At 65.7% G+C, this 57156-nt stretch carries 54 protein-coding genes and 1 riboswitch; of the genes, 17 read left to right on the forward strand and 37 right to left on the reverse strand.

All coding sequences use genetic code 11. The annotated features are described in order from the left end of the window. Positions 1 to 162: 162 nt before the first annotated feature. From typA to C5B96_RS08450, 5 genes are all read right to left on the reverse strand, one after another. Positions 163 to 2076 carry a translational GTPase TypA gene (gene typA / locus C5B96_RS08430; RefSeq protein WP_104244845.1) on the reverse strand — a complete coding sequence of 638 codons (1914 nt, stop codon included), beginning with the start codon at positions 2074 to 2076 and terminating at the stop codon, positions 163 to 165. Positions 2077 to 2219: 143 nt separating this feature from the next. After that, complete coding sequence (locus tag C5B96_RS08435) at positions 2220 to 3959, reverse strand: ABC transporter ATP-binding protein (RefSeq protein ID WP_104244847.1); 1740 nt, start codon at positions 3957 to 3959, stop codon at positions 2220 to 2222. Then, positions 3956 to 4942, reverse strand: coding sequence for an ABC transporter permease (locus tag C5B96_RS08440; protein WP_104244849.1), 987 nt, complete (start codon positions 4940 to 4942; stop codon positions 3956 to 3958). Before C5B96_RS08440 ends, C5B96_RS08435 begins: the two co-directional genes overlap by 4 nt. Further along, positions 4932 to 5861, reverse strand: coding sequence for an ABC transporter permease (locus C5B96_RS08445; protein ID WP_104244851.1), 930 nt, complete (start codon positions 5859 to 5861; stop codon positions 4932 to 4934). Before C5B96_RS08445 ends, C5B96_RS08440 begins: the two co-directional genes overlap by 11 nt. Positions 5862 to 5993: 132 nt before the next feature. Beyond that, complete coding sequence (locus tag C5B96_RS08450; RefSeq protein ID WP_104244853.1) at positions 5994 to 7610, reverse strand: ABC transporter substrate-binding protein; 1617 nt, start codon at positions 7608 to 7610, stop codon at positions 5994 to 5996. Positions 7611 to 7816: 206 nt separating this feature from the next. Between C5B96_RS08450 and C5B96_RS08455 the strand changes: the two genes are divergently transcribed. After that, positions 7817 to 8587 (forward strand): CPBP family intramembrane glutamic endopeptidase, encoded by a 771-nt coding sequence (locus C5B96_RS08455; protein WP_104244855.1) that lies wholly within the window; start codon positions 7817 to 7819, stop codon positions 8585 to 8587. Between the two features lie 36 nt (positions 8588 to 8623). On the opposite strand, the gene C5B96_RS08460 is transcribed toward C5B96_RS08455, so the two are convergent. The 12 genes from C5B96_RS08460 to C5B96_RS08515 all read right to left on the reverse strand — a co-directional run bounded on the left by C5B96_RS08460 (position 8624) and on the right by C5B96_RS08515 (position 20062). Beyond that, positions 8624 to 9463, reverse strand: coding sequence for a pentapeptide repeat-containing protein (locus C5B96_RS08460; protein WP_104244857.1), 840 nt, complete (start codon positions 9461 to 9463; stop codon positions 8624 to 8626). A gap of 35 nt (positions 9464 to 9498) precedes the next feature. Further along, positions 9499 to 12375, reverse strand: coding sequence for an aminomethyl-transferring glycine dehydrogenase (gene gcvP, locus C5B96_RS08465; RefSeq protein WP_104244859.1), 2877 nt, complete (start codon positions 12373 to 12375; stop codon positions 9499 to 9501). Beyond that, on the reverse strand, positions 12375 to 12779 hold the full coding sequence (gene gcvH / locus C5B96_RS08470) for a glycine cleavage system protein GcvH (protein ID WP_104244861.1): 405 nt from the start codon (positions 12777 to 12779) through the stop codon (positions 12375 to 12377). Before gcvH ends, gcvP begins: the two co-directional genes overlap by 1 nt. A 1-nt stretch (position 12780) precedes the next feature. Then, positions 12781 to 14106: a glycine cleavage system aminomethyltransferase GcvT gene (locus tag C5B96_RS08475; RefSeq protein ID WP_104244863.1), complete on the reverse strand. Its 1326-nt coding sequence runs from the start codon at positions 14104 to 14106 to the stop codon at positions 12781 to 12783. A gap of 206 nt (positions 14107 to 14312) precedes the next feature. Beyond that, a riboswitch (glycine riboswitch) is annotated at positions 14313 to 14404 on the reverse strand. A gap of 73 nt (positions 14405 to 14477) precedes the next feature. Next, a complete protein-coding gene (locus C5B96_RS08480) occupies positions 14478 to 15188 on the reverse strand; it encodes a copper resistance CopC family protein (protein WP_104244865.1) in 711 nt (236 codons plus the stop codon). 69 nt (positions 15189 to 15257) lie between these two features. Continuing rightward, positions 15258 to 15914, reverse strand: a complete 657-nt coding sequence (locus tag C5B96_RS08485; protein ID WP_233189093.1) for an LON peptidase substrate-binding domain-containing protein — start codon at positions 15912 to 15914, stop codon at positions 15258 to 15260. 89 nt (positions 15915 to 16003) lie between these two features. Continuing rightward, positions 16004 to 16531 carry a hypothetical protein gene (locus tag C5B96_RS08490; protein ID WP_146078124.1) on the reverse strand — a complete coding sequence of 176 codons (528 nt, stop codon included), beginning with the start codon at positions 16529 to 16531 and terminating at the stop codon, positions 16004 to 16006. 119 nt (positions 16532 to 16650) lie between these two features. After that, positions 16651 to 16854 carry a hypothetical protein gene (locus C5B96_RS08495; protein WP_104244869.1) on the reverse strand — a complete coding sequence of 68 codons (204 nt, stop codon included), beginning with the start codon at positions 16852 to 16854 and terminating at the stop codon, positions 16651 to 16653. Positions 16855 to 16863: 9 nt separating this feature from the next. Continuing rightward, positions 16864 to 18510, reverse strand: a complete 1647-nt coding sequence (locus tag C5B96_RS08500) for an ABC-F family ATP-binding cassette domain-containing protein (protein WP_104244871.1) — start codon at positions 18508 to 18510, stop codon at positions 16864 to 16866. Between the two features lie 52 nt (positions 18511 to 18562). Next, positions 18563 to 19024: a phage tail protein gene (locus C5B96_RS08505; RefSeq protein ID WP_104244873.1), complete on the reverse strand. Its 462-nt coding sequence runs from the start codon at positions 19022 to 19024 to the stop codon at positions 18563 to 18565. An 81-nt stretch (positions 19025 to 19105) separates the two neighbouring features. Then, positions 19106 to 19495, reverse strand: coding sequence for a DUF2510 domain-containing protein (locus C5B96_RS08510; protein WP_104244875.1), 390 nt, complete (start codon positions 19493 to 19495; stop codon positions 19106 to 19108). Between the two features lie 105 nt (positions 19496 to 19600). After that, positions 19601 to 20062, reverse strand: a complete 462-nt coding sequence (locus tag C5B96_RS08515; protein ID WP_104244877.1) for an aromatic ring-opening dioxygenase LigA — start codon at positions 20060 to 20062, stop codon at positions 19601 to 19603. Between the two features lie 150 nt (positions 20063 to 20212). Here C5B96_RS08515 and C5B96_RS08520 point away from each other — a divergent pair, with 150 nt between their 5' ends. Both C5B96_RS08520 and C5B96_RS08525 read left to right on the forward strand, forming a co-directional pair. Continuing rightward, positions 20213 to 21970: a tyrosine-type recombinase/integrase gene (locus C5B96_RS08520; RefSeq protein ID WP_146078125.1), complete on the forward strand. Its 1758-nt coding sequence runs from the start codon at positions 20213 to 20215 to the stop codon at positions 21968 to 21970. Positions 21971 to 22042: 72 nt separating this feature from the next. Then, on the forward strand, positions 22043 to 22840 hold the full coding sequence (locus C5B96_RS08525) for a DUF3800 domain-containing protein (protein WP_146078126.1): 798 nt from the start codon (positions 22043 to 22045) through the stop codon (positions 22838 to 22840). 163 nt (positions 22841 to 23003) lie between these two features. On the opposite strand, the gene C5B96_RS17350 is transcribed toward C5B96_RS08525, so the two are convergent. From C5B96_RS17350 to C5B96_RS08545, 5 genes are all read right to left on the reverse strand, one after another. After that, positions 23004 to 23153, reverse strand: coding sequence for a hypothetical protein (locus C5B96_RS17350; protein WP_158507144.1), 150 nt, complete (start codon positions 23151 to 23153; stop codon positions 23004 to 23006). Further along, entirely contained in the window at positions 23146 to 23826 is a 681-nt protein-coding gene (locus C5B96_RS08530; RefSeq protein ID WP_146078127.1) for a recombinase family protein, read from the reverse strand. The genes C5B96_RS17350 and C5B96_RS08530 overlap by 8 nt, the downstream gene beginning before the upstream one ends. Beyond that, entirely contained in the window at positions 23823 to 24098 is a 276-nt protein-coding gene (locus tag C5B96_RS08535; protein ID WP_104244882.1) for a hypothetical protein, read from the reverse strand. Before C5B96_RS08535 ends, C5B96_RS08530 begins: the two co-directional genes overlap by 4 nt. Then, entirely contained in the window at positions 24095 to 24415 is a 321-nt protein-coding gene (locus C5B96_RS08540; RefSeq protein ID WP_104244884.1) for a hypothetical protein, read from the reverse strand. Before C5B96_RS08540 ends, C5B96_RS08535 begins: the two co-directional genes overlap by 4 nt. 80 nt (positions 24416 to 24495) lie before the next feature. Beyond that, the gene (locus C5B96_RS08545; RefSeq protein ID WP_146078128.1) at positions 24496 to 24717 is read right to left on the reverse strand and encodes a hypothetical protein; all 222 of its coding nucleotides are present in this window, start codon (positions 24715 to 24717) and stop codon (positions 24496 to 24498) included. A gap of 617 nt (positions 24718 to 25334) precedes the next feature. Here C5B96_RS08545 and C5B96_RS08550 point away from each other — a divergent pair. Then, positions 25335 to 25922, forward strand: coding sequence for a ScaI family restriction endonuclease (locus C5B96_RS08550; protein WP_104244888.1), 588 nt, complete (start codon positions 25335 to 25337; stop codon positions 25920 to 25922). A 1-nt stretch (position 25923) separates the two neighbouring features. On the opposite strand, the gene C5B96_RS08555 is transcribed toward C5B96_RS08550, so the two are convergent. The 6 genes from C5B96_RS08555 to C5B96_RS17120 form a co-directional block, all read right to left on the reverse strand. Next, entirely contained in the window at positions 25924 to 26775 is an 852-nt protein-coding gene (locus tag C5B96_RS08555; protein ID WP_199176601.1) for a site-specific DNA-methyltransferase, read from the reverse strand. Between the two features lie 220 nt (positions 26776 to 26995). Further along, the gene (locus C5B96_RS17115) at positions 26996 to 27508 is read right to left on the reverse strand and encodes a hypothetical protein (protein ID WP_146078129.1); all 513 of its coding nucleotides are present in this window, start codon (positions 27506 to 27508) and stop codon (positions 26996 to 26998) included. Positions 27509 to 27589: 81 nt separating this feature from the next. After that, complete coding sequence (locus C5B96_RS08560) at positions 27590 to 27916, reverse strand: hypothetical protein (protein WP_104244892.1); 327 nt, start codon at positions 27914 to 27916, stop codon at positions 27590 to 27592. A 113-nt stretch (positions 27917 to 28029) separates the two neighbouring features. Continuing rightward, positions 28030 to 28170 (reverse strand): hypothetical protein, encoded by a 141-nt coding sequence (locus tag C5B96_RS17355; protein ID WP_158507145.1) that lies wholly within the window; start codon positions 28168 to 28170, stop codon positions 28030 to 28032. A 129-nt stretch (positions 28171 to 28299) separates the two neighbouring features. Continuing rightward, positions 28300 to 30111, reverse strand: a complete 1812-nt coding sequence (locus C5B96_RS08570) for a DNA primase family protein (protein WP_104244896.1) — start codon at positions 30109 to 30111, stop codon at positions 28300 to 28302. Between the two features lie 1024 nt (positions 30112 to 31135). Next, on the reverse strand, positions 31136 to 31891 hold the full coding sequence (locus C5B96_RS17120; RefSeq protein ID WP_146078130.1) for a hypothetical protein: 756 nt from the start codon (positions 31889 to 31891) through the stop codon (positions 31136 to 31138). A gap of 718 nt (positions 31892 to 32609) precedes the next feature. Here C5B96_RS17120 and C5B96_RS08580 point away from each other — a divergent pair. The 3 genes from C5B96_RS08580 (at position 32610) to C5B96_RS08590 (ending at position 36014) form a co-directional block, all read left to right on the forward strand. Next, entirely contained in the window at positions 32610 to 33695 is a 1086-nt protein-coding gene (locus tag C5B96_RS08580; protein ID WP_146078131.1) for a hypothetical protein, read from the forward strand. A 2-nt stretch (positions 33696 to 33697) separates the two neighbouring features. After that, on the forward strand, positions 33698 to 35404 hold the full coding sequence (locus tag C5B96_RS08585) for an FtsK/SpoIIIE domain-containing protein (protein WP_104244902.1): 1707 nt from the start codon (positions 33698 to 33700) through the stop codon (positions 35402 to 35404). Between the two features lie 367 nt (positions 35405 to 35771). Beyond that, positions 35772 to 36014 carry a hypothetical protein gene (locus C5B96_RS08590; RefSeq protein ID WP_104244904.1) on the forward strand — a complete coding sequence of 81 codons (243 nt, stop codon included), beginning with the start codon at positions 35772 to 35774 and terminating at the stop codon, positions 36012 to 36014. A 66-nt stretch (positions 36015 to 36080) separates the two neighbouring features. Here the strand turns inward: C5B96_RS08590 and C5B96_RS17125 are convergent, their stop codons facing one another. From C5B96_RS17125 to C5B96_RS08610, 5 genes are all read right to left on the reverse strand, one after another. Further along, positions 36081 to 36377, reverse strand: a complete 297-nt coding sequence (locus tag C5B96_RS17125) for a hypothetical protein (protein WP_146078132.1) — start codon at positions 36375 to 36377, stop codon at positions 36081 to 36083. Next, entirely contained in the window at positions 36374 to 36733 is a 360-nt protein-coding gene (locus C5B96_RS17360; RefSeq protein ID WP_158507146.1) for an Imm51 family immunity protein, read from the reverse strand. Before C5B96_RS17360 ends, C5B96_RS17125 begins: the two co-directional genes overlap by 4 nt. A 62-nt stretch (positions 36734 to 36795) precedes the next feature. Continuing rightward, the gene (locus C5B96_RS17365) at positions 36796 to 37539 is read right to left on the reverse strand and encodes a hypothetical protein (protein WP_158507147.1); all 744 of its coding nucleotides are present in this window, start codon (positions 37537 to 37539) and stop codon (positions 36796 to 36798) included. Positions 37540 to 38266: 727 nt separating this feature from the next. Beyond that, a complete protein-coding gene (ychF, locus tag C5B96_RS08605) occupies positions 38267 to 39343 on the reverse strand; it encodes a redox-regulated ATPase YchF (protein WP_104244910.1) in 1077 nt (358 codons plus the stop codon). Positions 39344 to 39530: 187 nt separating this feature from the next. Beyond that, a complete protein-coding gene (locus C5B96_RS08610; RefSeq protein ID WP_104244912.1) occupies positions 39531 to 41039 on the reverse strand; it encodes a CoA-acylating methylmalonate-semialdehyde dehydrogenase in 1509 nt (502 codons plus the stop codon). A 105-nt stretch (positions 41040 to 41144) separates the two neighbouring features. On the opposite strand from C5B96_RS08610, the gene C5B96_RS08615 reads away from it, so the two are divergent. Next, on the forward strand, positions 41145 to 42491 hold the full coding sequence (locus C5B96_RS08615; RefSeq protein WP_104244914.1) for a DNA recombination protein RmuC: 1347 nt from the start codon (positions 41145 to 41147) through the stop codon (positions 42489 to 42491). Between the two features lie 21 nt (positions 42492 to 42512). Here the strand turns inward: C5B96_RS08615 and glpX are convergent, their stop codons facing one another. Then, positions 42513 to 43499 carry a class II fructose-bisphosphatase gene (gene glpX / locus C5B96_RS08620; protein WP_104244916.1) on the reverse strand — a complete coding sequence of 329 codons (987 nt, stop codon included), beginning with the start codon at positions 43497 to 43499 and terminating at the stop codon, positions 42513 to 42515. 124 nt (positions 43500 to 43623) lie between these two features. On the opposite strand from glpX, the gene fbaA reads away from it, so the two are divergent. Further along, the gene (fbaA, locus tag C5B96_RS08625) at positions 43624 to 44676 is read left to right on the forward strand and encodes a class II fructose-bisphosphate aldolase (protein ID WP_104244918.1); all 1053 of its coding nucleotides are present in this window, start codon (positions 43624 to 43626) and stop codon (positions 44674 to 44676) included. Positions 44677 to 44684: 8 nt separating this feature from the next. Then, entirely contained in the window at positions 44685 to 45293 is a 609-nt protein-coding gene (locus C5B96_RS08630; protein WP_104244920.1) for a DUF6264 family protein, read from the forward strand. Here the strand turns inward: C5B96_RS08630 and C5B96_RS08635 are convergent. Genes C5B96_RS08635 through C5B96_RS08645 form a run of 3 tightly spaced genes read right to left on the reverse strand, consistent with a single transcriptional unit; the run spans position 45290 to position 48714 of the window. After that, positions 45290 to 46870: a transporter gene (locus tag C5B96_RS08635; protein WP_104244922.1), complete on the reverse strand. Its 1581-nt coding sequence runs from the start codon at positions 46868 to 46870 to the stop codon at positions 45290 to 45292. The genes C5B96_RS08630 and C5B96_RS08635 overlap by 4 nt on opposite strands. Next, positions 46852 to 47622 carry an ABC transporter ATP-binding protein gene (locus C5B96_RS08640; protein WP_104244924.1) on the reverse strand — a complete coding sequence of 257 codons (771 nt, stop codon included), beginning with the start codon at positions 47620 to 47622 and terminating at the stop codon, positions 46852 to 46854. Before C5B96_RS08640 ends, C5B96_RS08635 begins: the two co-directional genes overlap by 19 nt. Before the next feature lie 60 nt (positions 47623 to 47682). Next, positions 47683 to 48714, reverse strand: coding sequence for a 4-hydroxy-3-methylbut-2-enyl diphosphate reductase (locus tag C5B96_RS08645; protein WP_104244958.1), 1032 nt, complete (start codon positions 48712 to 48714; stop codon positions 47683 to 47685). Between the two features lie 57 nt (positions 48715 to 48771). Here C5B96_RS08645 and xseA point away from each other — a divergent pair, with 57 nt between their 5' ends. The 7 genes from xseA to C5B96_RS08680 all read left to right on the forward strand — a co-directional run bounded on the left by xseA (position 48772) and on the right by C5B96_RS08680 (position 57061). Next, positions 48772 to 50079, forward strand: a complete 1308-nt coding sequence (gene xseA, locus C5B96_RS08650) for an exodeoxyribonuclease VII large subunit (protein ID WP_233189094.1) — start codon at positions 48772 to 48774, stop codon at positions 50077 to 50079. A gap of 10 nt (positions 50080 to 50089) precedes the next feature. Continuing rightward, entirely contained in the window at positions 50090 to 50365 is a 276-nt protein-coding gene (locus tag C5B96_RS08655) for an exodeoxyribonuclease VII small subunit (RefSeq protein WP_104244928.1), read from the forward strand. 3 nt (positions 50366 to 50368) lie between these two features. Further along, the gene (locus tag C5B96_RS08660) at positions 50369 to 51028 is read left to right on the forward strand and encodes a DUF4245 domain-containing protein (RefSeq protein WP_104244930.1); all 660 of its coding nucleotides are present in this window, start codon (positions 50369 to 50371) and stop codon (positions 51026 to 51028) included. Further along, positions 51025 to 51687 (forward strand): carbonic anhydrase, encoded by a 663-nt coding sequence (locus tag C5B96_RS08665; RefSeq protein ID WP_199176602.1) that lies wholly within the window; start codon positions 51025 to 51027, stop codon positions 51685 to 51687. Before C5B96_RS08660 ends, C5B96_RS08665 begins: the two co-directional genes overlap by 4 nt. Before the next feature lie 131 nt (positions 51688 to 51818). Further along, a complete protein-coding gene (locus C5B96_RS08670; RefSeq protein WP_104244962.1) occupies positions 51819 to 53237 on the forward strand; it encodes an aspartate ammonia-lyase in 1419 nt (472 codons plus the stop codon). Positions 53238 to 53282: 45 nt separating this feature from the next. After that, complete coding sequence (locus tag C5B96_RS08675) at positions 53283 to 54620, forward strand: FAD-binding protein (RefSeq protein ID WP_104244932.1); 1338 nt, start codon at positions 53283 to 53285, stop codon at positions 54618 to 54620. A 584-nt stretch (positions 54621 to 55204) separates the two neighbouring features. Beyond that, positions 55205 to 57061 (forward strand): collagen binding domain-containing protein, encoded by a 1857-nt coding sequence (locus tag C5B96_RS08680; RefSeq protein WP_158507148.1) that lies wholly within the window; start codon positions 55205 to 55207, stop codon positions 57059 to 57061. Positions 57062 to 57156: the final 95 nt, after the last annotated feature.

The following is a 57156-nucleotide window of genomic DNA, read 5'->3' on the forward strand; positions in this document are numbered from 1 at the left end:
GTGCGCGCCTCCCGCCCCGAAGCCCCCGGGGCGAGTCGAGACTCGGCCACGGGGGCTTCGGGGCGGGAGGCGCGCACCGCGCCGCGGGCGCGGGGCGGGCGGCGCGCACGCCGCCCAGGGGCAGGGCCCGCTCAGGGCCCCGCCGGGCGACGGGAGCGGCGGCTAGGCGTTTGCGTTCTGGCTCTTGACGCGGGAGGCGCTGCGCTGGCGCGCCTGCGCCGAGAGCTCCACCTTGCGGATGCGCACCCACTCGGGCGTCACCTCGACGCACTCGTCTTCGCGGGCGAACTCAAGGGACTCCTCGAGCGTCAGCTTGCGCGAGGGCGTCATGCGCTCGAACGTGTCCGACGTGGACTGGCGCATGTTGGTGAGCTGCTTCTCCTTGGTGATGTTCACGTCCATGTCGTCGGCGCGCGAGTTCTCGCCGATGACCATGCCCTCGTACACCTCCTGCGTCGGCTCGACGAAGAACGACATGCGCTCCTGCAGGTTGACGATGGCGAACGGCGTGACGACGCCCGAACGGTCGGCGACGATCGAGCCGTTGTTGCGGGTGACGATGGGGCCGGCCCACGCGTCGTAGCCGTGCGAGATCGCGTTGGCGATACCGGTGCCGCGCGTGGTGGTGAGGAACTCCGTGCGGAAGCCGATGAGCCCACGCGAGGGAACGATGAACTCCATGCGCACCCAGCCGGTGCCGTGGTTCTGCATGGTCGTCATCTGGCCCTTGCGAGACGCGAGCAGCTGCGTGATCGCGCCGAGGAACTCCTCCGGCGCATCCACCGTCAGGTGCTCGAAGGGCTCGTGGGTCTTGCCGTTGACCTGCTTCGTGACCACCTGGGGCTTGCCGACGGTGAGCTCGAAGCCCTCACGACGCATCTGCTCGACCAGGATGGCGAGGGCCAGTTCTCCACGGCCCTGCACCTCCCACGCGTCGGGGCGGCCGATGTCGACGACCTTCAGCGAGACGTTACCGACGAGCTCGCGGTCGAGGCGGTCCTTCACCATGCGGGCGGTGACCTTCGAGCCCTTGGTGCGACCGATCATCGGCGAGGTGTTCGTGCCGATGGTCATCGAGATGGCGGGGTCGTCGACCGTGATGATCGGCAGCGGCCGAACATCGTCGGGGTCGGAGATCGTGTCACCGATGGTGATCTCCTCGATACCGGCGATGGCGACGATGTCACCGGGGCCGGCCGTCTCGGTCGGGAAGCGCGTGAGCGCCTTCGTGATCAGCAGTTCGGTGAGCTTCACGGTCTGCACCGAGCCGTCGTGACGCACCCAGGCGACCTGCTGGCCCTTCTTGATGTGGCCGTTGAAGATGCGCAGCAGTGCGAGGCGGCCGAGGAACGGCGAGGCGTCGAGGTTGGTGACGTGCGCCTGCAGCGGGTGCTCGTCGTCGTAGACGGGAGCCGGAACGTGCTTCAGGATGGCCTCGAACAGCGGTTCGAGGTCGTCGTTGTCGGGCAGTGTGCCGTTCTCGGGCTTGTTGTTCGACGCAGCACCGTTGCGACCGGAGGCGTAGACGATCGGCACGTCGAGCACGGCGTCGAGGTCGAGGTCGGGGTGGTCATCGCTCATGTCGCTGGCGAGGCCGAGCAGCAGGTCTTGCGACTCGGCGATGACCTCGTCGATGCGGGCATCCGGCCGGTCGGTCTTGTTGACCAGCAGGATGACCGGAAGGTTGGCCTCGAGGGCCTTGCGCAGCACGAATCGCGTCTGGGGAAGCGGGCCCTCCGACGCGTCGACGAGCAGCACGACACCGTCGACCATGGAGAGGCCGCGCTCGACCTCACCGCCGAAGTCGGCGTGGCCGGGGGTGTCGATCACGTTGATGACAATGTTCTTGCCGTCTGCGTGCTTGCCGCTGTAGAGCACCGAGGTGTTCTTGGCCAGGATGGTGATGCCCTTTTCGCGCTCGAGGTCATTGCTGTCCATCATGCGGTCTTCGCCCTCGAAGTGGGCGTCGAAGGAGTTGGTCTGCTTGAGCATCGCGTCGACGAGCGTGGTCTTGCCGTGGTCGACGTGGGCAACAATGGCTACGTTACGTAGGTCATCGCGGGTGGCTGACGCCATGGATGATCGTCCTCAAAGTAATGCGGACTCTTTACTGGTGGCGAGCCCGCGAATGTACGGGTTGGGGCTGCGACGCCTCAGGGGATGTTCTCCCCGCCGGGGCAGGCCCAGCAGGAGGATACACGCAGGATGTGAACGCGAAGTCAAACTCCGAGGGCAATTCCCGCCCCGGGAATCGCGTTCAGCAACTCTTTAGTGTATTCCATCTGCGGGTGATCGAAGACCTCGTCTGTCGTCGCCTTCTCCACGATCTTGCCGCGCTGCATCACGCAGACGTTGTCGGCGATGACCCGCACCACCGCCAAGTCGTGCGTGATGAAGAGGTACGTCAGCCCGAGTTCGGTCTGCAGGTCGGTCAGCAGCTGCAGGATCTGGGCCTGCACGAGCACGTCGAGCGCCGAGACCGCCTCGTCGAGAATGACGATGTCGGGCTTCAGAGCGAGAGCGCGCGCGATGGCGACGCGCTGCCGCTGCCCACCCGAGAGCTCGTTGGGGTAGCGCGTCGCGAGCGTCGCCGGCAGCGACACCTGGTCGAGCAGTTCGAGCACACGCGCCCGGCGCGACGCCGAGTCACCGATCTTGTGGGTGGTGAGCGGCTCGGCGATCGTGTTGCCGATGTTCCGCAGCGGGTCGAGCGAACCGTACGGGTCCTGGAAGACCGGCTGCATCTTCCGCCGGAGGTCGAGCAGGGCCCGCCCCTTCAGGGGCGCCGTGTCGGTGCCGTTGATGAGGATCTTGCCCGCCGTCACGTCTTCGAGACGCAGCAGCATCTTGGCGACGGTCGACTTGCCCGACCCCGACTCCCCCACCAGCGCGGTGGTGGTTCCGCGCTCGATCTGGAACGAGACGTCGTCGACGGCCTTGAAGTCGCCCTTGCTGCCGCGGATCTTGTAGACCTTGGTCAGGTTCTCGACGACGATCGAGGCCTCGCGCTTCGGCGCGACGGCCTGCTGCTCGGCGCGGTTTTCGGCCGCCTTGATGAGGTCGACGCCCCTCGCCGAGGTCGGCGCGCTGTAGTCGATGTCGCCGAGAGCGTGCGACGACGACTGGATGCGCCGCGAGGCGAGGCTCGGAGCCGCGGCCACGAGACGCTGCGTGTAGGGGTGCAGCGGGTTCTGCAGGATCTCCTTCGACGGGCCGGATTCTACGACCTGCCCCTTGTACATCACAACGAGGTGCTCGGCGCGCTCGGCGGCGAGGCCGAGGTCGTGCGTGATGAACAGCAGCGCGGTACCGATCTCGCGGGTGAGCTTCTCGAGGTTGTCGAGAATGGTGCGCTGCACCGTCACGTCGAGCGCGGAGGTCGGCTCGTCGGCGATCAGCAGCTTGGGCCGGGAGGAGAGCCCCATGCCGATCAGAACGCGCTGGCGCATACCGCCCGAGAACTGGTGGGGGAACTGCCGCAGGCGCTTGTCGGCGTCGGCGAGCCCGGCCTCCTTCAGCACCTCGATCGCGTGCTTCTTGATCTCCTTCTTGCCGGTCGCGATGCCGTTGGCCTTGATGGCCTCCTCGACCTGGAAGCCGATGCTCCACACCGGGTTGAGGTTCGACATCGGGTCCTGCGGCACGAAGCCGATGAGCTTGCCGCGAACGTCTTCCATTTCGTTCTGCGTGAACTTCGTCAGGTCGCGGCCCTCGAAGAGGATCTGGCCGCCGGTCACCTGGCCGGAGCCCGGCAGCAGGTTGATGACCGCGTGGGCGGTGGTCGACTTGCCCGATCCGGACTCCCCCACGATCGCGAGGGTCTCGCCGGCCCGCAGGGTCAGCGACGCGCCACGAACGGCCTGCACGAGCCCGTTCTGGGTCTGGAAGCCCACCTCGAGGTTCTTGATCTCGAGGAGGGGGGCACCGGCATCCGGCTTCTGGTCGTAGGCAGAACTCATCGGAGCGCCCTCGCTTTCGGGTCGAGCGCTTCGCGGATGACTTCGCCCATCAGAATGAAGGCGAACACGGTCACCGACAGGGCGATCGACGGGTAGATCAGGGTCTGGGGGTGGGTTCGGATGTCGCGCTGGGCCTGGTTGATCTCGTTGCCCCACGACATGATGTCGCTGCCGAGCCCGACACCGAGGAACGACAGGGTCGCTTCGGCGACGATGGCGGCGGCCAGCGAGATCGTGGTGATGGCGATGACCGGGGCGATCGAGTTCGGCAGAACGTGCCGGAACAGGATGCGGAGCTTCGACACCCCGAGCGCCTCTGAGGCCATCACGTAGTCCGACTGTTTCACGCTGAGGATCTCCGCCCGCAGCACGCGCGCCGTCGACGGCCAGGCGAAGATGCCGATGGCCAGCGAGATCGTCCAGACACTCCGGTACTCCGAGAGCACCGACATGATGACCACGGCGGCCAGGATGTAGGGGATCGAGAAGAAGATGTCACCGATACGCGAGAGGAACGAGTCGAGCCAGCCGCCGTAGAAGCCGGCGAAGGCGCCGAAGACGACACCGAGCACCGTGGTCAGCAGAATCACGATGATGCCGACCGTCAGCGAGGTCGACGTTCCGTTGATGATGCGCGAGTAGACGTCACAGCCCTGCTTCGTGAAGCCGAGTGGATGCCCGGCCGTGGCCGCACCGTTCGAGAGCGAGAGCTGGCAGTCGTTGTTCGGTGCCACGCTCGTGAAGAGACCGGGGAACACGGCGACGAGCAGCACCAGAAAGATCAGCGCGCCCGAGATCCAGAAGATCGGGCGGCGGCGCGCATCGCGCCAGGCGTCGATCCAGAGGTTGCTGCGCTTCTCGGCGACCTTGACGGCGTCGATGGCGACGAGCGGGGTCTCCTCCAGGGGCGCGACGAAGTGGCCCCTGGATCGGGCCGAAGCGGCAGAACCGGCGACGGGTGTCTCGGTGAAATCATTTGACATAGCGGATCCTTGGGTCGAGCAGACCGTAGAGCAGGTCGACGGCGAGGTTCACGAGGAGATAGATCAGAACCATGACGGTGACGAACGACACCACCGTGGGCCCCTCCCCGCGGATGATCGCCTGATAGAGGGTGTTGCCGACCCCGGGAACGTTGAAGATGCCCTCCGTGACCGTGGCACCGACCAGCAGAACACCGAAGTCGGTCGCCAGGTAGGTGACGACGGGGATGAGCGAGTTGCGCAGGATGTGCACCGGCACGATGCGTCGGCGGCCGAGGCCCTTGCTGTAGGCCGTGCGCACGAAGTCGAGGCCCGACGTCTCGATCACCGATGATCGAGTGAGCCTGACGATCTGCGCGAAACTGATGCTCGCCAGCACGAAGGCCGGCAGGATCAGGTCTTGCGTGGGTGCCCCTGTTCCGACGGTGGTGCGGGCCCAGCCGAGCTGCACGCCGAAGACGAACTGCGCGACGAACGCGATCACGAAGACCGGCAGCGAGATCAGGATGAGGCTGACCGCCAGCGTGGTGCCGTCGAAGATCTTGCCCTTGCGAAGACCGGCGATCATGCCGACGAGGATGCCGGCGATGGTCTCGATGAGCAGCGCGATCACGGCCAGGCGCAGGGTCACCGGGAAGGTGCGCGCCAGGATCTCGGTGACCGGCTGGCCGGAGAAGGAGATGCCGAAGTCACCGCGGAAGATGCCCCCCATGTAGATGAGGTACTGCACGATGAACGGCTGGTCGAGGTGGTACTGCGCCCGCAACTGGGCGACGATCGCCGGGTTCGGCGTCTTGTCGCCGAAGAGGGCGATGATCGGGTCGCCGGGGAGGGCGAAGACCATGAAGTAGATGAGGAACGTTGTTCCGATGAAGACAGGAATCGCCTGGAGCAGGCGCCTGAGGATGTATCCGGCCATAGAGTTCAGCCTCGGTTTTCGGGTGGTGTGGTGCTCATGCGGGCGGTCTCGACCTAACGTTCAGGAGTCTACGGGATCAAACCACAGGGGCGGCAGCGTGACGCTGCCGCCCCTGTGGCCGTGTGGGCTGGACTAGCCCTTGGTGATCTCGTAGTACAGCGGAACCGAGTTCCAGCCGAAGTGCACGTTGGAGACGGAGGTTCCGTATCCACCGGTCACGTTCGAGTACCACAGCGGGATGGCGGGGAGGTCCTTGAACAGGATCGACTGGGCGTCCTGGAAGTCCTTGTTCGCCGCCGAGGCGTCGGTCTCGCTCGAGCCCTTGGCGAGCAGGGCGTCGAAGTCGGGGTTCGAGTAGTCGCCGTCGTTCGAGCCTGCACCGGTCGCATAGATCGGTCCGAGGAAGTTGAACAGACCCGGGTAGTCGGCCTGCCATCCGGTACGGAACGCGGTCTGGATCGTGCGGTCGGTGATCGCCGTGCGAACCTGGGCGAACGTCGGCGACGGTGCGCCGGAGGCGTCGATGCCGAGGTTGTTCTTCAGGTTGTTCGCCACAGCGTCGACCCAGCCCTGGTGGCCACCGTCAGCGTTGTAGGCGATCTGGAAGGTACCGCTCCACGGGGAGATCGCGTCGGCCTGGGCCCACAGCTTCTTCGCGTCGTCAGCGTTGTACTTCAGCACGTCGGAACCCTCGATGGAGTCCGACCAGCCGTCGATCACCGGGGAGGTGAAGTCGCTGGCAGCGGTGCGGGTTCCCTCGAAGATCACCTTGGTGATCGTGTCGCGGTCGATGGCCTCCGAGATGGCCTGTCGACGCAGCTGGCCCTCCTCGCCGCTGAAGTGCGGCAGGCGGCCCGGGATGGTGAACGACTGGAACACCGCGGCGGGCTGGTTGACCGCACGGTCGCCCAGGTCGCTCTGGTAGGTCGAGTACGCGCTGTCGGGGATCTGGTCGATCACGTCGACGGCGTTCGACTGCAGGTCGGCGTACTGTGCGTCGGCGCTGGCGTAGAACTTGATGGTCAGGCCACCGTTCTGCGGCTTGCGGCCCCCGGTGTAGTCGGGGTTCACAACCAGGTCGATCTGCACGTTGTGCTGCCAGGCACCGGTCGAGGCCAGCTTGTACGGGCCGTTGCCGATCGGGTTCTCACCGAAGGCAGCGACGTCGGTCAGCGCGACGGAGGGCAGCGGCATGAACGCCGTGTAGCCCAGACGCAGCGGGAAGTCGGCCGCAGGAGCCTTCAGCTTCACCGTGAACGTCAGGTCGTCGACCTTCGTCAGACCGGTGAGGGGTGAGTCGGCGTCTTCGCTGTAACCCTCGATGTCGGCGAAGAAGTAGCTGTTCAGCTGCTTGTTGCTGAGCAGGGCACCGTACTGCCACGCGTTGATGAAGGAGTCGGCCGTGACAGCTTCACCGTTGGTGAACTTCTCGTTCGGCTTGATCTTGATCGTGAAGGTGGTCGAGTCGGTCGTCTCGATCGAGTCGGCCATGTCGTTGACCGGTGCGCCCTTCTCGTCGTAGTAGACGAGCCCGGCGAAGATGTTGTCCGTGATCTTGCCGCCACCGGTCTCGTTGGTGTTGGTGGGGATCAGCGGGTTCTGCGGCTCAGAGCCGTTGGTGGTGATGATTGCCGTGGTGTTGGCGTTCGTGGCCGGTGTGCTGGCACCGCCCCCTGAGCAGCCGGTGAGCACGAGCGCGCTGGCTACAGCCAGGGCCGCGAAGCTCACTCCGTAACGTCTGATTTTCAATTTTCCTCCTGTGCAACTTGGGCAAGTCGAGGCCGCGCTCGAGGCCTAACTCTCGCGCGATGACTACCGAGTACCCTAAAAGGGGCTGCGGCCAGAACCAAATGCGTGTGAAAAAAGTTACATACCAGAAACTAGATTCACCGCTTTTTTGTGCTTTGTGCACATTCATTGTGGATTCAGACGACACTACGCAAGAAAGCGGCGGGATGACCTCACCTCAGTTCGGGCCGGAAAGTCGCCGCGCGACTGGGCTCGAAATCCTCATCGTGCTGGGTCTCTCCCTCGGCGCCTCGGCCGTCTACTCCGTCGTCGACCTGCTGAACAACCTCACCCTCTCGACCCCGCTCGCGTCGCAGACGACGACGTTGAACGGCGCCCTGAGCGACCGGCCGACATTCGATCTGCTCTACCGCCTGCTCGCCATCTTCTTCGCGATCGTTCCCGTCGTGCTGGCGTTCTACCTGCTCTGGCGTTCGGGCGTGAACCCGTTCCGCCGCCTCGGTGTCGACCTGCGGCATCCGGTCTCCGACCTCGGGCGCGGGCTCTTCCTGGTTCTCGTGATCGGCGTACCGGGCATCGCGCTCTACTTCGTCGGCCGCGCCCTCGGCATCACCGTGAACGTCAATGCCGCCCCCGAGCTCACCTACTGGTGGACGGCGCCGGTGCTCGTGCTCTCGGCGCTCCGGGCGGCGCTCACCGAGGAACTCATCGTGGTGGGCTATCTCTACGAGCGCCTGGCCCGGCTCGGCTGGCGAAAGTGGACGATCATCCTCAGCGCCGCGGTGCTGCGCGGCAGCTACCACCTCTACCAGGGCTTCGGTCCGTTCATCGGCAACGTGGTGATGGGCGTCGTCTTCGGCTGGCTCTACCTGCGCTGGGGGCGCATCCTGCCGCTCGTGATCGCGCACTGGTGCATCGACATCGCCTCGTTCGTCGGGTATGCCTGGGCCCTCGCCACGTTCCCGCAGTTCTTCTAGTGGCGGCCCCGGTCCTCTAGTGGCGGCACCGGTCCGTTAGTGGCGGCCCCGGCCACGATCCGCTCGCGATGAGCGGGCCCCGCGCACCACGAGTGCGATGATGCCGAGCACCAGCACCCCGCCGCCGCCGATGAGCAGCACGGTGAGCGTCTCGGGCGGCAGGCCCGTGCGGCCTGCGCCCTGGGTGACGGGCGCCTGCGTGAACACCGGCACAGGGGGCGCGGTCGTCGCCGGCGTCGTCACCGAGATCTGCACCAGCGCGGTGGCCGTCTCGTTCGGCCGCGACGACGCGAACGAACAGACGACGCCCGACATGCCGAGCGGGAAGACCGCACCCGACTCGACGGGTTCGCCCGCGATGGTGCAGCCGGTCATGGTCAGACCGGTGGGCAGGGTCGGCGTGAACGTCACGGGGGCCCCGTCGGCCGAGTCGGCCGTCACGTCGAGGGTGGCCGGCAGGATGCCCGCGCCCGTGAGGTTCGCACTGACGATGCGGGTCGCGCTGAAGTCGGCCCCTGTGAGGTTCGCACCCTCGAAGTTCGAGTCCTGCACGTCGGCGCGGGCGAGCGTCGCCCCCGAGAGGTTCGCGCCCTGGAACGCCGACTGCGCCAGCTTCTCGCCGCTCAGGTCGGCCCCCGCGCACTGGCTGCCCCCCGCCACCGGCCCGTCGACCGCCCGGTTGATCTCGCAGTCACCGGAGGAATAAACGGGGTCGGTTCGCACCGACACCGCCCGAGCACCGTCGGGGTCGGTTCGCACCGACACCGCCCGAGCACCGTCGGGGTCGGCAAGGGCCGGCGCGGCCGACACCCCGAGGAGGGTGCCGGCCAGCACCAGTGCCGCCGACAGCTGCGTGAGGATTCTCATGGAAGACATCCCTGCAATGCTACCTGAGCGACGAATACTCAGCTCTACGCGAACGCCTCCGGCGGCGGGCAGGCGCAGAACAGGTTGCGGTCACCGTACGCCTGATCGATGCGGCGCACCGGCGGCCAGTACTTGTGCGAGATGAGCGACCTGACCGGGTAGACCGCGCGTTCCCTGTCGTACGGATGCTCCCACTCGCCCACAGCGATCGACTGGGCGGTGTGCGGGGCGTTCACCAGCGGGTTGTCTCCCGCGGGCCACTCCCCTGCCTGAACCGCGTCGGCCTCGGCCTTGATCGCGATCATGGCGTCGATGAACCGGTCGATCTCCGCCAGGTCTTCGCTCTCGGTCGGCTCGACCATCAGCGTTCCGGCGACCGGGAAGCTCATCGTCGGAGCGTGGAAGCCGTAGTCGATGAGCCGCTTGGCCACATCGTCGACGGTCACGCCCGTCGCGTCGCGCAGCGGTCGCAGGTCGAGGATGCACTCGTGCGCCACCAGCCCGTTGTCGCCTGCGTAGAGCACCGGGAAGTGGTCGCGCAGCCGGGCGGCCACGTAGTTCGCGGCCAGCACGGCAGCTCCGGTCGCCTGCTTCAGCCCCTCGGAGCCCATCATGCGCACGTAGGCCCAGCTGATGGGCAGGATGCTCGAGCTGCCGTAGGGCGCGCCCGACACGGCTCCCCCGGCGTGCACGACCGTGCCGCCCCCGATCGACGGGTGCTCCGCCTTCTGGGCGAACGCGTGCCCGGGCAGGAACGGGGCGAGGTGCGCCCGCGCGGCCACCGGGCCGACACCCGGGCCGCCCCCGCCGTGCGGGATGCAGAACGTCTTGTGCAGGTTGAGGTGCGACACGTCGCCGCCGAACTCGCCGAAGCGGGCGAAGCCCAGAACCGCGTTCAGGTTCGCGCCGTCGACGTAGACCTGCCCACCGGCTTCGTGCACCAGGCGGCAGATGTCGACCACGTCGTGCTCGTACACCCCGTGCGTCGAGGGGTAGGTGATCATCAGGGCCGCCAGAGTGGTGGCGTTCGCTTCGATCTTGGCTCGCAGATCATCCACATCCACATTGCCGAGCTCGTCGCAGGCGACGACGACGACCTTCATGCCGGCGAGCACGGCGGAGGCCGCGTTCGTGCCGTGGGCGCTCGACGGGATGAGGCAGACCGTGCGGTCGAGATCGCCGCGCGAGCGGTGGTAGCCGCGAATGGCGAGCAACCCGGCGAGCTCGCCCTGGCTGCCGGCGTTCGGCTGCAGCGACACGGAATCGTAGCCGGTCACCTCGGCCAGCCACGTCTCGAGCTGGTCGATCAGCGACAGGTAGCCGGTGACGTCGTCGCGCGGCGCGAAGGGGTGCAGCCCCGCGAACTCGGGCCAGCTCACCGCCTCCATCTCGGTCGCCGCGTTCAGCTTCATCGTGCAGGAGCCGAGTGGGATCATTCCGCGGTCGAGCGCGTAGTCGTAGTCCGACAGGCGCTTGAGGTAGCGCATCATGCTCGTCTCCGAGCGGTGCGTGTTGAAGACCGGGTGCGTGAGGTACTCGGTCGTGCGCGAGAGGGCGGGCGGGATGCTCGCCGGCACCTCGCTGTACGTCGCCGTTCTGTGCGGAACCGCCTCGAGCACCATCGACAGCTGCATCAGGTCGTCGTCGGTCGTGGTCTCGTCGACAGAGATCGTGAGGGTGTCGTCGTCGACGACGTTCAGCAGGTAGCCCGCGTCGGAGGCAGCGCCCGCGAGCGCCCGCGCCCGGCCGGGAGCCTGCACGGTGAGGGTGTCGAAGAAGCTCTCGTGGCTGAGCTGGTACCCGCCCGCGCGCAGCTGGCTCGCGAGCGCCACGGCCCGGCCGTTCACCTCTGTCGCGATCGCCTTCAGCCCGTCGGGCCCGTGGTAGACCGCGTACATGCCCGCCATGATCGCCAGCAGCACCTGCGCGGTGCAGATGTTCGAGGTGGCCTTCTCCCGGCGGATGTGCTGTTCGCGCGCCTGCAGGCTGAGCCGGTATGCGCGGTTGCCCGCGGCATCCACACTCACTCCGACGAGCCGGCCCGGCAGCTGGCGTTCGAGGCCCTTGCGCACGGCCATGTAGCCGGCGTGCGGCCCGCCGAAGCCCATCGGAACGCCGAAGCGCTGCGAGGTGCCGACGGCGACGTCTGCCCCGAGGGAGCCGGGCGACTCGATCAGGGTCAGCGCCAGCAGGTCGGCAGCGACCACGGCGAGCGCCCCACCGGCGTGCGCCTTCTCGATGAGCAGGCGGGGGTCGCTGAGACGACCCGATGCACCGGGGTACTGGATGAACAGGCCGAACGCTTCGGGCAGATCATCCGGTGCCGTGTCGGCCAGGGGCAGCTCGACGAGGTCGATGCCCACCGCCTCGGCGCGGGAGGCGAGCAGCGCCTTCGTCTGCGGAAGGGCGTCGGAGTCGACGATGAAGGTGTGCGAGGTCTGCTTGCTGCCGCGGCGCGCCAGCAGCATGCCCTCCACGACGGCGGTGGACTCGTCGAGCATCGAGGCGTTCGAGGTGGTGAGCCCGGTGAGCTCGGCGACCATCGTCTGGAAGTTGATGAGGGCTTCGAGCCGACCCTGCGAGATCTCGGGCTGGTAGGGCGTGTACGCCGTGTACCAGCTCGGGTTCTCGAAGACGTTCCGCTTGATCACGGCGGGGGTGATGGTGTCGTAGTAGCCGAGGCCGATCAGGGAGCGCTTCACGGTGTTCTGCGAGGCGAGGGCACGCAGTTCGGCCGAGACCTCGCGCTCGGTGGCGGGCTCGGGGATGACGGATGCCGCGCCGAGGTCGGCGGCGTGGATGGATGTCGGCACCGCAGCCTCGACCAGCGCGTTCACCGAGTCGTAGCCGAGCGTGTCGAGCATCACCTGCTGGGCCGCGGCATCCGTTCCGATGTGACGGTCGACGAAGGGGATCGCCATCAGTGGGAGGCCTCCTCGTCGCCGAGCAGGGCCTGGTAGGCCGCGTAGCTGAGCAGCTCGGGCAGCTCGGTGTACTCGACTCGGATCAGCCAGCCCTCCCCGTAGGGGTCGCTGTTCACCAGCTCGGGTGCGTCTTCGACGGCCGAGTTCTTCTCGAGCACCGTTCCGTCGACGGGGGCGAAGAGTTCGCCCACCGACTTGGTGGACTCGATCTCGCCGACGACCGCTCCGTCGGCGATCTCGACGCCCGCGTCGGGCAGGTCGACGTAGACGACGTCACCGAGCTTGTCGGCGGCGTAGGCCGTGATGCCGATGGTCGCGCTGGCCGCGGCGCCATCGGTGGCGGGCTCGAGGCGAACCCATTCGTGCTCGCTGGTGAAGTGCAGCTGGTCGAAGTCGGTCACGTCAGTCTCTCTTTCGGCGGTAGAACGGCAGGGTGATGACGCGGAAGGCGAGGCGCTTCCCGCGGATGTCGATGGCGAGCTCGGTGTCGACGTCCGCGAACTGCGGGTCGACGTAGGCCATGGCGATGGGGTGGCCGAGGGTCGGCGAGAGCACGCCGCTGGTGACGACGCCGATGGGGTTCTCGCCGCCTTCGGCGTAGATGTCGTAGTCGGCGCGGGCAGCGCGCTTGCCCTCGCCCACGAGACCGACGAGCACGGGCGCGGCAGGGGTGGCCTGCGAGGCGTCGGCAGTATCGGCAGCGGCGGCAGGGTCGGCAGCAGCGGCAGCAGCCGCCTCGAGCGCCGCCCGCCCCACGAAGTCGCCCTTGCCGAGGTTCGGCACGCGGCCGAGCCCCGCCTGCGCGGGCATCGTGTTCAGCCCGAGCTCGTGGCCGTAGAGGGGCATGCCCGCCTCGAGCCGCAGCGTGTCGCGCGACGCGAGCCCAGCGGGAACGAGACCGAACGGCTCGCCGGCCGCCACCAGCTCGTTCCAGAGGGCGGCGGCGTGCGCGACGGGAACGTAGAGCTCGAATCCGTCTTCCCCCGTGTAACCGGTGCGCGCCACGAACAGGTTCTCGCCCGCGAAGGTGGCATCGAGCGACCAGTAGTACTTCAGCGTGTCGAGCGGATGGGCCCCGGGCAGAGGGCCGGCACCGGCATCCGGAGCCGGCTCGCCGGCAGCACGGGCGGCATCGTCTGCGGCGAACCGGATGCCCGGCACACCCTGCACGATGCGGCGGGCGTTCGGCCCCTGCACTGCGATCAGCGCGGTCGTATCGCTCTCGTCGGTGACCGACACGTCGAACCCGGCCGCGCGCTCGACGAGCGCTTCGAGCGCCTCGAAGTGGTTGCCCGCGTTCGCGACGACGAGAAAGTCTGTCTCCCCGCGGCGATAGACGACCAAGTCGTCGACGATGCCGCCCTGCTCCGTCAGCAGCAGGCTGTACTTGGCCTGCCCGAGGGCGATGGCCGAGAGCCTGCCGGCGAGCGCGTAGTCGAGGAAGGCGCCGGCCTCCGGCCCCTGCACCCGCACTTCGGCCATGTGCGAGAGGTCGAAGATGCCTGCCGACGAACGCACCGCGTGGTGCTCGGCGAGGTCACTCGAATAGCGCACCGGCATCTGCCAGCCGGCGAAGTCGGTGAACGAGGCACCGGCGGCGACGTGCACGTCGTGCAGCGGCGAGAACACCAGCGGGGCGAGCGGCGTCGCCGTCGCGTCGACGAGCGTCGCGTCGGGTGAGGAGATGGTGGGCGGAAGGTCGTCGTTCAGGCCCGCGCTGTCGGTCATGAGTTCTCCGGTGTCAGGCCGGCCCGGGCGCGACCCGCTGCTCGCGAGACGACCACCGGACAGGCTGATGTGTCACGGGAGGCCGTCGGCCCCCCAGAACTCCCCCTCTGTCATCGTGCCTGAGAGTTTCACCACCGACGCTGTTCAGCGGGCGGTTTTCACCGTGGGCGAGCCCGGCCTCTCGGCGGGCTTCTTTTCAGAGTGGCCAGTTCGATGCGGTACACGTACCTGAGAGATTGGTGGAGAGAATTGCTCCTTCGGTGCCCCGGCGCGCGTGGGGCTCTCCCGCATCGACCTTTCGGCCGGCAGTGTTCAGTTGAGGGTGGAACGTCGAACACGCCCAGCTTAGCCGCCCTCGTGTTGCGGGCGCGTTACGAGTGGCGCATCCGTCGCATCACGACGACCACGACGGCGATGAGTGCGGCGACGACACCGACCAGCCCGGCCACCAGCAGCGGAACGGAGAAGGGCGACGCGTCGGTCTGGCCGACCGGCGCCGAGTTCAGGATGGTCATGGTCGGCTCTGGCAGTTCGTTCAGCGGGGTGGCGCCCGCCTGGGCCGGGGCGGTCGCTGTGCTGTCGTCGCTGCCGGCCGCCATCGCCTCGGCCGAGCCGGCCCAGTCGTCGCCGCAGGCCGGTGCGGTGGTCATCGCCGTGGTGGTCGCTGTCGGCATCGAGGGCTGCCAGGTGAAGGTGTAGGTGTCGCTGGTGGGATGCCCGTCTGACGACGTGACCTGCCAGGTCACGGTGTACTCGCCGGCCTCGCCGAGGGCGACGTCGGTGCTGACGGTCGTGCCGTCGACGGTGACGCAACCCGATTCATGATGACCGTCGTCGACGTCGGTCACGGTCACGAGGGCCACGGCAGCCCCGGCCGTCAGGATGTCGTCGCTGAACGTCATCGAGACCGCCTGGATCGGCTCCGTCACCACCTCACCGTTCTCGGGAGAAGACGAGACGATCGAATCGTGGGCCAGAGCCGGGGAGGCCGCGCCGGCGGCCGTGCCGACGGTGGCCAGAACGAGCCCGGCGAGCAGCCCGAGGGCGGCCCGGCGACGCGTTTCGAGGGAAAAGGTTGGCACGCCTCAACGATAACCGCACGTACCGTGGAGCTTCCTGCAGGGTGGCCGGATGCTCAGGGGACACTCGGATTACGGGGAGCCGTCGCCCGGCCCGCCATCTGCCAGCCCGCCGTCGGGCCACACCGTGCGGTACGTCTCCTCCACATCGCGGGTCAGTTCGATCACGCTGGTGAGCAGACCGCGCATGCTCGTCGAGCGGAGCAGGGCGAGCTGGTCGAGCGGCCCGACCGGGGCGATGCCGGCCAGCTGCCACGAGGCGGCCCGGTGATCCGCCGAGAGTTCGAGATCGGCGGGCCACTCCTGCTCGCCGAACTCCGCCGCCATCGCCAGCACGCGCCGTACGGTCGATTCGGCCTCGTCGCGGAGCGACAGCAGCCCGTCATCCCATTCGAGGGCGGGGAACAGCGACACCCGCGCCACCGGGAACGGGTTGTCGGGCATCCATTCGTCGACGACGAACCGGCGGGTGCCCACGGCGACGAGCTCGACATACCCTTCCGGAGCTTCGAGCTGGGCGATCTCGGCGATGGTTCCGTAGGCGAACCGCTGCTCGCCGCCGCCGACCTCCTGGCCGCGTTCGATGAGCACGACACCGAACTCGGCGGGCTCCTCTTCGAGCACCTGCGAGAGCATGATGAGGTACCGCTCCTCGAACAGCCGCAGTTGCAGCGGCATATAGGGGAACAGCACGGAGCCGAGCGGGAAGATCGGCAGGGAGTCGTCCATGCCCCTCAGGCAACCACACCGCCGCCGCTACGCCAAGGGGTAGCGGCGGAACACGCCGGTCGGGTCGAACTGCCCGCGCGCTTCCAGCGTCAACGCGCCCCGCCCGCCCGTTGCAGTTCGGGCCGCGCCTGGTTGCGAAGGGAGGGGCGTGGGCGGGCTGAGGCGCCCGGTGCGGCGGAGGTGGGCGCGGCCGCGCTGGCTCCGGCGGGCGCCGTTGCTCCGCCCCCGGCGGACGAAGGGGTGGGGCGGGCATCCGGAACCTGCGCACGCACCGCCGCGCGGTAGGCGAGCAGTAGCTCGTACGCCGGGGGCTTCGGCGGCGGCCCGCCCGGCCGCTCGTGCATGCGGGTCGCGGCCTGCGCGTGCTGCCACGACGAGTAGGCGCGAAAGTAGTCCCACGCCGCCTCCGCCGCCGACTCGGGGGTGAGGCACCAGCCGATCAGCTCACGGTCGGCCGACTTCTCCGACCACGTCACGATGCGGTACCAGGAGTCGACGGTGCCCTTCTGCGCCGGGAACCGGATCAGCCTGATCACGGCGAACGGCCGCGGCGAGACGGGGTGCTGCAGCATCCATTCGACCGGCTGTGCCAGCCGTGACGGATGCCAGTCGACCACCCACGCTCCTCCCGACGAGCGCCCCTGGCCGGCGCACGTCCCACGCTAGGGGAGGCCGCCGACACCGGGGTGCCCGCAGGAACGCCAGGCAGCCGCCCCGCGAGGCGCCGCCCGGGGCGTCACTCCGTGATCGTCACCGAGCTGCTCTTCGAGACCTGGATCTGCTTCGGCGACTCCGCCTCGTAGTCCTCGGTCGTGGCGATCGTCACGATGCCACCGTCTTTGGCGATCGCGTCGTCGACGTCTTTGCGCACACGGTCGATGTCGTCTTCGACCGTGTAGGTGGTTCCGTCGTACTCGAGAGTGAATTTCGTGTTGGCCATGCTTCGACGTTACGTCAGTGTGAGCTCCGGATGCCCGGCTTGCCCCGATACCGCAGCCGGTGTAGAGCGGCCGAACTCGAGCGTTCGCGTGCCGATCTTCTCCGTGAAGAACCGGTCGTGGCTGACCACGACGACGGCGCCGGGGAAGTGCAGCAGCGCGCGCTCCATCACCTGGGTACTCGACAGATCGAGGTGGTTGGTTGGTTCGTCGAGCAGCAGAACGGATGCGCCCGACAGCAGGCACTGCGCCATCGCGACGCGCGCCCGCTGGCCGCCCGACAGAACCCCGATGCGCTGCTTGAGTTCCGCCTCCGAGAACTGGAACATCGCGAGGAACCGGCCGACCGACTTGCGCGTGGCGGTGAGGGCGAGGCTGTCGGGCAGGGCGTTCACCGCGTGCGTGACGGTGTCGTCGTCATCGAGCTCGGCGAGCATCCTGTTGTAGGAGACGACCTTGACCCCCTTGGGCCAGTCGACGCTGCCGGCGTCGGGGCGCTCCTCCCCCATCAGCACGCGGAGGAGCGTGCTCTTGCCGCTGCCGTTCGCCCCCAGCACGACGATGCGGTTGCCCCGGCGGATCTCGAGAGTCAGTCCCTCGAACAGCACCCGGTCCCCGTACCCCTTGCCGAGCTGGTCGATGCGGCAGAGCACGTCTTTGATGTGCAGCCCGCCGTAGATCTCCGTGATGATCTGGTCGACGGGTCGCGGGGCGCGCTGCTTCTTGATGCCGGCGAGCTGTTTGCCGAGAGCCTTGCCGGTGCCGCTGTTCGCCTGCTTCGACGCCTTCAGCGCCTCGCGCCGGTCGGAGATGCCCTCGGCCTCGAAGGCCAGCAGCTCGGACTCGTGCACGAACTGCTGTTCGAGCGTCTTCAACCGGAACTGCTTCTGCACGACGTATTCGTCGAAGGTGCCCGGGTACTCGTGCAGATGGTAGTTCTCGACCTCGACGATGCGCGTGACAACGGAATCGAGGAATGTCCTGTCGTGCGAGACGATGATGGCGGCGCCGCGGAAGTCCCGGAACCACGCCTCGAGCCACTCCACCCCGGCGACGTCGAGAAAGTTGGTCGGCTCGTCGAGCAGCAGCACGTCGGGCGCTTCGAGCACGATCTTCGCGAGCGCCGCGCGGTTGCGCCAACCGCCCGACAGGTCGTCGATCGGGCTCGTGCGGTGCGCACCCACGAAACCGAGGGTCGTCAGGGCGCGGTCGATGTTGCGCTGGTAGTCCCAGCCGCCCTGGTGCTCCATCTGCTCGAACAGTTCGGCCTGGCGGGTGATGAGGTCGTCGAGCGTCTTCGCGTCGTCGGCGCTGGTTCCGGCGGCCGCGACGGCGACGGCCGCGTCGATCTCGGCGAGCTCGCGCTCGATTGCGTGGATGTGCTCGAACAGCCCCTCGAGCACCTCGGTGATGGATGCCGTGCCGTCGAGTTCGGAGAACTGCGAGAAGTACCCGAGTTTCACGCCCGGTTCGAGGGCGACGGTACCGGCATCCGGAGCCACCTGTTCGAGCGCCAGCTTCAACAGCGTGGACTTGCCCGACCCGTTCCGCCCGATCAGCCCCACCCGGTCGCGCGCCTCGAGGCGGAAGAACACCTCCCGCAGCACCTGCCGCCCGTCGAAGCTCACTGTCACGTCGTTCAGGCGGAGGAGGCTCATGGCTGCAAACTACCACGGGCGCCCGGGCGGCCCCGCCGTGGGGCGGGCCCGGTCAGTGCTCGCCCTTGATCACGAAGTACGAGCCGCGGATCACGCCGGCCAGCTTCGACTTCTGCCGTGCGAATTTGAAGGTCGCGAGCTCGTCGGGCACATCCATCCCCTCGGCGAGCTTGAAGCCGACCGCGCGTTTGCCGCCCTCGGCGAGCCCGTACATCACGTTGATCGAGAGCCCCGACTCATAGAACACGTACGCCATACGGATGCCCTCGACCTCGAATCGGGTGACCTCGAGCGGGCGCGAGGCGATCTCGATGCTGCGTTCGCTGCTCAGGATCCCGGTGATCCAGTCGAGCGTCTCCGGGTCGTCGGCGGCGGGGGTCGTCTGGAACTCGTGGTCGTATTTGTTGCGGAAGTACCGCGCCTCGTTGGCGCGGAGCCCGGCCAGCGTCTCGGCGAACGGGGAGGATTCGAGCCCCTCGGTCGAGACGTTCACGAAGTCGACGGTGTGAGGCACGGGATCCTCCTCGGTGAGTTCGGTGCCCCCACGTTAGCGCCCCGCCCGCCCGGCGTCACGCACCGTCTGCCCGGGGCTCGCTCAGGTCAGTTTCTCGAACACCATCGTCGCCTGGATGCGGTCGCCGCCGCCCAGCCCCTTGCTGCCAGACGCCGCCGTCGAGATGGTGTGCAGCCGGTAGCCGAGCCGAGCCTGGGCGTTGATCGCCTTCTCGAGTTCGGTGAGGTTGCCCGATCCCGTTCCCCAGAGTTTCTCCTTGAGGATGACCTGCAACACGACGTAGCTCATGCCTTCCGGGGCGGGCCGCGGTCGGCCGCCCGAGACCGCGTCGGCCTGGATGCGCCCGACCACCCCGTCGAGCCCTGCGGCCGGCGGCGGTGGCTGCGTGCGGTCGGTCCACGCTCTGCCGTCCCACCACCGCATCGTGCCGGATCCGTCGTCGTACCAGCCCGCTTGTGCGCTGTCTGCCATTGCCTCGCCCCTCGTCGGAATGCCCCCGCTCACATCTTGGCGTACGAGCGGCTCGACGAGAAGGGCGGGCCGGTTCGTCGCGGGCGCGGAGCAGCTGCGAACCGGCTAGTCGCGGGCGCGGCGCAGCTGCGAGCCGGCGACCAGGAAGAATGCGCCGAGGCCGGCCGCGAAGGCGCTCACACCGTAGGCGAGCACCGACGTCATGAGCGAGGTGCGGAGCGCCGCCCCCGTCGAGAGCGCCGCGCTCTGCTTGCGCAGCTCGGCCTCCTCGTCGCTGCCCGCCTCGACACCCCGGAGCGCCGTGCTGATGTCGGCGAACGTGCGCCCGCCCGCCCCGCGCTCGGCGTTGCCCTTGATGACGACCGCCTCGACGTAGGCCGTCGCCGGCCCCTGCACCGGCTTGCCGGCGAACCGCGGAGCATTGCCCGGCACCGTGATCTTTTCGGCGCGGAGCTGCTGCGTGACCGTGTACCAGGCGCCCGCGCCGACGGCGACGAAGACCGAGCCCGCTGCGACGGCGAGCCCCCCGACGCGGTGCAGGGCGGAGGCGGTGGGCAGTGTCGACATCAGCAGATCCTCTCGGGGTCAGACGTTGAAGCGGAACTCAGTGCGTGTCGAATATTCCATGACCGCATCCCCGGATTTGCGCCACCGTGTCGGGCAGATTGTATGATTTGACACATGCGTTTGACACAGCAACCACGAGGAGCGTAGCCCGTGGCCAGGGGTTTCCCCGTCTCAGGCACACCGGCCAAGATCTACGAGCCGACCGAGAGCTACAAGAGTTGGCGAATCGTCTACCCGGATCGGGTCACCGGCAAGCGGAGAACCACAAGCGGGGGTAGCACCAGAGATGGAGCTGAGACCAGGGCGCGAGTGCTGTGCGGTGAGTATGTGCCGGGGCATGGCTCGAAGGACGAGCAACCCACGGTCAGCGAGGCAGTGGCCAACTGGCTGGCGGCGAATCGTTCGGAGTGGTCGAGCCGAACCTACGACCAATACTTCTACTTCGGGAAGAAGCTCACCGATCGCTTCGGGGATCGGCTCGTGACGCATATCTCTCCCGCCGACATCGGAAAGATCGATCTGTCCGCCCAGTCCAGGGGCCAGCAGCAGAAAGCTCGATCGCTGGTCCGGGGTATCTTCGGCCACGCTCTGCCGATCACTGCCGAGCGAGCCGACGCCCTAGCAAAGGGCATCGTTCTCTCAGGTACGGCAGGAGGCAAGCGCAATCCGCGAGTGGACACCAACGACATACCGCGCTCGCCTCTCGTCGCGGCATTCATCATCACGGCCTATCACACGCTCCAGGTCGGTCCTCTCGATGATCCGGCGGCTACGAGCATCGACAGGCTCACCGGGGTCAAGACCCGGGAGAAGTCGGACCGGAACGAACAGGGGCAGCGGATCGGATCAGCGACTCTCGCAACTGAGCAGCAAGGAGAGCCCGCTCCAGATGACCTCTGCTTCCTCGACGGTCTTTCTCCCGAAGAGACCGGCAAGCACAGGCGAGGCATACCGAAGCACTACGGCAACCCGGAAGCTCGACGGTTGGCAGAAGCAGATGAGCTGGCAGGTCGATACCGACAGGTCGGGCTAGCAACCGCACTGGGCGCTGGCGGCGGATTGCGAATCGGCGAGGTTCTTGGTCTTCGAGTTCGCCACTTTCTCAGCAGCGAGCAGATCCTTCACATCGACCAGAATGACTGGGACCGAACCCGGTCGAACTACCGGGGCGTCGTCCAGGTCAGCGAGCAAGCAAGCCAGGCGAGCCGGGGAGCAATCTGGGTGACCGGCACCAAGGGCGCGTCTAAGAGCCGGACGGTTCATCTCCCCGCGTTCCTCCCGAACTGGAACAGCCAAGCGAACGGATCGACCCGGGAGCAGATAGCCGGGATCGTTCCTCGCTTTGCCGATGCCGACCTATCCCTCTGGCAAGCCACCGATGAGGAATCTATCGAGCTGTGGCACCACGGCTTTACACCCCTGGCTTATCTACTCTGGGACCGGCTCTGGGACGATCTGTGGCACCATCCGGCGATCAGCAGTCTCTCCCGACGCAAGCGGGTATCTGAGTTCCGGGAGCTTCTGATCTTTCCCACTCGCAACCGGGTCCGGCCCGGTCGAGAGATGCAGCCAGTACAGACAGATCCGGCCTGGAACGACAGCATACGAATCGTGCCGGGAACGGGCAGCTACCAGGCGCAGAGCAACTACGCCAGGATCACGAACCCCGTCTATGACCATGTGGAAGAGCAGTTCGGTTCCTCGCCCCGGCATCGAACCAACGCCAAGGGCCGGAGAGGCTGGACGCACCACGGGCTTCGCCACTGGGCGGTGAGCACGAGATTGAAGGCCGGCGTGCCCCAACCTCTCATCGCCAAGGAGATGGGCCACAAGAATGCATCATTCACCATGGAGCGCTACGGCCATGTGCTGGACGAGGGCATCGGCCCCAAGGGCTTCGAGTACTGACCCCTCATCCGGGCGCGCCGAAACCCCTCCAGTTAGCCTCAAATTCGCTTCTTGATGAGGGATACTCGCAGCATGCATCTGTTCCTCGTCGACGAGACCAACGCCGGTCACATGCCGAACAAGTTCTTCATCCTGGGCGGCCTCGTGTTCGCAGAGGAACAAGTTTCAAAGGTTGACGCCGCTGTCAAGGGTCGGCGCCGGGAGTTCGGCTACAAGGACGGCGACAGCTTCAAGTTCAACACGCACACTCGTCCTGAGCAGGTCAGCATCGAGCAGTTCCGGGACGCGAAGCAGGCCTTGATCTCTGATCTCAAGGAGATCGGTGTGCGCATGGTCGCCACCGTCTGCCTGCACGATGTGGCAGGCAAGGATCCCAACCGCATCATGGAGTTTGGCCTCAATAATGTCGCCGCCTCGTATCACCGTCTGCTCACCAAGGAGCAGGCCCAGGGCTTCATGCTCATGGACCGCGACAACGACCGCTACGACTACCTCGAACGCTTCCACGAGCACGGCTTCGACTACGGCGGAAGCCACAAATCCGTCCAAGACCGCGTGCTGCTCTTCGGGATGACCAACGACAACGCCTCTCACCTGGCATCGGCGACAGACATCGCTCTAGGTGCGTTCCGCTACTGCGTGAACGCCGCCGGAGGAGAGGGACGCGACACGGTCGCGAAGGCGATGTTCGGCGACCTGGCTCATCTGATGTGGGGGGTGGACAACCCGTCGGGCGTCAAGCAGGTGGCGGGCTACGGCTACATTCCTTCACCCGAACCTTCTAATATCCGAGTCGCCAAGTATCGGGAGCGTTACGAGAACCTCGCAGAGGCGCTGCGACAGTACGCGTTGACCGAACTGGATAAGTAGACGAATTGCCGGGTCGAAGGCCGCCAACACGCCGTGATGCTCGGTCCAACGAGTATGTGCGACGGCGATACGAAGGCGCCCGAGGCGGGCAGCCACGGGCGCAGCGGGCATGAGAAAGGGCCGGGGCGAGAGACCAATCAAACCCCGGCCTTGCTATTCAGTTCTAGACGAATAGGCTCACCATCCAATCGAAGAGGCGAAGCGCCGAGGCGATTCCGACGAGAGGCACCAGCAGTTTTCCGTACCAGGGCAGCCGCCTGTAGAGACCACCGGCCAGCCGCTTCGGATGCTTGGTGAGATTGGGCTTAGGCATTGTTCTTCTCCCTTCTCTTGGCGCCCTGCACCCTCTTGTCTTTCTTGATCTGTGCGGTGGCCTCGATCCACTTCTCAGCCGTCATGTAGTCGCCGCTCAGTGCTCGGTAGACCGTGTCCCGGGAAATGTCGAACTCTCGCGCGAGCTTTGCCTTGGGCACGCCCGTGTCAGCACGGTCCCGGAGCTTCTGCACATCAGCATTGGTGAGCACGGGCTTTCTACCTTTGAATCGACCCTCTTCCTTGGCGATGGCAATGCCCTCACGGGAGGCGGCTGACTTGATGCGTCGCTCGAACTGAGCGAAGATGCCGAGCAGGTAAAGCATCGCCTCTGAGAAGGGATCGATCTCCTCGCCGCCTGGAAAAGTCATCCCCTCGCTCAGCAGTTCAAGGGTGACGCCCCTGGTGCTGAGATCCTTGACGATCCGATCCAGGTCCGAGAGCGACCGCGTCAGGCGGTCGAGGCTCCAAACGACGAGCGTGTCGCCCGCACGCACATAGGCCAGGGCCTCTCGGAGCGCTGGCCGTCCCTCGACGCTCTTGCCGCTTCGCTGCTCCTCGAAGACTCGATCGGCTGTCTTCGTCATATCCTGCTGCCGGGCAGTGTCCTGATCCTCCGTGGATACCCGGATGTAGACAATCCGCTGCCCGGTCTTGGTTGCCGTGTCGGTCATGGTCGTGCTCCTTCGATGCGACGGACGCGGCCAGCATTGGCGGCAGCGTGCCAGGTTGCCCACTCGCGGAACTCCGCAGGGGTCATGGTGATGGTGGGGACCAGCGAATAGGCCACTGGGCTCTTGCGCCAGCGGGTTCGGAGGTAGTGGACCCGGTACTGATCGGGCTCAGTAGTCAGCTCGAAGCTGACGAGGCGGGGAGGGACGCGGATGCCGGCGTTCCAGATGATGAGCTTCTGAGCAGCGATCACCGAGGCAGGTGCGCGGCTCATCGGCTCTTTCTCCCCAGAAGGAATCCCTGGTAGTGCAGCCAGAGCATCCGTGAGGATCTAAGCGGCACCGTCGTCGTCTCCGGCCCCTGACCGAAGTCAAGGGTGTAGCTCACGGTGTACTGACTAAAGAACACGCCCTCGCGGATACCGAGCTCAAGGATGGACACGGGAAGAAGCAGATACGCGCCTCGGTCTCCGGAGGCGTGCTGGCTAGCAGTCTGCTGAGCCCGATGGAGCAGAATTGGCATGCCGTCGTAGCCGTAGCTTGGATCCTCAATCCTTTCAATGGCACCGTTGAGCACACCTAGCCGTTCCATGTGCTGTTCCTTCTTCGTTGGCTCTCTAACTGCGGAACGGGCTGCAATCGTGTCTGAGCGGTTCAAAGAACTGCGGCCGCTCATCGGTTCTCTCCGAAAAAGGCATCGATGATCGGAAGGGAAGTATCGGTGTCCGCATCTTCATCGAAGCTCGCCCAGCCATCACGCATGATGAAGAGGTATCGAGCGAGGAAGTCGACCACATCGGGGTCCGTGATTCCGCGGTTGGCTATCTCTTCCTCCGCGATCGAGCGGGCAGAAACGCGAATCTCGTAGAGCTGTTGCTCGATGAAAGTGGTCATGATGTACTCCTGAGTCGTGGTCGTCATGCAGTTGCGTCGAACTACACGAAGTGCCATATCAAAGCGGCACATTTCTTCCGGAGGAGGAGGAGGAGAGGCGTCGTCGCCGGAGACGATGGCCTAGTGCAACACACGCAAAAGGGCCACGATCCATTGCGGATCGTGGCCCTGTGGTGCCACACATCGGCACCTGATCTGGCGTGCTGTCCACATCAACGAATGCGAGTTTCACTCGGGCCACATGGGTCGTTCCGTAGGATCTCGACCAAGGCGAGAGCCAGCCAAGGGAGCCCTTATGGTTGAGGCCGCTGGGGTAATACTTGAGGTGCGAAGGATTGACGAATAAAAAGCCAGCTGGCGGGAGGCTGCTAGGAGACGAAGCAGCGCTAAAAGGCGGACCCTAGTCGCTACGGAAGCTGAGGTGAGTCCGCGTGACCCTCGTGACTGGCTACGCCGACTCAAACCCCGCTCGGAGCTTTTGCTGCGCCTCGGACCAATTAGGCGGTCGAAACCGGTGTCGGGCTTGATGAAGACCTCCGGTCTGCCGATTCGCCCATGTCTGACCCCCGTTCTGCCGACTCACGCTGCAGGTCTTGACCGGCAAGTAGGCTCGGAGGATGACCTCGATCGGTGACGACCCGTACTCCAACAGCCCAGAAGAACTGTGGCCCGAGATCACACGGGAGCTCGTGGACGCATATCCCCTTTCCCTGTCGGAGCTTAAGGATGTCGTCCTGGACTCTTGGACTCGGATTCTCTCAACGCGCATCGGGAACGAACTTCAGATTGGCGAAGAGTACAAGCCAAGCCCCCAGATGATGGGCAACTTCCTTCACAACATGATCCCCATCGTGCTGGAACGGGCACATCCCGCCGAGTGGCGAAAAGATGATGGAAGATTTGAGAAGGACCTTGTCTATCTCCCCGACCGGCAATTCGACACCGAGATCAAGACCTCTTCACAGCGAGGCATTTTTGCGAATAGGAGCTACGCGCAGCCGTCAGCCCCAGGAGCGAAAGAAAAATCAGGCTATTACCTAGCCATCAACTTCGAAAAATTCGTGGATGGGCAGGTGCCATGTATCACGATGGTTCGCCTGGGCTGGCTATCCCATCGGGACTGGATTCCGCAAGCTTCGGCGACCGGTCAGGCGGCGTCTCTTGCACCCATCACCTACCGGACTAAATTCGTCTCGGCGCTCTGACTCAGAGGGAGAGCTCCGACCCCCGCAACTCCTTGGCTAAGAGGTACCGCTCTACAGCAAGCTGGCAATAATCGGGTCGGATCTCGGTGCCCACTACTCGCCGGCCCAGCCGATTGGCTACGACGGCCGTGGTGCCTGACCCCATGAAGGGGTCGAACACGAGATCCCCTGGGTTACTGGACGCGAGCACGACACGCTCGATAACTTTCTCGGGGAATTGCGCTGGATGCGGAGTTCGCTCGACTGAGCTTCTGTTCCGCCCACTTGTGACTTTAGGAAAGTTCCAAACATCCGTGGGGTTCTTGCCCGCTATGTTCACCTTTCTCTTACCGTTTTTAAATTGGTTTGGGTACTTAACATCGGGATCGCGAACAGCGTCAAGGTTGAAGACATAGGCATCCGCATTCTTGACAAACCAGAGGAATTTCTCGTTGCGCGGCGAGTAGAACTTTCTGCCTGCGACACCCGCACCGTAGTTCCAAACGACCTCCTGAATGAAGTAGAAGTCGCTGAGGCCCCAGAGCAGATAAGCCAGCGGTAGCGCCTTGGCCTGCTCATGGAGAGGTGTGTAGCCAACATTAAGCCAGAACGCCCCATGCTCGGATGTCGTGTTATGCACCAAGGACATCCATGCCTCACACCACTGGACATAGCTATCAAGTGTCTGCATCGACTCATACTCCTTGCCGATGTTGTATGGCGGCGAAGTGACAGTGAGGTCCCAGAGCGGCTTCTTTAGTTCCCGTAGAAAGGGAACGACATCTGTGTTGTAGAGGACAAAATCTTCATCTGCGAAATACGGCCTGAGACCCGTCTCCCCCTGCATTTGCAGCGATGTGATTACTGATGACAAGTTTCATTCTCCAACTGTGGGACGGACTCACACACGATACACGCCACTCTCAGCTCTCGAGTCCCCTGGCTGGCTGGGAGAAGAGCTCGACCGTCGATTGACACTTCTGGGGCGGCGCGGAGTGAGAGCGGACGCGAATCATTCCCGTGGCGTTCAACTTCAACCGACGCGGCAGGCCACGACCCCAGAGAGGAGTCGTGACCCGAAGTTGTGTGGCGGCCTACTGGATCAGCGGAGCCGTGTCGCTCACGAGAGTGAGACCCGACCGGTTCAGCGAGAGTGATGCGACACCACCTCGCGGGAAAGAACCGAAGGCGTCGGCCCCGAAGAAGGTATAGAGGCGAGAGTCAACGACGACCGGCTCAGCGTTGGAGAGATTAAAGCTGGACGCCCCCGCATCATGACCTACGGTCCAGCCAGGATAGGCGCGGATGGAGTCGACCGATCCCGGAAGTTTGACCGTAACGACTAGCTCTCCAGGGGCGAAGCGTTGAGCAGTGCTGGACGAGAGAATATCCACATTCACCGCATAGGCAGACCAAGCCTTGAGAATCGGATAGCCGAGCGCGGAGTCTTGGATGGAGACAGAGGCGGGCGGGGTAGCAGCCGAAGCAGACGAGCCCGCCGCAGACGGAGACAAGCTCACCGCCCCAGCAAGCAGCAGAGCGGACGCAGTGAGCAGGGCAGTGGTTCGACGAGTTGGTGTCATGGTGATCTCCTTGTGGCGGATCATCCATATCGAGCCAGCAAAAAAGCGGAAGGGCCACGATCTCGAAGGATCGTGGCCCGTGGCGTCGCACACCGGCAGCGCGCATCACACAGCGGAGGGCAGACGGTACCGGGCTTGAGCGGTTCTTCCGATCTGTTCTACGAGCCCAGCCGCCACCAGCGCGACGATTGCCCGGCGCTCAGCGGACGACGGCTCAATCTCGGGATTGCTGTGAACCAACCTCGCAAGCTCTCGAAGAGTTCGAGTCTGGCTAGGGATCACATGAGCGAGAAGCTGACCGGCAGCACCGACACTGGTCAAACTGAAAACAGTCAGCGAGCTCTTGGCCACTAGAGCCTCGTAGTCTTCGGGCTTCACGGTGGCGGTCTCCCCGTTGGGCATGGGAATCAGGTAGTTCTCAATGGTGGTCATGGTGGGCTCCTTCGTCAGTGGGCCGAAAGTCGGCTCGGGGTTTTATATCGAAGCGACATGAAGAGGCCACGACCGGTAGGTCGCGGCCTCAGTGGTGTGACACACCCACGAAATCAGTGCCAGCTCATCCAGCTCCGGGCCCGGGGAACAGCTCGGAGGTAGTACTCCAGGTCGTAGTAGGCGTCCGGATACTTCGACCGTAGGTCGGTCTCTCGAAGCATCCAGAGGGCGTAGTGCGGATCGGTCTCAGCCATCTCCTGGAGGTCATAGCCCCAGTACTTACCGAAGGGGACGGTCTGGCTGGATGTGTTTATGATTCTCATCTCTCATGGTTTCCTTTCCTGGCCTGGGCCGGGGTTGATGGTGCTACGGGGTGTGGTAGGTCAGTCGCCGAAGATGTCAGCAAGCGCGGCGTCGTCATCAGCGAGATCGTCCGTCATCAGGTCGGCGACAGTGTCAGGGATCACGACCTGCTCGTAGGCGAGATCGTCGGCCTCGGTGCGGAAGCGGATTCCCTTTACGAAGTGGCAAGGGCCTTTGGGTTTTCTCGCCACAGGCTCCAGCTCGTACTGGCTCCGGCTTTTCTCGTCTGGCGTGAACTCCGAGTGGATCAGCTTCTGGGGTGCGCGCTGGCGCTGGACACACTCGGCTCCCGCTTCCTTGAACAGAGAGTGTGCCTGAAGCATCTCTCCGAACTTCCGAGTCTTCTCGGCGGGGCGGCCAATCTCGGTCATCTCTAGCTCGAAGGTGTCGTGGAGATCGGCAAGCAGGCAGAAGCTCGTAGAATCTGCGACAATCCGCTCGTTCCACCAGAGTTCGATTTTGTCTTGGCCGCCTCGCCACTTGCTCTTGGCTCGTTCCATTGCCTCCGGGAGCTGGGGCTCTACCGAGCCAGCGGCGTACCACTTCACGGCACCCTCCACCGCCCAGGCCAGGGCTGCCTTAAGGATGGAGGCGTTCTTCTCCGCTGCTGCCAGTGCCGGGTTCTTCCGGCGCAGCCCCATGCTCTCGGGGTCGGCGACTCTGTCGTACTCCTCAGCCGAGACGAAGGAGTAGGGCATGGGCACAGGAGCGAGCCGCCTCCAGGTGCCTCGGTCGTTCTCCGACACCTGAGGCAGATAGTTCGTGTTCACGAAAACGGTGGCGGTGAAGTCGAAGGTCTCCTCATCCTTGAACTTCTGCGCGGCGGTCATCTCGGCGGTTTCGGCCAGCTCCTTGATGATCAGCGCATCGAGCCAGTTGGACTTGGGTAGCTCCTCGATGAATGCTGCTCGGAGCGCCTTGAGCTTGGCCTTGCCGAAGAGGTTGCTACCGTCAGAGTTCAGAAGTATCGAAGAGTCCACGCGATCCGCATAGGAGCCGAGCATCTTCTTGAGCACATCGGTGAGCGTGCTCTTGCCGTTGGAGCCATCGCCGGAGAAGAAGAAGACCATGGACTGGTTCAGGGTGTGGCCCGTGAGTGCGTTGCCTACGATGATCTGGAGGTAGTCAGCCACGCCCGCGGGGAGTGCGCTCAGAATCTCGTCCCAGAGAGGATCGGTGTAGCCAGCCTCGAAGCCAGCTCGCGCGCTCCGGGTGAAGTGATCTCTGGCCTCGGCCTGGCGAAGCGCTCCACGCTTGAGGTCAACGGCACCGTCAGCAGTGAGAAGCAGGTCAGGGTTTGCGTCGAAGATCGAGCTGGACACTTTGGCCTTGCCGGAGGCGTAGCGTCCCGCGTTAGCGCAAGGAGTCACATTGCGGAACAGGCGAGCAGCGCGGTAGAGCTTTTCGTCCTGCCGCGCCTGTTGGAACAGCCCAGCCTCGAACCAGTCGAGGAGCTTAGCCGTGACTTCCTCGGAGGCGACCGCCTGCCACAGCCCTGAGTCGGGCTGGTAGCCCGCCCAGCACTTCCACTCTCGAACAGCTACCAGCTCGGAGCGGTGTGCCTCGTGGAATGCAGCGCCTACAGCACCTTCCGTGAAGCTGTCTACCGAGAGTCCGGCAACCTTGGGAGCGGAAGTTGGTACCTGCTTCGCCCTCGTCGGCTCATCGGTCTCTGGAGGATTTTCGTCTCCATTAAGGCTTCGCCTGTAGGCAGCTTCCTGCTCCGGGCTGTCCCAGCCTCCAAGCGGCTTGTAGCTGGAGCCGTAGACCTCCATCCGGAACTTCTCGTGCTTGTCTAGGCGGGCTAGCTCGCTTTCAGTGTCTAGCGACATGTGATCTCCTTGGTCTTAGTTCTTCCCCTGGTCGGCGGGATTTGAGACTCATATCAAAGCGTCGAAACGAAGATCGGCCCGGACAGTGGAGAGGAACTAAGGCACCAAGGAGCCAACTCATCCACCATCCGAGCCGAAAGCAAAGGCGACCAAGTCTTTGCCTCACCATTGGGAGGTGTAGATCCTTTATATCAACTCGACTCGAACGGCTCACTGACGGCGCCTAGATCTCGTTCTGTGAGGGATTTGTCACCGAAGTTGCTCACTTTGTCACCGAACGCTTTACTTCGGTGACAAATCGCTAGAGCCCCGATGAGATCGGCCCTCTAGCCTTCTGAGCGCGCGAAGCAGCTCCGACCGCCAAACAGCCTAGAGACCCGACGAGATCGGCGTTCCTGCCCCTGAGCCGAAAACTCCGTCACCGAACGACTTCCAAACCTTCAGATAGGTAGACACTCTCCATAAACGCAAAAGCTCTATGTATTTTGAGGTTTCCCGTATTTGGGTCACAAGGTGACAAATCGATCAGAGGCAGGCTAGAGGGTCGAGGAGATCGGCGTTTCTCCTTGTCACCGAAGCTAAGAGTTCGGTGACATTGGGTCACACTTCGGTGACATCCGGTGACGGGAGCGAATTGTGAGCCTGCTTCTTCTAAGGAGAGGCAGTCGGACGATCAGCTCGTGGTGCCGCACATGTCCGCCTGCCACAGAGGTAGATCCCTGACACACGGGTGAGACAGGTAGCGCGCTTTTCGCGCTTTCGAAACTTTGCGCGCTCTGTGACAGCTCGCTAGGAGAACGCCGTCTAAGACCGTAGAACAGCGATCGCGCATGATGATGCCAGGAGCGAGGCTACAGCCCGAGATTGCCAGCTACGGGCAGAAGCGCGGGCTACAGCGTCGATCTCATCGCAACTCTAGGCTGCGCGCTCAGGAGACAGCTAGCGTCGAGAGTCAGCCGGTTAAGACGACACGAAAAAGCCCCGGAGCAAACTACTCCGGGGCTTTTCGAACTTGGCGAGCACCTCAGGCGACTAGCTCCTTCTGTACAGCCGCACGGAAATCTGACGGGAAGTCGTCTCGGAAGACAACCTCCAGGTCATCCGCCATGGGCTGGCATACCGTGGCCTTGTCGTAGCCGTTGCAAGAGTAGGCATTAGGCGAGAGGTAGTTCGATGAGAAGTCATTGATCGTACCTTCGAGGACAGGACGGAACTGCATTTGCGCAAATCCTTGGACCTGCTTCCGAAGAGACAGATTCACTCTTCCGTCGAAGGAGAAGGCATCGACTGGGTCGCCCCCATCGCACAGCGCCGCCTTAGCAGCCGTGTGGTCCACGACGACCGAATCGAAGAAGAAACTTCCCGCCATACCGTCACCGTCCGAAAGGAAGCCATGAGCCTTTGCCACAGGCTCAATGGGTGGGCGGATGCCGGAAAACAGTCGGCTTTGAACAGCGGAATCGTTCTGGATGGAGTCTGCAACTCGATCCAGCTCGGCTAGCTGCGGAGCAACCGAGTCATCGGTACAGGTCGTAGGAGCCTCGACAGTGGTCTGACAGGAACCACGCGTTCCACTTACAGAGCCCCCGTCGCTAGTTGCCTTGACACAGAACCCGCCCGGAGCACTGGCGGCATCAGCCCCAGGGGTGAGGAACGGAGTTGCGATCAACGCAGCGCCGAGAGCAGCCATAACGAGAAGCAGCGCCGTGCTCTTCTTCTTGCGATCGCCCAGCAGGTTATCTACGACATTGGGCCTTGGGGTCTTGATGGTCTTCTTCATGGTGATCTCCTCCGTTGGTTAGTGGATCGAGATTTCATATCAAAGCGACCGAAAGCGGAGACGGTGACGCAAAGGAAAAGCCGGAGCCAGGGGGAGAAGATCCCAAGGCTCCGGCTCGACCAACAGAGGAGTTGATGCAGCCCTACCAGAAAGCATCGACAGCCATATCGCTACGAACTGGGCGGGGTGTTGTGACATCACCGCTGCCGCCATTGGCGAAGCCGTAACGCGCACACCCGTGCTGCCCACACTGCCGAACTGTGACGCGACACCACTACTACCGACGCTCGCTGAGCCGTGATGTGACGCCACGGCCGCGGAACCGGGGAGCGGAACTGGGTGGAGCGGGAGCGGAACTGGGTGGGGGTGAGGAGGAGACGCTGAGGCTGACTACTAGGAGGGCTGGGGAAAGCTGGAGACAGACTGTTGGCCTACTGACGGCAGAGCTGAGCGGACGGGGCTGAGGCGGACTCGATCCAAGATGTTAGAAGTGGTGATCTCCGTAGTAAACGAGGGAGACATTATTCGCGCGGATTTGGTCGCTCTGAGCGTGAGATCTCAACAGTCGAGCTATTGCCGACTGCATCAATAGGTCGAGCACTAGGAGTTGCAATAGGAGCTGCAATAGGTCAGTGCGATATGGGTTCTGCTCCCCGCCACGAGCTGCAATAGGCAGCCAACGATCAGCAGAAGGGAGCCGCACAAGAGGAGAAAGACCATGGCTCTACCCGTACCGATGATCGAAAGCCATCCGCTACCCGCCGTCGAAGACGCCGAAACCGAGGCTCCAGCCAGCGAAGTTCAGAGGACCAAGCGACCGAGCGGCGCACACATCACCGAGGGAAACGCTCGACTCATTGCGTTCACAGGCATGTTTCCCTGCGTCGATGCGGAGGGACTCTCGATGCTCAGCAACCGCCAAGAGACACGCTTCGCTCCCGGAGGAGAGCTGACGAGCATCAAGGGAACCAAGCAACGACTCAACAAGATCGTCCGCATCGGTGCTCTGAAGAAGACCACCAACATGGCTACGAGAGTCGAGCACTACGGCATCACCGACAACGGAATCGGCTCCGCTTGGAGCTTCGGCTACACCCTGGAACGGCCCGACAAGCTCGACAATCTCAGCAAGTCCCGACTGACTCATTACCAGATGATTGCCCATGTGGCAGCCCAGTTCGCCTCTCCTCAGGGCTTCTTCCGTAAGAGTCTCGGCGTCGGTCCTGTCCCGCTCGACAACCTCGTGAGCGAGAAGATGATGCGCGGCTCGTTCGATCCAGTCATGCGAAAGATCAAGGCAAAGCCCACAGCCGACCACCGGGGCGACTTCGGTAGATGGCGCGCCGATGTGATCAAGTCCGCCAGTGAGGCGGTGAACGCCGGTCGGCTTCAGTGGTCCGAGATCGTAGAACAGCGTCCCGCATTGCTCACGGTCGGCGCAGCTCAGCGCGGAGATACCAAGCTCAAGGCTGTCCATCAGCACGACCTGACGGTGATCCTCGACGGTGACCGAACGGGCCCACGAGCGAAGAACCTGCTTGTTGAGATCGAGATCAGCAAGAAGAGCTGGGAAGAGTACGACGCCATATTCGCCACGCTCGCCGCCGAACTCAAGGAGGGATCGATTTACGACCGGGCCATCTACTTCACCCATGGTGTCCAGATCTCCAGCCTATTGCGGCGCGTCAACGCACGAGGTAGTCACGGTCTCATCGAGTCGGGTCAGCTAAGGATCTTCCCCCTGCTGCACCGCGACGGCACACCTTTCATCTTCAACAACCGAGTCCCGGTCGGAGGTAACTGACCATGAATGAACTAATCAACTCCGCGAAAGAGGCAGCAGCCCCGATCATCGAGCAACTGCCGGCAATCGGCATCTCACTACTCATCCTCGTAGTGCTAGGCATCGCTGCCCTGTCCGCGATCATCAAGCGCCACCAGCGTTGGAAGAACTACCGGGAGAAGCGGGAATGGAAGCCAGCCTCTTGGTTCAAGGCAGAGCCGAAGATCTACTTCGACATCGAGACCGCTCTACTCTCGAACAAGGGACTGGTTGACGGGTCCACCGCCCTCAATGCGTTCCTCATTCCGAAGGAAGACGGGGGATCAGTTTGGAAGCCTTCGTGGCTCTCACCCTACGGGCGAGCTGTGCGAGCCATGGGCAGGGCTCATCGAGGCGAGGCTCGGGGCAAGAGATACCTGGCTCATCAGCAGGTAGCGGAGGCTGCCAATTACATCATCGTCCGCAAACTACCCGAGACTCACCGGGTGGTGGAGCTGGAACCTTCGAAGATTCCAGAGGACGAGACGCCGAAGCAAAAGCTGAAGCGCGAGAGGAAAGAAGAGCAAAAGCTCCGAGCGAATCACTTCCGCATCGACATCGTGCTCGATGGCCGCGATCCGGCGGAGGTCAAGCGGCTGGAGGGCAAGATCGTCTCACAGCTCGGGCTCAAGTCGCTCCAAGAGTTTGAGACGGAGAACAACTTCACTCTCAGCTACGCAGCACACAAAACAGCCCCCGGCGATCCACTGATGAAGCTCAAGACCGGCATCGAGTTCTTCAGGGAGAACGCGGCCAAGGTCGCGCATCTCATCCCGCTCGCGGTCCGAGAGAACGGCAAGCTCTGGGCTCTGGCCATGCACCACCTGCTCATCATCGGCATGACGGGATCGGGCAAGGGATCGCCGCTCAATGGTCTGATCCGGCAGCTCGCTCCGTTCGTCGAGCGCGGAACTGCCCTGTTTTACGGCATCGACCCGAAGGCGTCAGAGCTTCGACCCTACGAGGAATCTCGACTCTTCGAGGAGCTGGTCTATGAGAACTCGGGCGCGGTCGATGTGATCGCGGAGGTTCACAAAGTGATGAAGCACCGGGCGAAGCACAAGCGCGTCGATGTGGAGAACGCGGATCTCGGTCGCTCGCTGGACGCCACCAAGGAAAACCCAATGGTGGTGCTCTTCATCGATGAATTCCTTTCGCTGCTCATCGCGCTCCAGGCCATGGGCAGAGAGGGCAAGGCTGCGACCACGCTCCTGGTCGAGATCCTGGCTCAGGGTCGATCGCTCGGCGTCTATGTGGTGGCAGCAACCCAGGAGGCCGACAAGGATCTTCTCGGGAGAATGCGCGGCAACTTCGCCAACATCATCCTTCTGAAGCAGCCCAGTGAGTACTTCAACGACTTCTTCCTAGGAGAGGGCGCGCGGGCGGCTGGGTTCGACTCGACGGCCATTCCTCTGAGCACGAAGGCCAACGGCTACGCCTACGCCGGGATCGGCTTCGTCAAGGAGGAGACCGGCAAGCCTGTCAAGGTGCGCTTTGCCTACAGCTCGGACAAGGACATCGCTGACCTCATCAAGGAGTACCCGAGAAAGGGGCGGGCAACTACCGCAGCAGCACCGGCAGAGATCGAGCCCGCGATCTACGACGATGAGGACGACGGGAGCTTCGGCTTCGAAGAGATCGCCATGCCGGTACAGGCCACACCTGGAGAGGGAGGCTTCGGGAGGTTCTGAGTGAACCTGACTGACAGAAAGCAAGGACGCCCTCGGACTAGCTCCGGGGGCGTCTTTTCGCGCCGGATCGCCGCCCTTTGCTGTGCCTGCTCAACGGTGGTACTTCCTCGCGGTAGCGATACCTCGTGCGTCGTTATCCAGGATGGCCGTTCACAGGCCATGGTTGCCCAGGCAGCGTGAGAAGGCAGCGCGGAGGGACGATGGCTCCGGGCCTCTAGGCTGCGCGCTCAGAACGCCGTTTCAGCCCAGGCCCCACCGCCAGGAAAACAGCCGGTCGTGGTCAGTTTTCAGGAAACGGTTGACTCCTCCTAGGAGCCAACAATCATTGCCCCAACGAACCACACAACCGCTCGAAAGGCAGACAATCATGGCAACCTCGACCAACACCCAGGCCCCCGCCCCCAAGGCCGAGATCTTCGACCGGTCCACCGTCACTCGGACCTTCGCTCGTCTCAAGCACGAGGTCACGGAGCTGGTGAACGACGCCAGCCGTTCGCGTTCTTTCTACGCCGCCAGCAAGGAAGAGGCCATCGCCAAGCGTGACGCGGCCCTTGCGCTGCTGAGCCAGGCAGCCGAGAAGATCGACACGATCAAGAAGGACGGCAACTAGCCCGACCTTCTCCACAAACCGCAACGCCCCCGGTACCTAAACCGGGGGCGTTGCTTCGTTGCCGACCTACCAGTCAACTCTTACACCGAAGATCGTCTCGGCTCGATGAAGGAGATCAATTTCATAGCTCAGCGGTCTGCTGTAGGGAGCGTCCTCATGGCGGAGCAGAGCCAGGTGCTCTTCCATCACTCTGTCAGGATCAGCAAGGCTATAGGCGAACTCGTAGAGCGCCTCTTCGCAGTCATCCACTGTGTCGACTTCGCGCCAACTCAGGGGCTCATCATGGACAAGAACGCTAAGGACAATCTCGTTTGCTCGGAAGAACTCGATGACCTCAGCCTCAATTGGGGTTACGGCGCTCAATAGAAGTCACATCCTTCGGCTTGCCCACGAATCAGCGCGTCGACCACAAGGCCAGGATCAGCCAGGACCGCTTCGAACTCGGTCCGCAGCGCCTCCAGCGGTTCCAGTTCGGCGCCGTACGCGCAAAACATTCCAGCCTCAGAGTCGAAGTTAACTTGCTCAGTCAGCTCGGGCCAGAGATAGTTCACGAAGCTCTGCCAGAAGTAGCCGGTCATCTCCCAAGAACTGATCTCCAGATGGGCCCCGTCCACGGCTCGATCGATTTTTTCTAGTCCTCCGCTAAGTCCGAGAACCAGCGAGTAGCTGTCCTCATCGAAGGCGAGGAGCCCGGTATGCATTGTCTTATCCATCTTCATTCCAATCTGCCTAGGTAGGGAAAGGGGCATGGGCCAGCCGGCCCATGCCCCGATGCCCATGGTCAGGCGGCTTCCGCCGTGTTTGTCTCGTGCTGGCAGTACTGACCGTGAACCTGATGCCAGGTCGTTTCTCCCGCATCGAGGAAACCTTGGACCACCTTCGCCCGGTCCATGATCCGTTCGACCGTAAGAAAAATGGTTGCGCGGTATTTCAAGAAGCATTCCTTCGAGAAGGAGGTGTGAGCTAAGGCGAGCAGGTAGCCCGCGCCATCAACGGCCGCCGCGTCTGTAGTCGGCACCGGATTCATGTAGGAGTCGAGAAATGGGACGGGATCAAGCTCCCCTAGAAGGCGTTGCTCGTCGCAAAGAACGAGGTACGGTTCGAGCATTGGGGTGGCTACCTCGATCAGGACTGCCGCAACCGCGGAGTCGTAATCGACGCGGCCAGCTCGGAAGTCCGCGATGATGAGCTCCCCCCGGGCGATTGAGATCTCTTCCGGGTGAACCTGGATCAGTGCCCAGAGCCGTTGGCAGTCAGTGCCCCATGCCCACAGCTCGCGCCGATCGCTTTCGATCTGCGCCTTCTCCTCGGGGGTGAAACCTTCGAAGTTGAATTCTCTGATGCGTGTTGCGTTCGTACGGTTGTTGTTCTTCTTGTTGCGTGCTGCTTTTCCCATGGTGGGGTTCCTTTCAATAGGTGGTGGTCGGCGCTGGGCCAACCGCTTCGTTCTTCTTTGGGTCGGTCTGGCCGAAGCGCTGCCGATGTCTGTGGTGGCGAGTCGAAACCCGCTGATGAGCGCAGCCATTTGAGGCTGTTTTCGGGCTTTCCAGGTTCAGTTTTTAATGTGCAGACAGCGTGGCCCCGGTTCCTCGTTCCCTGAGCACTAGGTACTCAGTTCCTCCCCGGGGCGGCTTGTGAAATGACATTATGGAGCGCGAAATAGGCTCAGCAAGCCGGTCTCTGCGGGGTCCAGGGCACGCGGCTTTTTGCCCTCTCTCGCGCCGGAAACCTGGGGGCTTAAAGCTGAAACTGCACAAACTAAAAAATCCACGGCAGCCCAAATGTGTAGTCCCGGGCGTGTCGCGAAACAGAGGTACCGACGGGTTGGCCGGAGCGCGGAGACGCAGCCCCGAGGAGTGCCGGGCGGCATGATCCTGCGGGTTCCGCGTGAGCGTCGCGGAGTCAGGCAGCGACGACGAAGGCCGGGCACTCATGGAGTGCCCGGCCTTCGGTGCTCAGCCTCGCTTACTTACGCCACACGGGATCGATGCGGCATCGGAACTGGGCCTCGCCCTGTCGGCCCGCCTCGTCTTTCTTGATGACCACCATCTCAAGCTCGCCGCGCAGAGGTTCCCGCCTCGGACGAGATGAGGGTGGAGACGAGCAATCGCACGGATGGAGCAAGAGACGGGCTTAGATCTCCGCCTAGCAATTCTGGAGCCAGATTCCGTGACACAACCATGACACAAACAGCAGATTTGACACTAATTTTGTGTCAGGAATCCCGGCAGGATCCGCGTACATTCAACGATCTACTTAGAGAATCGAAACTCGACGACGTCGCCGTCGTGCATGACGTACTCTTTGCCCTCGATGCGCACCTTGCCGCGGGCCTTGGCCTCAGCCATCGAGCCGGCCTCGATGAGGTCGTCGAAGGAGACGATCTCGGCTTTGATGAAGCCCTTCTGGAAGTCGGTGTGGATGACGCCGGCGGCCTGCGGGGCCGTCCAGCCCTTGCCGATGGTCCAGGCGCGCGACTCCTTGGGGCCGGCGGTGAGGTAGGTCTGCAGGCCCAGGGTGTCGAAGCCGATGCGGGCGAGCTGGTCGAGGCCGGATTCCTCCTGGCCTGTGGAGGAGAGGAGCTCGGCGGCGTCTTCGGGGTCGAGGTCGATGAGCTCGGACTCGAGCTTGGCGTCGAGGAAGATGGCCTTGGCCGGTGCGACGAGTTCAGCGAGCGCGGCGAGGGCCGCGGCATCCCCGAGCACCCCTTCGTCGACGTTGAAGACGTAGATGAACGGCTTGGCGGTGAGCAGGCCGAGCTCGCGGATGGGCTCGATGTCGAACTTCGGCGCGCTCGACAGGGGCGCGCCAGAGTCGAGGATCTTCTGCGCCTCGAGGGCGGTCGCGAGCACGGCGGGCTCGATCCGCTTCGTCTTGACCTCCTTCTCGTAGCGCGCGATGGCCTTCTCGAGGGTCTGCAGGTCGGCGAGAATGAGCTCGGTGTTGATGGTCTCGAGGTCGCTCGCGGCATCCACCTTGCCGTCGACGTGCACGACGTCGGGGTCGCTGAAACCGCGCACGACCTGCGCGATGGCGTCGGCTTCGCGGATGTTCGCGAGGAACTTGTTGCCGAGGCCTTCGCCCTCGCTGGCGCCCTTGACGATGCCGGCGATGTCGACGAACGAGACCGGTGCGGGCAGCAGTTTCTCGCTGCCGTGGATCTCGGCCAGCGCGGCGAGGCGCGGGTCGGGCAGGTTCACGACGCCCACGTTCGGCTCGATGGTGGCGAACGGGTAGTTCGCCGCCAGCACCTGGTTCTTGGTGAGGGCGTTGAAGAGGGTGGACTTGCCCACGTTGGGCAGCCCGACGATTGCGATAGTTAGAGCCACGGAGGTCTATCGTACCCGGGCGGCCCCGGGCATCCGCTCGCCCGCCCCTGCGCGCTCAGCGAGACCGACACCTGCGGGCGAGACGGACAGGTACACCCGTCGGTCTCGCCCGCACCGGACCGTCTCGCCGCTGGGCGCCGCCGGGCGCGCCGCAGAGCGCCGCAGGCGCCTCGCCAGGCGGGCGCGGCTAGTTCTGGGGGAAGCCCAGGTTGATGCCGCCGTGGCTCGGGTCGAGCCAACGCGAGGTGATCGCCTTCTGGCGGGTGAAGAACGCGAAGCCGTCGGCGCCGTAGGCCTTCGCATCGCCGAAGATCGAGTCTTTGAACCCGCCGAACGAGTAGTACGAGACCGGCACGGGGATGGGCACGTTGATGCCGATCATCCCGACCTCCACCTCGTTCTGGAAGCGGCGGGCCGCTCCCCCGTCGTTGGTGAAGATCGCGGTGCCGTTGCCGTAGGGCGAGGCGTTGATCAGATCGACGCCGTCTTCGTAGGAGGCGACGCGCACGACCGAGAGAACGGGCCCGAAGATCTCGTCGGTGTACACCCGCGACGACGTCGGCACGTTGTCGATCAGCGTCGGGCCGAGCCAGAAGCCGTCGGCGGCCCCGTCGACCGTCACATCGCGCCCGTCGATCACGACGGAGGCCCCGTCGGCGGTCGCGATGTCGATGTAGGAGGCCACCTTGTCGCGGTGCACCTCGGTGACGAGCGGGCCCATGTCGCACGAGCGGCGGCCGTCGCCGACGACGAGCCCGTCGACCCGGGAGACGATCTTGGCGATGAGTTCGTCGGCGACAGGTTCCACGGCGACGACGACGGAGATGGCCATGCAGCGCTCGCCCGCCGAACCGAAGCCCGCGTTGACGGCGGCGTCGGCGACGAGTTCGAGGTCGGCATCGGGAAGCACCAGCATGTGGTTCTTCGCACCTCCCAGGGCCTGCACGCGCTTGCCGTTCTTCGTGCCCGTCTCGTAGACGTAGCGCGCGATCGGCGTCGAACCGACGAACGAGATCGACTTCACGTCGGGGCTCTCGAGCAGCCCGTCGACCGCCACCTTGTCGCCGTGCAGCACGTTCAGCACGCCGTCGGGCAGCCCCGCCTCGGTGAACAGCGCAGCGAGCCAGTTCGCTGCCGAGGGGTCTTTCTCGCTCGGCTTCAGCACGACGGTGTTGCCGGCCGCGATCGCGATCGGGAAGAACCACAGCGGCACCATCGCGGGAAAGTTGAAGGGGCTGATGATGCCCACGACGCCGAGCGGGCCGCGGGTGGAGTAGACGTCGATGCCCGTCGAGACGTTCTCGGAGTAGTCGCCCTTCAGCAGGTGCGGGAACCCGGTCGCCCACTCGACGACCTCGAGGCCGCGGGTGATCTCGCCCGCCGCGTCGGAGAGCACCTTGCCGTGCTCGGCGGTCAGGATCTCGGCGAGTTCGCCCTTGCGGGCCGCGAGCAGCTCGCGGAACGAGAAGAGGATCTGCTGGCGCCGGGTGAGGGAGGTGTCGCGCCACGCGGGGAAGGCCGCCGACGCCGCAGCGATCGCCGCATCGATCTCGGCCTGGTCGGCGAGGGCGACGTTCTTGGTCTGCACCCCCAGGGCGGGGTCGTACACCGGTGCGGTGCGCCCGCTCGTGCTCTCGACGAGCGATCCGTTGATGTAGTGGTTGACGACAGCGATGTCGGTGAGAACGTCTGACATGTGAGTCTCTTTCGGTTGCGTGTACTGAGAGTAGGGCATCGCCGGTTGTGCGGCTACCCGACGCGGTGCAGCGCCGATGTCGGAGGCCGGTGCGACACTGACGCCATGGAATCACTCGGTACCCTTCTCGTCTGCATCGCCCTCGCGCTGGTGCTCGGCGCGCTCGGGGGGTGGATGCTGCGGGGCCGCCGTTCGGCAGCCGAGAACGCCGCCCGGGCCGACGCCGACGCCGCCCTGCGCACCCGCGAGCTCGCCCCCCTGCTCGAGCTGCAGGGCCGCACCGCATCGGCGGAGGCGACGGCGCTCGCCCTGCGGCAGCAGCTGCGCGCGCAGGATGCCCAGTACCGCGAGCAGATCGGGCAGCAGGAGGGGCGCCTGGCCGAGTTCCAGGAGCGCCTCGCCGACGTGCAGCGCGCCGAGGCCGGCCGGCTCGAGAGCGACGGGCGCGTGCTGGTGGCGCTGAGTCCGGTGCAGGAGAGCCTGCGGCTGGTCCAGCAGAAGGTCACCGAGCTCGAGGAGCAGCGTCGCCAGCAGCACGGCGAGTTGAGCGAGCAGCTGCGGTCGGCGACGGAGGGCGAGGAGCGGCTGCGGGCGACGGCGGAGTCCCTGGCGTCGGCGCTCCGCTCCAACAGCACCCGTGGGGTGTGGGGCGAGACGCAGCTCCGCAACGTGGTGGAGGCGGCCGGCATGATCGACCGCGTCGACTTCGAGGTGCAGTCCAGCATCCGGAGCGATCGCGGGCACGGGCGGCCCGACATGGTGGTGCACCTGCCGGGCGGCAAGAACATCGCGGTCGACGCGAAGGTGCCGTTCACGGCGTACCTCGAGGCGAGCGCGATCGCGGTCACCGCGTCGGGGGCGGAGGGTGCGCGGCGCGAGGAGCTGCTGCGTGCGCACGTGAAGGCGGTGCGCGACCACATCAGCGCCCTCGGTTCGAAGGGCTACTGGGCCGGGCTCGACGCGTCGCCGGAGCTGGTGGTCGCGTTCATTCCGAGCGAGTCGCTGATCTCGACGGCGATGGAGGCCGACCCGGGCATCATGGACTTCGCGTTCTCGAAACGGGTGGCGCTGGTGTCACCGGTGACGCTCTGGTCGCTGCTGAAGACGGTCGCGTTCAGCTGGCAGCAGGATGTGCTGACGCACGAGGCGAAGACGCTCTTCGACCTCAGCAAGGAGCTGTACTCGCGGTTGGCGACGACCGCGACGCACATCGACAAGCTGGGCCGCACCATCGAGCGGAGCGTGAAGGACTACAACGCGTTCGTCGGATCGTTCGAGCGCCAGGTGTTCCCGACCGCGCGGCGCCTGAACGCGCTCGACGAGTCGGTGGTACTGAAGACGCTCGAGCCGATCGAGGAGACGGCGCGCACGGTGACGGCCTTCGAGCTGGTCGCCGAGCTCGACCTGACCGACGACCTGGCGAGCATCGACGACCCCAACCGCCTCATCTGACCCCTGCCGCCAAGTGGCTCGCTAGAGCCACTTCGCCGCAATGTGGTCCGCCGTAATGCGGCGGATGGTGCCCGAGTGCGAGCGCAGCACGAGGCTCTCCGTGCGGATGATCGGGCCCTTCCGACGCACGCCCTTCACGAGCCCGCCGTCGGTCACGCCGGTCGCCACGAAGAACGTGTTGTCGCTCGACACGAGGTCGTTCGCCTCGTAGACGTGGTCCATCAGGAGCCCCGCATCCAGCCCGCGCTGCTTCTCCGCCTCGTTGCCCGGCTTCAGGATGCCCTGGATGAACCCGCCGAGCGCCTTGATCGCACACGCCGTCACGATGCCCTCGGGGCTGCCGCCGACGCCGACGCACATGTCGGTTCGCGTCTCGTACCGCGCCGCGTTGATGCCCCCGGCCACATCGCCGTCGAGCATCAGCCGCGTTCCGGCGCCCGCTGCGCGGATCTCCTCGATCAGCTGCGCGTGCCGGGGCCGGTCGAGCACCGCGATCTTCATCTCGGAGACATCTTTCTTCTTCGCCTTCGCCAGCTCGCGGATGTTGTCACCGATCGACTGGCGGATGTCGACGACCCCGATTCCCTCGGGCCCCGTCACGATCTTGTCCATGTAGAACACCGACGACGCGTCGAGCATCGTGCCGCGGTCGGCGACCGCCATGACCGAGATGGCGTTCGGCCGACCGGCCGCCGTGAGCGACGTTCCGTCGATGGGGTCGACTGCGATGTCGCAGGCCGGCCCGCGCCCGTTCCCGACGTGCTCGCCGTTGAACAGCATCGGGGCCTTGTCCTTCTCGCCCTCGCCGATCACGACGACCCCGTCGAAGTTGACCGTTCCGAGCAGCGCGCGCATCGCATCAACCGCAGCCCCGTCGGCGGCGAGCTTGTCGCCCTTGCCGATGAACGGCCAGGCCCTGATGGCCGCAGCCTCCGTCGCCCTGACGAGTTCGAGGGCGAGGTTGCGGTCGGGGTGTTCGAGGTAGAGGGGAGGTGTTTCGGTGCTCACGATGGGTCCTTCTCGGCTCGGCTGCAGTTTCACTGGTCACTCCCAGAGTAGTGCTGACAACCCCTCCAGCCCGGGTGAGTGCTCTCTCGCTATGCTGGAACCCGCACATCATCGAAGGAGAGTCATGCCCATCGCAACGCCTGATCAGTACGCAGAGATGCTCGACAAAGCGAAGACGACGGGGTTCGCCTACCCGGCCGTGAACGTCTCCAGCTCGCAGACGCTGAACGCCGTTCTGCAGGGTCTCTCCGAGGCGGGCTCCGACGGCATCATCCAGGTCACGACGGGCGGCGCCGACTACTTCGCCGGCCAGAAGGCCCAGGCCGCCTCGGGCAGCGCCCGGGCATCCGGAGCCCTCGCCTTCGCCGCCTTCGCGCACGAGGTCGCCAAGAACTACCCCGTCACCGTGGCCCTGCACACCGACCACTGCCCCGAGAACGCCCTCCCCACCTTCGTGCTGCCGCTGATCGAGGCGAGCGAGGCGGAGGTCAAGGCCGGCCGCGAGCCGATCTTCCAGTCCCACATGTGGGACGGGTCGGCCATCGCCCTCGACAAGAACCTCGAGATCGCGCAGGACATCCTGAAGCGCACGCGCGCGATCAATGCCATCCTCGAGGTCGAGATCGGCGTCGTCGGCGGCGAGGAAGACGGCGTCAGCCACGACATCAACGAGCACCTCTACACGACGGTGTCGGATGCCCTGGCCACTGTCGAGGCGTTGGGCCTCGGCGAGAACGGGCGCTACATGGCCGCCCTGACCTTCGGCAACGTGCACGGCGTGTACAAGCCCGGCAATGTGAAGCTCCGCCCGGAGCTGCTGAAGGAGATCCAGGACGGGGTGTACGAGCAGTACGCCGCCGTGCTCGGCGACAACCACAAGCCGTTCGACCTGGTGTTCCACGGCGGTTCGGGTTCGAGCGACGCCGAGATCACCGAGGCCGTCGCGAACGGCGTGATCAAGATGAACATCGACACCGACACCCAGTACGCCTTCACCCGCTCGATCGCCGGCTCCATGTTCACCAACTACGAGGGTGTACTGAAGGTCGACGGCGAGGTCGGCAACAAGAAGATCTACGACCCGCGCGCCTGGGGCAAGATCGCCGAGACGGCCATGGCCGCGCGCGTCGTCGAGGCCACCCAGCAGCTCGGCTCCGCCGGCCACTCCGGCAAGTAGGGCAGCGCGTGCCGTCAGACGATCGTCCGAAGCCGCAGTACGGCGAACTCGCGCCCGAGGGGTGGGAGTGGAAGCCGCCGGCACCGCCGGAGGGGTCTGACGTACCCGTTCCCGACCAGGCCGCGCGCCCGGTGCCGGGCTACGGCGGGGACGCACCGGGCAGCGGCGCGGGTCGTGACGGGCGTGGCGAGGCTCCGTACCCGGGTGCGCCCGGCGGCAACGGGGCGCTCGGCCGCCCGTCGGCCCCGCACCGGGGCGACATCATCGCAACGAGCCTGCTGCTGTTCCTCAGCATCCTGTTCTCGGCGAGCATGGTGCCGGCCCTGTTCGACTTCACGACGGTGCTGCGGCAGGCCGCGGCGATGCAGGGCTACGAGGGCTTCAGCGCGTCGCCCAGCACGCAGACGGCCGGCTTCGTGGCCGGTGTCGCCACGATCATCCTGAACCTGGCCTCGATCGTCATCTCCGTGCGACGGGTGCAACGCCAGAAGCTCGCGTTCTTCGTGCCGATCGTCTTCGGGGTCGTGACCTTCGCGGTGTGGATCGGCGTGATCTCGTTCGCGTTCTTCAACGACCCCGGGTTCCTGCAGAGCGTCACCTCGACGCCGCGACCCTAGGCGGCCCCCCGCAGCGCCTTCAAGCGGCTCAGCACCACGGGCGCGGAGCGGTCGAGCACCCGCCCGCCGAGCCTGATGCCCAGCACGGCGAACACGGAGCCGAGCACCAGGCCGACAGCGAGTGTGATCCAGCCGATCAGTACCGAACCGGTGAGGAACGCCACGATCGCCAGCACGATCTCGGGCAGCACCAGCACGATCAGGATGCCCCACGTCGCGAACGAGCTGAGCGCCGTGGTGAACCCGGCCCCCGGTGCCGACTTGAACGGGTTGTCGCCGGCAGCCGGCACCGGAATGATGATTCGGGCCGACGAGACGCTCGTGAGCCCGAAGCCCGAGAGCAGGGCTCCGATCGTGAGCCCGAGTAGAACGGGCAGGTGCGGCCAGGCGTTCGCGATCGCGACACTGGCGACGGTGAGCGCGAGCACCAGCGGAACGGCGAACACGGCGAGGGCTGCGACGCGGCCCAGCCGGTCATCCCTCCCCCGCACCCCGTCGGCGACGTGGGTCGCGAACGCCGTGCCGTCGTAGGAGATGTCGGCCAGCGTGGCCAGCGCCAGCAGGAACGCCACGATCGGCCCGGTGAAGGTGAGCAGGGTGAGCGAACCCATGTTGTTCGAGTAGAACCAGAGCAGCACGGGCACGAGCGGCACGATGATGAGCTGGCGGGCGTAGCGCGGGTCACGGCGCCAGTACGTCAGGCACCGCGCGGCCACGGCACCGGCCGGGGTCGCCGGGAAGATGCCGAACAGGCCGATCTTGCCCCGGGCGACGCGCTTCGAGGCGGCCGCGTGCGGCGAGACGAGCGCTGCGGCGAGGCTCCGGCGCCAGATCAGCACCAGCAGGGCGAGTGTCACGAGCGCGATGACGAACTTCAGACCGGCTGCGGCCGCATCACCCGCCGCGAGGTCGGCGGGAACGCTCCACGCGGCGCCGAGCGGCGTCCAGCTGAGGCTCCGTGCGATGCCCGGCAGCGCGTCGGCCGACGTGCGCACGCTCTGCGTGAGACCGACGATGATCGGCCCCAGCAGAATGAGCGGAATGAAGATCAGGATGCTGCTGACCTCCCTGAACCGTCGCTGCGACTGCAGGCTCACGCTGAGCGCGGCCACCATCCGCGACCCGACCACGCAGGTGAGCACGGCGAGCGCGGCGCAGACGATCGCGGCCACGGCGGCGAGCGGCGAGCGGATCCACGTCGCGACCGCCGCGAGCGCAGCGATCGACGTGATGATGCCGGCGACGCCGAGCACACCGGCGACCGTCAGCCCGATCATCAGCTTCGACAGGGGCAGGGGGAACTGGGCGAGCCTCGCCGGGTCGAGCGTCTGGTCGATGCCCGACGTGATCAGGGGAATGACGATCCAGCCGAGGATCACGCCCGAGCCCGCGAGCACGATGATGGTCGCCGCGAGCTCCTGCGGCGCGAAGGCGAGGGCGATGAGCCCCACGACGACCAGGCCGAGCACGACCAGGCCGTAGAGCGCCCCGATGATCGTGGCGACCAGCTGCCAGGTGCTCCGGCGGAGGGAGTTCCGCAGAACGAGAAAACGCAGTTTCAGGAGTGTCGCAACCATGCCGGCCCCTCTGCGTGGTGACGGCCGCCGACGAGTTCGACGAAGCGGTCTTCGAGCGACGACTCGCCGCGCACCTCGTCGACGGTTCCGGATGCCAGCACCCGGCCCGCTGAGACGACAGCGACGTGGTCGCACATGCGCTGCACCAGGTCCATCACGTGGCTCGACACGATGACGGTGCCACCGCCGGCCACGTACTCGGTCAGCATGTCGCGGATGTTCGCCGCCGAGACCGGATCCACCGACTCGAACGGCTCATCGAGCACGAGCAGCTTCGGCGCGTGCACCAGGGCGCAGGCCAGGGCGATCTTCTTCGTCATGCCGGCGGAGTAGTCGACGACCAGCGTTCCCGCGGCGCCCTCGAGGTCGAGCAGCTTCAGCAGGTCGGCGACACGCTCGGCGACGGTGTCGCGCGACATCCCGAACAGCAGTCCGTTGTAGGTGACGAGCTGCTCACCGGTGAGCCGGTCGAAGAGTTTGACCCCGTCGGAGAGGTTGCCGACGAGCTGCTTGGCTTCGAGCGGGCGCTGCCACATGTCGATGCCGTGCACGAACGACTGCCCGGCATCCGGTTGCAACAGGCCCGTCGCCATCGAGAGCGTCGTCGTCTTGCCGGCACCGTTCGGGCCGACGAGGCCGTAGAACGACCCGGTCGGAACGGTGAGGCTGAGCGCTTCGACAGCGACTTTGTCGCCGAATCGCTTGGTGAGCCCCCGAAGTTCGAGGGCGGTGACCGCGTGGTCAGACGTCATGGAGATCCCCTTCTCGTTGCCACCCATCGTAAAGGAGGCCCCGAGAGGGGGATGCACGGCTCAGCTTCGACGACCGCCGAGGGCCCGGGCATCCTGAGCACCCGTCGAACTCTGGCGGAGCTCTTTGGGCAGCGAGAAGATCAGGTCTTCTTCGGCCGTCTGCACGGTCTCGATGTCGCCGTACCCGGCGCCGGCGAGGTCGTCGAGCAGCTCCTGCACGAGCACTTCGGGAACGGATGCCCCTGACGTGACGCCGACCGTGTTCACACCGTCGAGCCACTCCTGCTTGACCTCGTGCGCGTAGTCGACGCGGTAGGCGGCCTTCGCCCCGTACTCCAGCGCGACCTCGACGAGGCGCACGGAGTTCGACGAGTTCGCCGAGCCGACCACGATCACGAGGTCGCTGCCCGCCGCGACCTTCTTGATCGCGACCTGGCGGTTCTGGGTGGCGTAGCAGATGTCGTCGCTCGGCGGATCCTGCAGGTTCGGAAAGCGGGCCCGCAGGCGGCGAACCGTCTCCATGGTCTCGTCGACGCTCAGCGTGGTCTGGCTGAGCCACACGACGCGGTCGGGGTCGCGCACCGTGATCGTGTCGGCCTCGTCGGGGCTCCCGACGAGCGTGGTGTGCTCGGGTGCCTCACCCGCCGTGCCCTCGACCTCTTCGTGGCCCTCGTGGCCGATCAGCAGGATCTCGAAGTCGTCGCGGGCGAAACGCACGGCCTCGCGGTGCACTTTCGTCACGAGCGGGCAGGTGGCGTCGATGGCCTGCAGGCCGCGGTCGGCCGCACCCTGCACGACCGCCGGCGAGACGCCGTGGGCGCTGAAGACGACGTGGGCGCCGCTCGGCACCTCGTCGACCTCCTCGACGAAGATCGCGCCCTGCTTCTCGAGGGTCGAGACGACGTGCACGTTGTGCACGATCTGCTTGCGCACGTAGACGGGCGCTCCGTACCGCTCGAGGGCCTTCTCGACGGCCACCACAGCGCGGTCGACGCCGGCGCAGTAGCCTCTCGGGGCCGCGAGCAGTACCCGTTTCTCACCGATGACGGGGGTATCCTTTAGCCTGTTGCGTACGCCGGGGATTCTCGGCATCGGCAGACTGACGGTTGCGTTGCTCACCTGATGATTCTACGTGCAGGAGGTGTGGGCTTGGCCGTTGCGTTCGACTCTGCGCCCGGCGCGCCCGGTTCCACAGCCGATGGTCAGGCACAGGCGCCCGCCGGGCCGCCCGGTTCAGCACCGCCGACCCTCGAGAACCCCTGGCCGGTCTCGGTCTTCTCCAGCAAGATCAAGGCCTACATCGACCGGCTCGGCACGGCCTGGGTCGAGGGCGAGATCACCCAGTGGGGCGTGAGCGGCGGCAACGTCTACGGCAAGCTGCGCGATCTCACCGACGACGCCACGGTGGGCTTCACCGTCTGGTCGTCTGTGCGCGGCAGGCTCCCCGACGACCTGAAGCAGGGCGACCGCGTACTCGCGCTGGTGAAGCCGAACTACTGGCTGAAGGCCGGTTCGCTCTCGATGCAGGTCTTCGACATGCGGCACGTCGGGCTCGGCGACATGCTCGAACGCCTCGAACGCCTGCGGGCGCAGCTGGCGTCGGAGGGGCTGTTCGACGCGTCGCGCAAGAAGCCGCTGCCGTTCCTGCCGGGCTGCATCGGCCTCATCACCGGGAAAGACAGCGACGCCGAGAAGGACGTGCTGCGGAACGCCCAGTTGCGCTGGCCGTCGGTCTCGTTCCGGGTGGTGCACGCGGCCGTGCAGGGCGACAGGGTGCCGCGCGAGGTGTCGGCGGCGATCGCCCGGCTCGACGCCGACCCCGACGTCGACGTGATCATCGTGGCGCGCGGCGGCGGCGACTTCCAGAACCTGATGGGCTTCAGCGACGAGAGCGTGCTGCGGGCCGCCGCCGCGTGCCAGACACCGCTCGTGTCGGCGATCGGGCACGAGGCCGACAGGCCGCTGCTCGACGAGGTCGCCGACCTGCGGGCATCCACCCCCACCGACGCGGCGAAGCGCGTGGTTCCGGATGTCGCAGAAGAACTGAACCGGGTCGAGCAGCTGCGCGCCCGGCTCTCGCTCAGGGTCACCGCGTTCGTGCGACACGAGATCGACCGCGTCGAACAGGTGCGGTCGCGGCCCGCCCTCGCCCAGGCATCGTGGATCGTCGACTCCCGGGCCGAAGACCTCACCCGCTACGTGGCGCGCGGGGTCGAACTGCTGCACCGGGTGCTCGAACGGGCCGGCAGCAGCACGACGGAGTTGCGCGGGCGGCTCCGGGCGCTCTCGCCGCAGAGCACCCTCGACCGCGGGTATGCCATCGTGCAGGCGCCCGACGGCGGCATCGTGCGGCGGCCGGTGGATGCCCCTGTCGACTCCTCCCTCACAATCACCCTCGCCGAGGGAACACTCACAGCCCGCTCCGAGGGCGAGCTGCCCGACCCGGCTCGCGGATAGGATTGAGGGCATGCCGACCACCCCTGCCGAAACGAGCGAGCTGAGCTACGAAGAGGCGCGCGACGAACTCGTGCGCGTCGTCGCAGAGCTCGAACGCGGCGCCGCCACGCTCGAGCAGTCGCTCGCGCTCTGGGAGCGGGGCGAGGCACTGGCCGCGCGCTGCGAGGAGTGGCTGATCGGTGCGAAGACGCGGCTCGACGCCGCCCGGGCGTCGGCGGGTTCGCCGGGCCCTGCGGCGGGTTCGCCGGGCGCTGGGGCGGGTTCGCCCGCGCAGAAGGCGGAGTAGCCCGTGGCCCAGAAACCGCCGCGTGTCGTCGCCGAACTCGGTCGCCCCGAGACCTTCGAAGAGACGGCCGCCCGCAAGGCCGAGCAGTCGCGCAAGTACCGCGCGAACAAGACCATCAACAACCTCTGGCTCTCGCTCATCGTCTGCGTCGCGGTCGTCATCGTGATCGTGCTGCTGGTTCCCCGCAACGACGAGTCGCAGCTGCAGTCGATCGACTACCGCTCGGTCGCCACCAGCGCCCAGGCCTCCCTGCCGGTGCCGGTCGCCGTGCCCGACCTGCCCGACGACTGGTCGTCGAACGCCGCAGAGATCCGTTCGGGCTCCGACGGGGTCGCGTACTGGTACATCGGGTTGCTGACGCCGTCGAACACCTTCGTCGCGCTGCAGCAGGGCGTCGACGCGAACGAGAGCTGGGTGGCCGACCAGGTGCACGACACGGCCGCGACGTCGACGATCACGGTCGACGGCATCCAGTGGACCGTCTACGACAACCGCACGACCTCCGCCGATGTCGGCAACGCGAAGTACGCCCTGACCACGACATCCGGCGAGAGCACCTACGTTCTCCTCGGCACCGCCGACGACGCCGACTTCGAGAAGGTCGCCTCTTCGATCAGCACCAACGTCACCGCCCAATCCGCCACAGGAGCCGCCGCACCGTGAGCACAACCGACACCAGCCCCACTCCGACTCCCGCGCAGACCTGGGCCGAGCTGCAGGCGGGCAACGAACGCTTCGTCGCGGGCGAGCCCCAGCATCCCCGCCAGGATGTCGACGTGCGCCACCGGCTCGCCGCCCTGCAGACACCGAGCACCGCCCTCTTCGGCTGCAGCGACTCGAGGCTCGCCGCCGAGATCATCTTCGACCAGGGCCTCGGCGACCTCTTCGTCGTGCGGAACGCCGGCCAGGTCATCTCCGAGTCGGTCGTCGGCAGCCTCGAGTACGCCGTCGGTGTGCTCGGCGTGCAGCTGATCGTGGTGCTCGGGCACGACGAGTGCGGGGCCGTGCGGGCCGCGATCGATTCCGAGGCTCCGGATGCCCAGCCCCTCCCGCCCCACATCGCCAACCTGATCGCGCCCATCGTTCCCGCCGTGCAGCGCGTGGTGGCCGAGGCGGCGCGCGCCGGCGAGGCGAGCGACATCGGCTCTGTCGACGCCCACCAGGTGGGCAAGTACCACCTCGAAGACACCATCGCCGAGCTGCTGCAGTCGTCGGAGATGATCGCCGAGGCGATCGCCGACGGCCGCCTCGCCATCGTCGGGGCGAACTACCGGCTCTCAGAGGGCCGGGCCGAGCCCGACGTCGTCATCGGCACCGTCTGACCCCACTGCCCGACCGCACTGTCCATCGTTCTGCGACCTGCGTGCCACGAACTGCTCTGCACGTGCCGCAACCCGCGACGAATCCCGCGCTGCCGACCGGCGACGCGATCTATCGAAAGGAAGACCACGAAGTGGTGGAGAACTCATCCGACACCGAATACCGCATCGAGCACGACACCATGGGCGAGGTGCGGGTTCCCGCAACCGCCCTGTACGGCGCACAGACCCAGCGGGCCGTCGAGAACTTCCCGGTCTCGGGTGACGTGCTCGAGCCCGCGCAGATCGCGGCGCTCGCCCGCATCAAGAAGGCGGCCGCCCTCGCCAACGCCCGCCTCGGGGTGCTCGACGAGTCCATCGCGAACGCCATCGCGTCGGCCGCCGACGAGGTCGTCTCCGGTGTGCACGGTGACCAGTTCCCGATCGACATCTACCAGACCGGCAGCGGCACGTCGACGAACATGAACATGAACGAGGTGCTCGCCTCCCTGGCCTCCGAGCGTCTCGGCTCGAAGGTGCACCCGAACGATCACGTCAACGCGTCGCAGTCCTCGAACGACGTCTTCCCGACCTCCGTGCACGTCGCGGTCACCGCCGCGCTCATTTACGACCTGGTGCCGTCCCTCTCGCACCTCGCCGAGGCTCTCGAAGAGAAGGCCACCCTCTGGGCGACCGCCGTGAAGTCCGGTCGCACCCACCTGATGGATGCGACCCCCGTCACCCTCGGCCAGGAGTTCGGTGGCTACGCGTCGCAGGTGCGGCTCGGCATCGAGCGCGTCGAGGGCACGCTGAAGCACGTGGCCGAGGTACCGCTCGGCGGCACTGCCGTCGGCACCGGCATCAACACGCCCGCCGGCTTCCCGCAGCTGGTGATCCAGCTGCTCGCCGACGAGACCGAGCTGCCGATCACCGAGGCGCGCGACCACTTCGAGGCGCAGGGTGCCCGCGACTCGCTGGTGGAGGCATCCGGAGCCCTCCGCGTGCTCGCCGTGAGCCTCACGAAGATCTGCAACGACCTGCGCTGGATGGGCTCCGGCCCGAACACCGGGCTCGGCGAGCTGCACATCCCCGACCTGCAGCCGGGCTCGTCGATCATGCCCGGCAAGGTCAACCCGGTCATCCCGGAGGCCGTTCTGCAGGTCTGCTCGCGGGTCATCGGCAACGACGCGACAATCGCCTGGTCGGGTGCGTCGGGAGCGTTCGAGCTGAACGTGGCCATCCCGGTGATGGGCACCGCGCTGCTGGAGTCGATCCGGCTGCTCTCGACGTCGTCGGTGCTGCTGGCCGACAAGACGGTCGCGGGCCTCGAGGCGAACCTCGAGCGCGCTCGTGCGCTGGCCGAGTCGTCGCCGTCGATCGTCACGCCTCTGAACCGCATCATCGGGTACGAGGCGGCGGCGAAGATCGCGAAGCACTCCGTGGCCAAGGGCCTGACGGTGCGCGAAGCGGTCATCGACCTCGGCTTCGTCGAGCGCGGCGAGGTCACCCTCGAGCAGCTCGACACCGCGCTCGACGTGCTGTCGATGACGCGGCCCCCGCAGCCGAAGGCGTAGCCGGGCCGGGCGCCCGGCGTCGCACGAGAATTCGAAGGAGCAGCTGTGAGTGAGAAGAACTGGTCGGGGAACGTCGCCTACGGGGAGTCCTCTCTGCAGCGACCCCGCACGCTCGACGAGCTGCAAGAGGTGGTGGGCCGCGCGACGAGTGTTCGGGCGCTCGGCTCACGGCACTCCTTCAACACGATCGCCGCGACATCCGGAACCCTGATCTCGCTCGACCGGCTCGACTCCCCGATCGAGATCGACTCGGCGTCGATGTCGGTGCGGGTCGGGGCGGGCGTGCGGTACGGCGAACTGGGAGCGCACCTGCAGCAGCACGGCTTCGCCCTCGCGAACCTCGCTTCGCTACCGCACATTTCGGTCGCCGGGGCCACCGCGACGGCCACCCACGGTTCGGGTGACCGCAACGGCAACCTCGCCACCTCGGTGCGGTCGCTGACGGTGGTGCAGGCCGACGGGTCGCTCATCGAGGTCTCGCGCGGCGACGCCGACTTCGACGGCTACGTCGTCGGGCTCGGTGCGCTCGGCATCATCACCGCGCTGACGCTCGACATCGAGCCGACCTTCGACGTGGCGGTGTCGGTGTTCGAGCACCTGCCGTGGAGCGCCCTCGACGACCACTTCGACGAGATCACCTCGGCGGCCTACAGCGTCAGCCTGTTCACGAACTGGGTGAACGACGCGGTCGACCAGGTCTGGCTGAAGCAGCGCGTCGGGCGCCATGCGGCGCTCGGTGCGGGGGCGGGTGCGGATGCCGGCTCTGCCGGAGGTGCGAGTGCTGATGCCGGCTCTGCCGACGCCGGTGCCGGTGCTGATGCTGTCGGCGACTTCTTCGGCGCGCGGCCGTCGAGCGTGCCGCTGCATCCGCTTCCGGATGTCGCGGCCGACGCCTGCACCGACCAGCTCGGCGTTCCCGGGGCCTGGATCGACCGACTGCCGCACTTCCGGCTCGACTTCACCCCCTCGAAGGGAGACGAACTGCAGTCGGAGTACCTCATCCCGCGCGAGCACGCCCTCGCCGCCATCGACGCCCTGCGTGCGCTCGGGCACCGGATCGCGCCGCTCCTCTTCGTCTCCGAGATCCGCACCATCGCGGCAGACCCGTTCTGGCTGAGCACCGCCTCTGGCCGGGACTCCGTCGCCCTGCACTTCACCTGGAAGCCGCAGCAGCCCGACGTCGAGGCGCTCCTCCCCGACCTCGAACGCGCCCTCGCACCGTTCGGCGCCCGCCCGCACTGGGGCAAGGTCTTCGCCACCGACGCCGCCGCGCTCGCCCCCCTCTACGACCGCCTCCCCGACTTCGTGCGCCTCGCCGACCGCGTCGACCCCACCGGCACCTTCCGCAACCCCTTCCTGCGCGCCACCCTCTTCGGCGCCTGACCCGCCCGGTCGCGCCCCCGGGGAGCCTGTCCTGCGTCTGGGCCGGTACCCATGGCGACCGACGACGGCCGACAGGACACTCTTCAGCCGATCCGGACCCGCATCCGCGGCGGATGGTCTCGGCGGTTTCCTGAGGCACGTCGCGTCACCGAAGGCATCGGATCTCGAGGGGCTTGGCTTGACGGCCTGCGTGTGGGCTGGGAGGGTAGGAGACGAGCCTAAGAGGCCAGCACTGGGGGAAACGGAACATGAAGAATATCGACAATCGCGTGCCATCGAGCCCGAGAAGCAGACGACGGAGACGCCAACTCACCGGGCGCGTGGCCGCCGTGGTGATGGCCGGCTCTCTGCTCGCGGGCGGCTCCCTGGTCTCGGCAAGCGCGGCCTCCGCCTCTGACGCTCCGAGCTCCGGCACGAGGTCGAGCGCGAGCGCCACGCCCGCGCCGAGCTCAACGCCCACCCCCGCTCCGAGCGCAACGTCCGCGCCGACTCCCGCCCCCGTTCCAGCTCCGACAGCCTCCCCCAAGCCCAGTGCCACTATTGCACCCACGGCCAAACCAGCACCCACGTCGACTCCAGCACCCGTGCCAGCACCGGCATCCACATCCACTCCGGCGGCCGCGCCTACGTCAGCACCCGCGCCCTCCGCCCAAGCGGCCCCGGCCGCCGACCCCGGCCCCTACACCTTCACCGCAGCGCCGGTACCCACGGTTTCGGGCACCGCCCGCGTCGGGCTCACCCTCACGGCCACTATCGGTCAGTGGTCGCCCAGCATCGACGGTGCCAACGGCAGCTACTGGAGCGCCGACGGGGCGAGGATCGATCGAGCCGATTATTCCAGCACCCTCGTGCTCACCGCCGCCGAGGAGGGCAAGAGGATCACCTTCACGGTCTACTCGACAAAGCCCGGATACGAGCGACTGGAGCGCACCAGCGTTCCAACAGGCGCCGTTCAGACGGGAGCCTCGGTCGTGAAGGCGAACGCCGTGTCGATTCTCGGGCAGGCCCTGGTCGGCAACACCCTGTACGCCACCACCGGAACATGGTCTCCCTCACCGGTCACTTTCACCTACCAGTGGTCGGTCGGGGGCAAGGTCGTCGCCGGAGCAACGAGCAACAGCTACCAGCTCGCGCCAGCGGATGCCGGCAAGCGGGTAACCGTCTCGGTCACTGGCTCCTACCCGGGCGCCACCCCTGCCACCCGCATCGGGGTGCTCGCAGGCAGCGTCGCTGCTTTCGGTTCCATTGCCGGAACCGTGCACTCCTCTGTTGCACCATTCCGGCCGATCGCGAGCGGAAACGTCACACTCTGGCCGAGCGACACCGGCGAGTCGACGGAACCACTTGGCTTCGCGGACATCGTGGATGGAAAGTACGCCTTCGGTGACGTCATCCCCGGCCTGTACACGCTGGAGTTCTACGATGACGCGACCGGGCAGAGCGCCTTCCTCGGAGGAGGCAATCAGTACAGCGGATCCAGCGCTCTGACCGTTTCTTCCGGCCGCCAGACAACGAAGGACTTCACATACTCGGGCGTCGGTTCCATCTCAGGCACACTGACTCTTGCTGGCCCGCCCGCAGCATCCGGCACCACCTTCGAGGTCTACGCATCCTCGGCGAAGGGACGCGGTTACAGCTCTGTGGCTGCCGACGGAACCTTCAGCATCGGCAATCTGCCAGCCGGTTCCTACACCCTCTCGGCCACCGCCTTCGCCTACCCGTCGGACATCTACGGGACCCAGGCTTACGCAGTCGGGTCGAAGTCGGCTCCGGCCCGCGTCACTGTCGTGGTCGGGCGAGCGGTCAGCGGAATCTCGTTCGTGATGACGCCGGCAGCCGCTCTATCGGGTGTGATCACCGACGCCAGCACAGGCCAGCCCGTCGCCGGCGCAAGCGTACAGCTGTATTCAACGAGTACCGACAACGGGGGATTCTTCGGCTCGGTCGAGACCGGTTCAGACGGTACCTTCGCCCTCAGGGGCCTCCGGGAGGGAACGTACAAGGTCTTCGTCAAGGCTCCGGGTGATTCGGGTCTCGCCTCTACGTGGATCGGCGGGACGACCTCTGGTTCCGCCCGCACGTTCACACTGAAAGACGGTGTCTCGTTCAGCGGTCTGAGGGCGGCCCTGCCGGCTGAGTCGGTTCTGACCGGGGTCATCATCGCCCAGGACACCGGCTTGCCGATCAAGAGCGACTACATCCTGTATCCGCTCGACGACCCGTTCAGCGCGGTTCAGGCCCGGTACGGCGCGACGGATGCTCAGGGGCGCCTGAGCATCAGCGGACTCCCCGCAGGCCAGTACTCGATTCAGGTGCACCCGCAGGCCGGTGGTTACCCCGACCAGGTGTGGGGACAGGACACCCCTGAGGGCACACGAGTCATCACACTCACCTCTGGGAAAATTACGGACATCCGCGTGGTGGCTTTGAAACAGTTCTAGAGACCGCGTGTCGTCAGGCGCCCGCCCAGCTACTCCCGAAAGGGAGCGCGGGCGGGCGTTCGGCTTGTGCGGAACCTCGATCCGGGGTTCCGTCA

This window comes from Subtercola sp. Z020 (assembly GCF_002931235.1).
Lineage (GTDB): Bacteria > Actinomycetota > Actinomycetes > Actinomycetales > Microbacteriaceae > Subtercola.

What these genes read in the sequence shown, in the direction of transcription:
- typA (WP_104244845.1), bottom strand. Translation starts at nt 2,076, where the DNA reads ATGGCGTCAGCCACCCGCGATGACCTACGTAACGTAGCCATTGTTGCC.
- C5B96_RS08435 (WP_104244847.1), bottom strand. Translation starts at nt 3,959, where the DNA reads ATGAGTTCTGCCTACGACCAGAAGCCGGATGCCGGTGCCCCCCTCCTC.
- C5B96_RS08440 (WP_104244849.1), bottom strand. Translation starts at nt 4,942, where the DNA reads ATGTCAAATGATTTCACCGAGACACCCGTCGCCGGTTCTGCCGCTTCG.
- C5B96_RS08445 (WP_104244851.1), bottom strand. Translation starts at nt 5,861, where the DNA reads ATGGCCGGATACATCCTCAGGCGCCTGCTCCAGGCGATTCCTGTCTTC.
- C5B96_RS08455 (WP_104244855.1), top strand. Translation starts at nt 7,817, where the DNA reads ATGACCTCACCTCAGTTCGGGCCGGAAAGTCGCCGCGCGACTGGGCTC.
- C5B96_RS08460 (WP_104244857.1), bottom strand. Translation starts at nt 9,463, where the DNA reads ATGTCTTCCATGAGAATCCTCACGCAGCTGTCGGCGGCACTGGTGCTG.
- gcvP (WP_104244859.1), bottom strand. Translation starts at nt 12,375, where the DNA reads ATGGCGATCCCCTTCGTCGACCGTCACATCGGAACGGATGCCGCGGCC.
- C5B96_RS08475 (WP_104244863.1), bottom strand. Translation starts at nt 14,106, where the DNA reads ATGACCGACAGCGCGGGCCTGAACGACGACCTTCCGCCCACCATCTCC.
- C5B96_RS08485 (WP_233189093.1), bottom strand. Translation starts at nt 15,914, where the DNA reads ATGGACGACTCCCTGCCGATCTTCCCGCTCGGCTCCGTGCTGTTCCCC.
- C5B96_RS08495 (WP_104244869.1), bottom strand. Translation starts at nt 16,854, where the DNA reads ATGGCCAACACGAAATTCACTCTCGAGTACGACGGAACCACCTACACG.
- C5B96_RS08500 (WP_104244871.1), bottom strand. Translation starts at nt 18,510, where the DNA reads ATGAGCCTCCTCCGCCTGAACGACGTGACAGTGAGCTTCGACGGGCGG.
- C5B96_RS08510 (WP_104244875.1), bottom strand. Translation starts at nt 19,495, where the DNA reads ATGGCAGACAGCGCACAAGCGGGCTGGTACGACGACGGATCCGGCACG.
- C5B96_RS08515 (WP_104244877.1), bottom strand. Translation starts at nt 20,062, where the DNA reads ATGTCGACACTGCCCACCGCCTCCGCCCTGCACCGCGTCGGGGGGCTC.
- C5B96_RS08525 (WP_146078126.1), top strand. Translation starts at nt 22,043, where the DNA reads ATGCATCTGTTCCTCGTCGACGAGACCAACGCCGGTCACATGCCGAAC.
- C5B96_RS17350 (WP_158507144.1), bottom strand. Translation starts at nt 23,153, where the DNA reads ATGCCTAAGCCCAATCTCACCAAGCATCCGAAGCGGCTGGCCGGTGGT.
- C5B96_RS08530 (WP_146078127.1), bottom strand. Translation starts at nt 23,826, where the DNA reads ATGACCGACACGGCAACCAAGACCGGGCAGCGGATTGTCTACATCCGG.
- C5B96_RS08535 (WP_104244882.1), bottom strand. Translation starts at nt 24,098, where the DNA reads ATGAGCCGCGCACCTGCCTCGGTGATCGCTGCTCAGAAGCTCATCATC.
- C5B96_RS08540 (WP_104244884.1), bottom strand. Translation starts at nt 24,415, where the DNA reads ATGGAACGGCTAGGTGTGCTCAACGGTGCCATTGAAAGGATTGAGGAT.
- C5B96_RS08545 (WP_146078128.1), bottom strand. Translation starts at nt 24,717, where the DNA reads ATGACCACTTTCATCGAGCAACAGCTCTACGAGATTCGCGTTTCTGCC.
- C5B96_RS08550 (WP_104244888.1), top strand. Translation starts at nt 25,335, where the DNA reads ATGACCTCGATCGGTGACGACCCGTACTCCAACAGCCCAGAAGAACTG.
- C5B96_RS17115 (WP_146078129.1), bottom strand. Translation starts at nt 27,508, where the DNA reads ATGATCCGCCACAAGGAGATCACCATGACACCAACTCGTCGAACCACT.
- C5B96_RS08560 (WP_104244892.1), bottom strand. Translation starts at nt 27,916, where the DNA reads ATGACCACCATTGAGAACTACCTGATTCCCATGCCCAACGGGGAGACC.
- C5B96_RS17355 (WP_158507145.1), bottom strand. Translation starts at nt 28,170, where the DNA reads ATGGCTGAGACCGATCCGCACTACGCCCTCTGGATGCTTCGAGAGACC.
- C5B96_RS08570 (WP_104244896.1), bottom strand. Translation starts at nt 30,111, where the DNA reads ATGTCGCTAGACACTGAAAGCGAGCTAGCCCGCCTAGACAAGCACGAG.
- C5B96_RS17120 (WP_146078130.1), bottom strand. Translation starts at nt 31,891, where the DNA reads ATGAAGAAGACCATCAAGACCCCAAGGCCCAATGTCGTAGATAACCTG.
- C5B96_RS08580 (WP_146078131.1), top strand. Translation starts at nt 32,610, where the DNA reads ATGGCTCTACCCGTACCGATGATCGAAAGCCATCCGCTACCCGCCGTC.
- C5B96_RS08585 (WP_104244902.1), top strand. Translation starts at nt 33,698, where the DNA reads ATGAATGAACTAATCAACTCCGCGAAAGAGGCAGCAGCCCCGATCATC.
- C5B96_RS08590 (WP_104244904.1), top strand. Translation starts at nt 35,772, where the DNA reads ATGGCAACCTCGACCAACACCCAGGCCCCCGCCCCCAAGGCCGAGATC.
- C5B96_RS17360 (WP_158507146.1), bottom strand. Translation starts at nt 36,733, where the DNA reads ATGAAGATGGATAAGACAATGCATACCGGGCTCCTCGCCTTCGATGAG.
- C5B96_RS17365 (WP_158507147.1), bottom strand. Translation starts at nt 37,539, where the DNA reads ATGGCTGCGCTCATCAGCGGGTTTCGACTCGCCACCACAGACATCGGC.
- C5B96_RS08610 (WP_104244912.1), bottom strand. Translation starts at nt 41,039, where the DNA reads ATGTCAGACGTTCTCACCGACATCGCTGTCGTCAACCACTACATCAAC.
- C5B96_RS08615 (WP_104244914.1), top strand. Translation starts at nt 41,145, where the DNA reads ATGGAATCACTCGGTACCCTTCTCGTCTGCATCGCCCTCGCGCTGGTG.
- fbaA (WP_104244918.1), top strand. Translation starts at nt 43,624, where the DNA reads ATGCCCATCGCAACGCCTGATCAGTACGCAGAGATGCTCGACAAAGCG.
- C5B96_RS08635 (WP_104244922.1), bottom strand. Translation starts at nt 46,870, where the DNA reads ATGGTTGCGACACTCCTGAAACTGCGTTTTCTCGTTCTGCGGAACTCC.
- C5B96_RS08640 (WP_104244924.1), bottom strand. Translation starts at nt 47,622, where the DNA reads ATGACGTCTGACCACGCGGTCACCGCCCTCGAACTTCGGGGGCTCACC.
- C5B96_RS08645 (WP_104244958.1), bottom strand. Translation starts at nt 48,714, where the DNA reads ATGCCGAGAATCCCCGGCGTACGCAACAGGCTAAAGGATACCCCCGTC.
- C5B96_RS08655 (WP_104244928.1), top strand. Translation starts at nt 50,090, where the DNA reads ATGCCGACCACCCCTGCCGAAACGAGCGAGCTGAGCTACGAAGAGGCG.